The organism is Bacillus cereus group sp. BfR-BA-01383, from assembly GCF_022663495.1.
Taxonomy (GTDB): domain Bacteria; phylum Bacillota; class Bacilli; order Bacillales; family Bacillaceae_G; genus Bacillus_A; species Bacillus_A cereus_AU.
Genome location: NZ_JAKUFP010000025.1, coordinates 1 through 57,671, shown reverse-complemented (window position 1 = coordinate 57,671; position 57,671 = coordinate 1). Strand labels below are relative to the sequence as shown.

The window sequence follows — 57,671 nt, the reverse complement described above, 5'->3', positions numbered from 1 at the left end:
CACATTCATTTTCCTCTAACTGATTACGTATCACTTTTACACGCTGAAAGAAAAAGAATGATAAACTTAAAAATATAACGATGCTGCCCATCATAACGAAAGATTGTATCGTTTCTTTTGCTCCATTCGGAATCAATAAGCCAACCATTAACAATGTACTTACAGCGAGAAGGATTTGTCCGAACCGAGTATAATCTTCTATTTTTCCTTGCAATTCTTTCATTATATTCTCACTCCTCCATTTCACTGTATCATATTCTATTAAACTTAAAGACAAGTAAATACAGCCAGTGAGGGAGATGTTTTCCAAAAGAAAAAGAGTCGCAATGAAGCGACTCTTTCATATCCATTACACACCTTTATACGCTTCCATATAAATTTCTTTCAGTTCTGAAATGAGCGGTAATTTTGGATTAGCTGTTGTACATTGATCTTCAAAAGCTCTTTCTGCTAATATGCCAACAACCTCTTCAAATTGCTCTTTATCGACTCCTTGCCCTGCAATACTCATATTAATATTCAAGCTTTTTCCAAGTACAATAATTGCTTGGACGAGTGATTCCACACCTTCTGCCGCTGAACTTGCTGGAAGCCCGAGCATTCTCGCAATCTGTGCATAGCGTTCATCTGCTACAAAGTGCTCATATTTTGGGAACAATGCGTGTTTTCTTGGCTTAATAGCGTTATACCGGACTACATGCGGCATAAGAATGGCATTTGCGCGTCCGTGCGGAATATGGAATTCCGGTCCAATTTTATGTGCTAAACTGTGATTAATACCTAGGAAAGCATTTGCAAATGCCATCCCTGCGATTGCAGAAGCGTTATGCATTTTTTCTCGTGCTTCTTCATCATTTCCATCTTTAAATGCTCTCGGTAAATATTTAAATACGAGATCAATGGCTTTTAATGCTAACCCATCTGTATAGTCATTTGCCATAACAGATACATATGCCTCAATTGCATGTGTTAATACGTCCATACCAGTATCTGCTGTTACATGAGGTGGTACTGTCATTACAAATTGTGGATCAACAATTGCTACATCTGGTGTTAATTCATAATCCGCGAGTGGATATTTTATATTATTTTTCTTATCTGTAATAACCGCAAATGGCGTTACTTCTGATCCTGTCCCTGATGTTGTTGGAATGGCAACAAATTGCGCTTTATTTCCTAAGTTCGGATATTTACATGTACGTTTTCTTATATCTAAAAACTTCTGTTTAATGCCATAGAATGTTGTTTCTGGGTGCTCATAGAAAAGCCACATCCCTTTTGCTGCATCCATAGCTGAACCGCCACCAAGCGCGATAATTACATCCGGTTTAAAGCTTTTCATCATTTCCGCACCTTTAAAAACAGTTTCATCTGATGGGTCTGGCTCGACCTCAAAGAACACTTCAACTTTCACATCATTTGTATGTTTACGTAAATAGTGCGTGACTGTATCTACATATCCGTGCTCAACCATTCCTGGATCGGTTACAATAAATGCACGTGAAATGTTAGGCATGTTTGCTAAATACGCTGTAGCATGTTTTTCAAAATAAATTTTTGGTGGCAATTTGAACCACTGCATATTCTTTTTTCTATTTGCCAGCCTTTTTATATTTAATAAATGTGTCGCTGTTACGTTTTGGGAAACTGAGTTTTTTCCGTAGGATCCACAGCCAAGCGTAAGTGATGGAATAAATCCATTATATATCTCTCCTATTCCACCTTGTGATGAAGGTGCATTTACAATGAGACGGCAAGCTTTCATGCGTAATCCAAATTGTTTTTGCACTTCTTTGTTTGCAGAGTGGATGACTGCTGAATGTCCTAAACCACCAAGGTTCAACATTTCTTCGCAATATGTAAATCCTTCTTCTAATGAATTTGCTTTTATACAAGCTAATACTGGGCTCAGTTTCTCACGAGATAGTGGATACGCTGGTCCGATACCTTGTATTTCAGCTACAAGCATTTTTGTATGTTCAGGCACCGTAATCCCAACTAATTCAGCAATATACTGCGCGGATTTCCCTACAATATCACTATTTACTGCACATGTATTTTCATTTATAACTAGCTTTTCTAATTTTCTTCTCTCTTCCTCTGTTACAAAGTAACAATTGTTTGCAATCATTTCTGTTTTCATATCATCATAAATTTCCTTATCGACAATGATTGCTTGTTCCGATGCACAAATCATACCGTTATCAAATGTTTTCGATAAAATTAAATCATTAACAGCTCGTTTTACATGTGCTGATTTCTCTATATAACATGGTACATTACCAGGGCCGACGCCTAGCGCTGGTTTTCCAGTAGAATAAGCTGATTTCACCATACCAGCTCCTCCAGTTGCTAAAACAAGTGCAACACCTTCATGGTTCATTAATTGTTTTGTCGCTTCAACAGACGGTCTTTCAATCCATTGAATACAATGCTTTGGTGCACCAGCTTTCACCGCTGCATCATATACTGTTTTTGCCGCTGCAATGGAACACTTTTGTGCGGAGGGATGAAAGGCGAAAATAATTGGATTTCTCGTTTTTATCGCGATTAACGCTTTAAACATTGTTGTCGACGTTGGATTCGTTACTGGCGTTACCCCAGCTACTACACCGACAGGTTCCGCAATTTCTATTATTTCTTCATGAGGATCTTCGTGAATAATTCCTACCGTTTTATCTTTCTTTATACTATGCCAAATATATTCAGTAGCAAAAATATTTTTAATGCATTTGTCTTCATATACACCACGGCCCGTTTCCTCAACAGCCAATTTTGCCAATGGCATATGTTGATCAACACCTGCTAGTGCCATTTCATGAACAATGTTGTCAATCTGCTCTTGTGTAAAACTTTCTAATGCTTGTAAAGCCTCTTGACTGTTATTTACTAACGTATCAATCATCTCTTTTACCTCTTGCATTCCATTTACAACTTTCTCTTTGACTACCATGTAAATTTCCTCCTATTCTGTTATCACGGTCTTTATAAGTCCCTATAGGTCATAATAAGTCCCGATTAGCGTAAAAAAATAGAGTTACCTTCCTACATGAATCCCATTGTTTGTGAAATATTTCACAAATTTATTCGTGAATAATATTTCATGAATTCAATATACATGAAATCATTTCGTTTGTGTATGTCTAATTTGTGAAATGTTTCACAAATTAATGTAATAAAAATGCACCGCTAATATAGGCAGTGCATTTTTTACTATGCTAGCGCTTGTGCTAAATCTTCCATTAAATCTTCACCATCTTCAATACCGACAGAGATACGAATTAATGTATCTGTAATTCCTAATTCTTTACGGCGATCTGCTGGGATTGATGCATGTGTCATTTGAGATGGGATAGAAATTAAACTTTCTACTGCTCCTAAGCTTTCAGCAAGTGTGAAGTATTGCAGTTTCTCAAGTACGTTATTTAACGTTTCTTCACTATCTACATCAAATGAGATAATGGCACCAAATCCATTTGCTTGTTCTGTTGCTAATGCATGGTTTTGATGTGATTCAAGACCTGGATAATATACTTTATTTACTTTTGGATGGTTATTTAAAAACTCAGCAATTGCACGTGAATTCGTTTCATGTTCTTCCATACGAATTCCTAATGTTTTTAAACCGCGAAGTAATAAGAAGCTATCTTGCGGCCCTAGAATACCTCCTGTCGAGTTTTGTACAAAGTGAAGGTCTTCTGCTAGTTGCGGGCTATTTACAACTACTAAACCTGCAACTACGTCACTATGACCTCCTAAATATTTCGTTGCACTATGAAGTACAATATCTGCTCCTAAAGAAATCGGCGACTGCCAATATGGCGTCATGAATGTGTTATCAATAATTGTTAATAAATCTTTCTCTTTAGCAAGAGTAGATATTTTCTTAATATCAGTAATTTTCAGTAATGGGTTCGTTGGTGTTTCCACATAAATCGCTTTCGTATTTGGACGAATCGCTTCTACAACTTCCTCTAGGTTTGTTGTATCTACAAATGTATGCTCAATGCCGAAACGGTTTAATACTTTCGTAATAACGCGATACGTTCCGCCATAAACATCATCTGTTAAAATGACGTGGTCACCTTTTGAGAACAACATAATTGTCGCTGTAATAGCAGCCATTCCTGAACCAAATGCAAATCCAGCATGACCGTTTTCTAATACAGCAATCATTTCTTCTAAAGCTGCACGTGTAGGGTTACCTGTACGTGAATATTCATATCCTTGATGCTTACCAACTGCTTCTTGTTTATACGTACTTGTTTGATAGATTGGCACGTTTACAGATCCAGTTGATGGTTCTCCTATGCGAATACCATGAATTAACTTTGTCTTTGCTCTCATTTTTTATTCCCATCCTTTGTATATGTCTTTACTTAAATAACGCTCACTACTATCAGGAAAAATCGTTACAATATTTGTACCTGGTGCCGCTTTCTCCGCCTCAAGTAAGCTTGCATGAAATGCTGCTCCTGAAGAACTCCCAACGAGAAGACCTTCTTTTTGCGCTAATTCTTTCACGCGTAAAAATGCATTTCGATCAGAAATTGTATGAATTTCATCAAAATAAGATGTTTTTAAAAATGGCGGGATGAATTCAAGACCAATTCCTTCTGTTTCATGTGACCCAGCTTTACCACCATTTAAAATAGATCCTTCTGGTTCTACAATAACCGTTTTAATATCAATATTTTGCTCTTTTAAATAAGACGCAGTTCCCATAAACGTACCGCCAGTTCCTGCCCCTGCAACAAATATGTTAATCTTCCCATTTAGTGCCGACCAAAGTTCAGGTCCTAGTGTTTTGAAATAAGCACGAGGATTTGCTTCATTCGCAAATTGGCTTGGAGAGTATGAATTCGGTATTTCCTTTACTAATTCTTTTGCCTTTGCGATCGCGCCGGTCATTCCTTGTTCAGTCGGCGTATGCACAACTGTTGCACCTAACGCTTTCATTAACTCTTGTTTTTCAATACTAAATTTCTCTGGTACACATACAATGACGCGTAAATCATGTTCTAACGCTGCAAGTGCCAGTCCAATGCCAGTATTTCCAGCAGTCGGTTCAATAATTGTTCCGCCCTCTGCAACAAGCCCTTTTTCTAGCGCATCTTCGATTAATTCTCTTCCTAAACGATCCTTAACGCTTCCACCTGGGTTATAAAATTCAAGCTTTGCAAATAAACGGACCTCTTTTGGAAGTGAAAAACGAGTAATTTCTACAATTGGTGTATGACCAATTAACTCATGAACTCCACGATATACATTCATCGTGTTCTCCCCCTTATTTGCCAATAAAGAAAAGGCAACTGTATGTATTTTCTTTATATGAGACAGTTGCCTTTTTGTTACATTACTTTAACTCTTCTAGTACTTTTACGATAAAGTTTGTAGAATGAAGAGCTGCTTGATCTAAAAATTGATCAAATGAAACATTTGATTCTTTACCAGCAATATCAGAAAGTGCACGAATGATTACAAACGGAACTTCATATTGATGGCATACTTGCGCAACAGCTGCTGCTTCCATTTCTACTGCATAAAGATCTTCAAATTTATCACGGATTGCTGCAACGCGGTTCGGATCACTCATAAATGAATCTCCTGTTGCAATCATACCTTTTACAACTTGAATGTTTTCTTCAGTTTGCATACATTTTTCAGCTAATGCAACTAGCGCCTCATCAGCTTTAAATCCAGGCGGCATTCCTGGTACTTGACCATACTCATAGTTAAATGCTGTTACATCTACGTCATGGTGACGAACTTCTGTTGAAATAACTACATCACCAACGTTTAGAGAATGGTGGAAGCCACCAGCTGAACCAGTATTAATTACTTTTTCAGGCTTATATTTTTCTAATAAAATTGTCGTTGACATCGCTGCATTTACTTTACCAATACCAGACTTTAACAAGATTACTTCATGTCCTGCTAATAGCCCTTTCGTAAATTCACAACCTGCAACCGTTTCTGTTTCTGCTTGTTCTAATTTGTCACGTAAAATACGTACTTCTTCTTCCATTGCTCCAATTACAGCAATTCTCAATCTAATCCCTCTTTCTATTGCTTAGTTGCCTCCATTACCCAAACGAAATGATTTAATCTCGTAAACGTTACATGGAAGCCATTGTTTTCAAAAATAGATTGCATGATAGGAATACGTGTATAGTATTCTGTTTGCAAATCGTTTGCTAACTGATGAAACCCTCTTTGTTTTGCTACTTCGACAGTTTTATCATATGCATCTTGATCTGTAAATATCGTATCAGCAAACACTATTTTACCACCTTTGTTTAGCAATTGACTATACTTCGCAATCGCTACGTCTTTTTCTTCATCTGTTAAATGATGAAATGCATAGGTGCTTACAATGGTATCAATTGAATTTGGAACTTCAAAAGAAAGAAAATCACCTTCTGTAATGGAAAACTCTTTTGGCAATTTCTCTTTAGCAATAATGCGCATTTCACGTGACGGTTCTATACCGTAAACTGTGTGGCCAGCAAGTAATAATTTATTTGTTAAATTACCAGTACCAACACCAAATTCTAATATATTACCAAATGACTTGTTAACTACATCCTCTAAAATGTCCTCATAACGAGCGAAAACCTCTTTATATTGTATATCTTCGCCTTGTACGAATGAGTCGTACGTATGAGCCCACTCATCAAATAAACCATTAAATTCTGTACCCATAAAAATTCCCCTTTTTCTTATCGGTTTTATCAGTATAATATGCCCTCTTTCTAAAAATGTCAATTGAAATGCACATGGAATTTCCTTCTTTTCTTTGTTACACTATAGGTGATTACATAGGAGAGGGGTCGTCTTCATGTCATTTACCTTTGAAATGTTAGAAGATAAAGTAGAATTTTTTGAAGCGGGGGACTTAGCTTCTTTAGAACGAAAAATTAGTGAACAAATCGATAATAATAAAGCACTTATGCTTGAAGTTCATCATATCTCGCATCAAATGGTTATGGATTCTGAAAGCAAAAGACCGTACTATAGTGCGGTTGTTCATTTTAAATTAAAGAAATTACGCTAACTAAAAAAGAGAAGCTCATAAGAGCCTCTCTTTTTTAGTTTAGAGTTTGAACAAGTACTGGTTTCCAGCCTTCATTGTCTACCCAATCAATATTTACATAATATTTTTTACCTGATTGCTTATCTTGTACGTTGCCGTAAGCTTTATTCTTACCGTTATTTCCGATTCTATGAATAACTAATTGCTCTACCGGAACGTCAATTGCAGCTGAAATCGCTTGATTCATCTCATTCCAATCTGCTGTGCCTTTTTGGAATGTCATCGCAGGTGTTGCACCTTGCTCTGTACCTACTGGCTTCCAAGAAGATTTCGTATAAGCATCTGTTGCCTTTGGCTGTGTTTTTTCAGCTGGTACTTTCTCGTTAGCTTTCGCTTCTTCTTCAGCTTTTTTCTTTTCTTCTTCAGCCTTTAGTTTCTCTTCTTCTTCCTTCTTAGCCTCTGCCTTCTCTTGCTCGTTCTTCTTCGTCTCTTCTTTACCTTTAGCTTTCTCAGCTTTATTCTCTTTTGTTGTTTGCTGAGCTACTTTTTTATCACTAGAAGACGCTTGTTCTTTCGTATTAGGAACAAACAATTGATATGCTACAATAGCTACCGCTACTAATACAATAGCAATCGCAATATTTAAAACACCGTTTTGACGACGTTTTTGTTGTTTCTGTTGAAATCTAGATCCTCCTGCCATTCTTCAAACCTCCATGCAGTTTTTCATATTTGCTATTGTAACATTAAATCTAGAAAGGTTGAACATTTACAATAATATTTTCACGAAATGAAAACATTTCATAAATAATTGCAAGATTACTGTTCATTTTCTAATCTATGAATTGCTTCTACCAGTTCTGTAAAAACTGGTGTAACTACATTTTTGTTACTATCTGTTTCTATATCAACTACAACTAAAGCGTATCTTGGATTTTCATATGGAAAATAACCTGCAAACCAGCGATTCACTTTCGTTCCTTTTCCTGTTTGCGCTGTCCCAGATTTTCCTGCGACACTTAGTGGCAAGGACCTGAATGCTGCTCCTGTTCCTTTCTCCGCTAGTACAACACCTCTTAATAACTCTTGTAATGTTTTCACTGTTTTATACGAAAGCCGTTTTCCATTTAATGTATGGTTTTCAAATGTAAAATAATCCGTTCCATTTTTATATACTATTTTTTCAACAGCTTTCACTTCCATCTTTTCTCCATTTCTAGCAATCGTCGCCATCATATTTGCAATCGCTAGAGGTGATATCCGTACATCTTTCTGTCCAATTGCTGTTTGCGCTATCGCTTTTTTACTATTCTTATTTACTTCATTCTCCCAAATAATAGCACTCTTCTCTTCTGGTATTTGCTCAAAACGAGCTGTATGAAATACCGAACCTTTCCAACCAACCTTTCCAGCGGCCCCTAAAGCTTCTACGTACGTTTCTAGCACCGTCTTATCCTTTTGTATTAGCTCGTTACCTAACTCTGAAAATGTCCTGTTACAGCTTCTAGCAAAGCTCTCTTTAAAACTAAGTGTACCCATCATAACTTGCGGGCGGTTTTCACCATATAAATCTTTATTACAATTAAATGTACGATTAAACACATTTATATTTTGATCAATTGCTGCCGCTGCAACTACTGTTTTAAAAACAGAGCCCGGGAAATGTGGTGTTAACATTTGATTTTCAAGTGTAGTCTTATATATACTCTCATCTTTCACCTGTACAGATGGTTTGCTGATCATCGCTAAAATTTCATTTTTCTTCACATCAAGTAATACTAATCCTCCCTTCTTTATTTCACTTGCTTCAATCACCTCTTCTGCTTTTTGCTGCAACTCTTTATGTAAAGTAGTTTGAATCGTAACCGGATAAAATGGATTTCCGGGTGAAGTATATTTTGCTTGTTTTCCAAAAATCGGTTCTCCTTGTCGATCCACTTGATACAATACTTTTGCCTCTCCATCGGTCAATAGAAATTCATCAAATGATTGCTGTAATCCAGAAATACCAATTGGCGTTTGCTTCGAAATTTTTTTCACTTCTCCATATCGCTTTTGAAATTCTTGCTCATTCTCCCCCACATCTCCAATTAAATGATTCATCGCTCCAGTTTGCTTTAATCGAACGTCAGTTGCTACAATCCCTAATACATTTAATTGGTTCACCTTCTCCATCTGCTCTCGTTCCAATCGAAATGGACCGTTTCCTCTTTGCAGTATAAATGCATTTTTCTTATCTTTCATTTGGTTTTCAATCTCTTCTCTTGACACACCAATGATATGCGCAATTTTCTCTAACATGCCATTTTTTATTTGTAAAAATGGAAAAACAATCAAAACTGAATATTTCTCTTCACCAACTTCCTTACCATTTCGATCTGTAAAATGCCCTCTTCCATTATCTACTGTAAGTGATTGTGTTCGTTGCGTAACACTTTTCTCAATTAAATTAATCTTACGATCAGTAAATGATTCTGTATCTATAATTTGTATTTGAATTAAACGACAAAGTAATAAAAACATGACACATATAAAAACAATTAAAACAATTGTAATTCTCCGTTTTATTCTCATAAAAAACACCTCGTCTATTGTAGTTTAGACGAGGTACTATTTTATTTATACAAGCTACAAAACAAAAAAAGATATTATATAAGCTGTTATTGATTCTTTGGCTTCTCTAGAAAGTTCATAAGAAGCGATCTAAATTCTGTTTCATTCACTCCAGTGCTTTTGGCAACTTCAATTACAGTAGTTGTTACGTTAGCCGCTACTTTTAAATATTCCTTACTTAAATTATTCATTTCATTTCTTTTTTCTTTAGCATTCTCGACTGTTACAGAATCAATACAAGCAATCATCTTATCTACAATTTGTAAGTAATTATTTTCTGCATCTATTATTTTTTGAATATCATCTTTATTACTTACTTTCGATTGTTTTAAATATGTATAGGCTTGATTCACTTCATCCTTTAAAATTTTATCATTATTCTTCGCCTGTTCTTGCAACATATTCTTCATGTCATCTATTGTTTTTTGATCCATTGAATCTCGCAATAAATAATCTGGATTCCCAATCGCATAATCATACTTAATTGTTACATTTTGAAATAATTTCATCACAATAGCTAATTGATACGCTACATCAAAATCATCAAATTCCTTTTTATCTTGTGGATTTTCTACGCTTTTTGAACTCTCAGTTGCTCTAGTATCCTTTTTTTCTTCTTGCTTTATTTTTTCGCCCTTTGATGATGTAGCTTCCTCATTCGTTCCACATGCAACGAGCCCTAATATGGATATACTACAAACCAGTCCTGTAAAAATTTTATGTTTCATAATTAGCCCCTTTTCCCCATTGAAACCTATAGTTCCTAATTATGATATCAAAGCTTAAAGAAATTTTTTGACATTTCTTGTCGAAGCGTTCGAATGTTCATACAAGTTTTTCATTCTACAGATAAAATAAAAAAAGATTCTCCCATCGGGAGAATCTTTTTTTATTTTACAGAGATAATCTCTACTTGCATTTCTCCGCCTGGTGTTTGGATTGCTACCTTCTCACCAATTTGCTTACCTAATAAGCTTTTTGCGATTGGAGAGTCGTTAGAAATTCTTCCTTCAAATGGATCTGCTTCTGCACTACCTACAATTGTGTAAGCTTCTTCGTCTCCACCTGGTAATTCTTTAAATGTTACTGTTTTACCTAATGTTACAACTGTAGACTCTTCACCATTGTCTTCAATGATAACCGCATTACGGATCATGTTTTCTAGTTGTGTAATACGTCCTTCTACGAATGCTTGCTCATCTTTCGCTGCATCGTACTCAGAGTTCTCTGAAAGATCCCCGAAGCTACGTGCAATCTTAATGCGCTCTACAACCTCTTTACGTTTTACTGTTTTTAAATCCTCAAGTTCGTTCTCTAATTTTTGCTTACCCTCTTGCGTCATAGGGTATGTTTTTTCTATTGCCATATTTTCCACTCCTTTTATATACCAATCCCCTGAAAAAAGAGGAGTTCCATATGAAAACTCCCCCGCTTATATGTGTAGCGGAGGTTTCTAGCACGCCTGTACTAGCGGAGTTGTCACATACAACCCCGGATTCCCAATTCTTCTTTATATAAAGAAGATATGTATGGAGAGTTGATATAAATATGCCCTCACCTATATATAGATGAGGTTGCATGTTTCATTGTATTCGATAGGAAGGGAAAAAATCCCTTCCTATCGTATATCTTTTACTATGCTATTACAAATTTACTTTTTGTTCAAGAATTGTTGCAATTTTTGTCACCATAATATCAATTGCAACGTGGTTTTGTCCACCTTCAGGGATAATAATATCCGCAAATTTCTTAGAAGGCTCAATAAATTGATTGTGCATTGGACGTACAACGTTTACGTATTGATCAATAACTGAATCCATCGTACGACCACGCTCTTTAATATCACGCTGCATACGGCGCAGGATACGAAGATCCGCATCTGTATCAACGAATAGCTTAATGTCCATTAACTCACAAAGACGTGGGTCTTCTAAAATAAGAATTCCTTCTAAAATGATTACATCTTTCGGCTCAACTGGAATAATGTCTTCCGAACGCGTATGCAATGTATAGTCATATACAGGCTTATCAATTTGCTCATATGCAAGCAACTGCTGCAAATGTTCAATTAACAGATCATTATCAAACGCAAGCGGATGATCATAATTTGTTTTTAAACGCTCTTCCATTGGTAAATGGCTTTGATCTTTGTAATAATAATCTTGCTCTAAGATTAAAATAGAATGACCTTTAAAATGGTCAAAAATCGCTTTCGTTACACTCGTTTTACCTGATCCCGAACCACCAGCAATTCCAATTACAACAGGCTTATTCGTCCCCATTCGACTATCACTCTTTCTTATTGAAGTATGCTTTTGCGCATCATATTATTCACATACACTGGTTGATCCACTTTGAATTTCACGATTTGCAACGGATGTCTCGCTGCATCTAATTCGTTTCCATCCTCATCCCAAATTTTCTCCACCGTCTGCGTAAAGTTTTCTATTTCCGGTCCAAAGAACTCCACTTCATGTCCTGGTTTGAAATGATTACGTTGCTCAATCGTTACGATGCCCTTTTCTTCATTATAATCTAACACTAAACCAGCAAAATCATACGTTGTTTTCTTACTATGATTTCCAAACATTTGCTCTTGATGTCCTGGAACCCCTTCAAAGAATGCCGGAGCTGTATCACGATTTGCACATTTATCAAGCTCATCTAACCATTCTTGTTTAAACTCAAAGTTATCTGGATCCGCACAATACGCATCAATTACTTTACGATATACAGTTGCTACAGTCGCTACGTAATGGATAGATTTCATACGTCCTTCAACTTTTAAGCTGTCAATTCCAATTTCAATCATTTTCGGAATTGATAAAATTAAATTTAAATCTTTTGGACTCATCGCAAAGTGAGCATCTTCTTCTTGGAATAGAGGAAGCTCTTTTGCATCTTTATGTTGTGATACTGTTTGAACTAAATCATAGTCCCAGCGGCAAGATTGACAACAACCACCACGGTTAGAGTCACGCGCTGTCATATGGTTACTTAATGTACATCTTCCTGAATAGGCAATGCACATTGCACCATGGACGAATGCTTCAATTTCAATATCCACTTTTTCTTTAATTTCTTTCATTTCTTCATAGCTTGCTTCACGAGCTAATACAAGACGATGTAAACCTTCTTCTTTCCAATACTGTGCTGCTTTCCAGTTGGATAGTGATTGTTGTGTACTTAAATGCACCTCAACAGAAGGTGCTACACGTTTACATGTCTCAATAATAAGCGGATCAGCAACGATAATTCCCGTTACGCCAGCTTTTTCAATCCCTTTTAAATATTCCTCTAGCCCGTCCATATTTTCATTATGTGCAAAGATATTTGTTGTTACGTATATTTTTGCTCCATATTTCTTTGCAAATTCAACACCTTCTGCCATTTCTTCCAGCGTAAAGTTACCTGCATTCGAACGAAGACCAAATTCTTGTCCACCTAAATATACAGCATCTGCCCCATAATGGATAGCTACTTTTAATTTTTCTAAGTTACCCGCAGGGATTAACAGTTCAGGTTTCTTCACAATAACGCGTTTGCCATCGATCACTCGTGAAATTTCTTGTACAGTCATTTCCTACACCCTCCTCGTTTAGTAAACCGTTTCTTTAAAGAAGAATCCTGTATCTAACGGACGATTTACCGGTTGCATTTCTTCTATCTCTTTATATAAATCCTCTTTCACGTCATAATACGTATCACGATCTTCTACACATAAATCAATTGCTTTACGATATTTCTTCGTAACTTCAATAATGTATTCAGAGCTTTTTAATACCCCATCAACTTTTAAGCTATCGACTTCAGCATCGATTAGTTCTTCTAACTCATCAATGAAACAAATATCGTTCGGACTCATAATGTGAGTACCATTTTCATCTTCATAAATTGGGTATTTATTATTACGCTCTGGATCATGTAAGAACATATTCTCTTCATACTTTTTCTTTTCGATGTCGAGATTACGCCCTTGATACTCAAAATAGTTTCCTACTAATGAACGCTTCGATTGGAACATACAAGTCATACCGTGAATTTGTACTTCAAGTTCTACTTCAGCATTTTCTTTTAATTCAACAATTTCATCTAAGCTAAGCTCGCGAGCTAATACAGCGCGTTTTGCACCTCTTTGCCCCCAATAGTTACAAGTAAACCAGTTTGTTGCTGTCGTTTCTGTATTCCAGTGCAATTGCATGTTTGGTGCAACTTCACGAACAGCCATTAATACCGCTGGATCTCCGAAGACAATTGCATCTACATTTACTTCGTTTAAAAATGCAACGTAGTCTGTCAATTCTTCCACCTTATCATTGTGGAACATCGCATTCATAGCTACGTATACCTTCATACCATTTTCATGTGCAATATTCACAGCTTGTTTCACATCTTCACGTGAAAATTCCCCTGCTAAGCGTAAACCAAACTTTTGCTCACCAACCATTACCGCATCTGCTCCTGCTTTTGCAAGAGATTCGATATCCGCCACTGCTTTTGGCGTTACTAACAATTCAGGTTTCTTCATACCTTTGTCACCCTCTCTTTTTACTAACAGCTACTCCATCACCAATTGGGAAAATCGTTGTATCGTATCCTTCATGGTTCATAAGCCATTCATTGTACGTCTTAATACGGCGGATTAAACCACGTGTACGTCTGTTTTCAATCTTTTCTTTTGTCGTTACAAGACCATGGTACATAACATTATCTGAAATAATAACGCCACCAGGATTTAATAACGGTTCGTATAAGTCAAAAAAGCGACGGTATTGCCCTTTCGCTGCATCAATAAAAATAACATCAAATGTTCCATGTTCTTTCACTTGTTCGCCCGTTTCTAAAGCATCACCATAAATAACAGAAATGCGATCTGTTACTGGGGAACGTTCTATATATTCAAGTGCCTTTTCATATCGTTCACGATTGCGCTCTACTGTCACAATACGCGAATTCGGAATAGCTTCCATCATACGAATACTAGAATAACCGATTGCTGTTCCAAGTTCTAAAATGCTTTTCGGTCCAATTAAACGTAAAAATTGCAGCATAAATTCCATTCCAAGTCGATCCATAATCGGCACATGATTTTCTGTTGCATATTCTTCCATTTCAAGAATTAATTTATCTTTTGGATCAATAAATGATAATAGGTACTCGTTAACTGCATCCTCCATAAATGGTCCTCCTTATTTACATGGAGAAGTGCCTCTATGACGTCTTTTCGCACATAGAATGCAATAAAAATACAAGCCAGCTTTACCCTTAGCTTGTACGTCCCGTTTTGATATTAAAAACGATTCTTCTGCCAGTTTTTAACCCGATATATTTTACCACAAAAAAGAGGGATGTGCGACACTTTTCGCTATCCCTCCCCATTTCACTGTTTTTTCGTAATATATTTTTGCTTTAATGCATTATGCTCTTCTAACGTTTTCGCATAATACACTTCACCACTTGGTGCTGCTAAGAAATAATAATAATCTGTTTGTGCAGGTCCTAACGCTGCTTCTATTGATTGTTTACCAGAGTTTGCAATCGGTCCAACCGGCAACCCTTTCACAACGTACGTATTGTACGGAGAGTTTACTTTTAAATCCTCGTATAATACACGTTGTTTATGCTTTCCAAGTGCGTATAATACCGTTGGATCGGTTTGCAGTGGCATACCTTTCGCTAAACGATTATAAAAGACACTTGAGATCTTTTGACGATCTGTAAAGCCCGTTGCCTCTTCTTCAATAAGTGAAGACAATGTTAAAAGCTGGTGAACATCCCAGTTCTTCGCTTTCATTTTCGCCTCGTTTTGAACAATGATTGCATTCGTTTTCTCAAGCATTGGAATTACGATTTCTTCTAACGTCGTATCCTTCTTATAGAACGAATATGTTGCAGGGTATAAATAACCTTCTAACGGGTATTTAATATTGCTATCAAAGATTTTATCCGTTAATAACTTCGGATACTTTTGCTGCATTTTTTGAACGAATGCTTTATCGTTTAATTGACGTACAACATCATCTTTATTCCACTTTAATTCCGCCGCAATCACTTCTGCTATTTCAGTTACTTGCGCTCCTTCTTTAATCGTCAGTTTATAAAGTGCTGGACGATGGACATTACCCGATGACATTTGTTCAATGACGTCAGCTGCACTCATTGAAGGAGTTAATAAATATGTACCAGCTTGTAAATTTTTCGATTTAGCCTTTGTATAAAAACTAAAAACTGTACCGTTTTTCACAGCACCTTTTTCTTCTAAAATCTCACCTATTTTACTAGTAGATGATCCTTTTGGAATCTCTACTTCAATCTCTTTTTTATTCCCGCTATCAACTGGTCCTAATGCCGATGAAATATACGCATAGACTGAACCACAAACTAAAAGCAGTGCAATAATCGAAAATAAAAAAATACGTCTACGCTTCTTTTTCACTTGATTCTCTATCAAAATTCTTCCTCCTTATTCAATTGTAGGCCATATGTACATATTTCTATACAACACGATGAAAAACCACAACAAACTTACCTATCTTTTTTTGATAGGCATTTTTATTTTTCTACAATCCGTCTCATTATACTACAAAGGATTACGCAGTTTCGACAAAAAACCTTTCATTTTACATATGAAAACAAAAAAGATGGACTATATGTCGTCCATCTTTTCAGTACTTACTATTCTGCGTCTTGTTCTGCCTCATCAGCTAGAGTGTTGAACATTTCTTGTACCATTTCCCACTCTTCTTCAGATTCGATTGGAAGTAAAGTTCCGCCCTCTTCTTCATTTTGCTCATAAGCCATTGCATCATAAATTTGGTCTCCATCTTCGTCTACTTCACCGATTGGAGAGAAGACTACGTATGATTTTTTGCCAAATTTTTCAGCATCAAAAGTGAAAATAATTTCACATAAATGTTCGTTACCTTTTTCGTCTACAATTGTAATTTGATTTTCTTCCATTTTGGTCACCTCTTATTTACTATCTAAAAATCCTTGTAAGATTACGACTGCAGCCATCTTATCGATGACTTGCTTTCTCTTCTTACGACTTACATCAGCTGATATGAGCAGACGTTCCGCTGCCATCGTCGACAAACGCTCGTCCCACATTACAACTTCTAATTGTAACAGCTCTCGTAGGTTTTCTGCAAATTGCTGGCACGCTTCACCACGTGGGCCAATTGTACCATTCATATTTTTAGGTAAACCTACTACTATTTTGTCCACATCATACTGTTTTACTAACTCAGAAATACGGTCAAAACCAAAATGACCTCTTTCTTCGTTAATCTTAATTGTTTCCAGTCCTTGTGCTGTCCAGCCCATTTCATCGCTCATTGCAACTCCGACTGTTTTTGTACCTACATCTAAACCTAATGTCCGCATAAACTACTCCTCACGATGATGTTTCAAGTAAGACTTCACAAGCTCTTCAATTAACTCATCACGTTCAAGCTTGCGAATGATGCTTCGTGCATCTTTATGGCGAGGTATGTATGCTGGGTCTCCACTTAATAAATAACCGACGATTTGGTTAATCGGATTATAGCCTTTTTCTTGAAGTGCATCATACACAGTTAAAAGTACATCGTTTACATGGACACTCTGTTTTTCATCTTGAATGCTAAACTTCATTGTTTTATCAAAACCGTCCATTTCAAGCACCTCACTTATATAGTAAGTATAGGGAGAAGAACTTCTCCTCTCCCTACCATTGTACACTACTATCTCTTTATTTTGAAACAGATTTAACGTACTCTTGTACAAATGCTAAAGCTTCTTCAACTTGAGCTGGGGTTTTACCGCCTGCTTGCGCCATATCAGGACGGCCGCCACCGCCACCGCCGCAACGAGAAGCTACTTCTTTCACAAGCTTACCAGCATGGTAACCTTGACTAATTAAGTCTTTCGTTACGCCAGCTAAAATGTTTACTTTATCATCATTTACAGACGCTAAAACAACAACTGCAGACTCTAATTTATTTTTCAGGTCATCCATCATCGTACGTAAGTTGTTCATATCTGCAACATTTACTTTCGCAGCTAATACGTTCACACCATCAACAGTCATTACTGAATCAGTTAAGTTTCCAGCTTCGATATTGCTTAATTTCGCAGCAAGAGATTCGTTTTCTTTTTGCAGTTGTTTCACTTCAACAAATAAACCATCAACTCTTGTTAAAATATCTTTCGGATTTGTTTTCATTTTTCCAGCTGCTTCTTTTAATAAACCTACTTGATCGTTCATTAATTCGTATGCAGATTTACCAGTTACCGCCTCAATACGACGAGTTCCTGCACCGATACCAGACTCAGCAACAATTTTGAAAATACCGATAGAAGCTGTGTTATCAACGTGACAACCACCGCAAAGCTCTAAGCTGTAATCGCCAACTTGTACAACGCGTACAACATCACCGTATTTTTCACCGAATAATGCCATTGCACCCATTTCTTTCGCTTCTTCAATTGCTTTTTGAGAAATCTCAACATCAATACTTTCCCAAATTTTCTCGTTTACGATACGCTCAATTTTTTCTAATTCGTCAGCTTGTACTTGACCGAAGTGAGAGAAGTCAAAGCGTAGACGTTCAGAAGTTACAAGAGAACCAGCTTGGTTAACATGCATTCCTAGTACATCTTTTAATGCTTGGTGTAGTAAGTGAGTTGCTGTATGGTTTTTCACAACGCTACTACGATTCTTTGTATCAATAATAGCTTTCACAGCCGCGTCTTTCGTTAATGTACCTTCTTCAATAACAACTTTGTGTAAGTTTTGGCCGTTTGGTGCTTTTTGTACGTCTTTTACAAGCACTTTCACACCGTCAGCAAGAAGATAACCACGGTCTGCAATTTGTCCACCGCTCTCAGCGTAGAATGGCGTTACATCAAGCATTAATTGCCCTTCTTCACCAGCTTGTAAGCTATCTGTGTACTCACCATTTTTCACAAGTGCAACAACGTTACTTTCTGTTGCAACTGTACCGTAACCAACAAACTCGCTCGCTACTTTAACTTCACCAAGTACACCGCCTTGAACTTGCATAGAATCAACGTCTTGACGAGCAGCACGTGCACGCTCACGTTGTTTTTCCATTTCAGCTTCAAAACCTTTATGGTCAACTGTCATACTAGCTTCTTCTGCATATTCTTCTGTTAATTCAATTGGGAAACCGTATGTGTCATATAGACGGAACGCATCTACTCCAGAAATAACAGTTGTTTTTTCTTCTTTTGCTTTCGCAATAACTTCAGCTAAAATTGCTTCTCCGTCATGAAGTGTTTCATGGAAACGCTCTTCTTCGTTTTTCACAACTTTTGCGATGAAATCTTTCTTCTCCAGTACTTCTGGATAGAAATCTTTCATTACTTCTCCAACAACCGGCACTAATTCAAACATGAATGGACGGTTGATGTTTAATTTCTTCGAGTAACGAACAGCGCGGCGTAATAAACGACGTAATACATAACCACGGCCCTCATTAGATGGAAGAGCACCATCACCAACAGCGAATGTTACAGTACGGATATGGTCAGCAATTACTTTAAATGCCATATCTTTTTCTAAATCACCATTACGATACTTCTCACCAGAAATTGACTCTGTTGCGCCAATCATCGGCATGAATAGATCTGTATCAAAGTTCGTAGGCACATCTTGAACGATAGATGTCATACGCTCTAGACCCATCCCTGTATCGATGTTTTTCTTAGGAAGTGGTGTATATGAACCGTCTGGATTATGGTTAAATTGAGAGAATACAAGGTTCCATACTTCTAAGTAACGCTCGTTTTCTCCGCCCGGATATAATTCTGGGTCACTAAAGTCATTACCGTAAGCTTCCCCGCGGTCATAGAAAATCTCTGTATTCGGTCCACTTGGTCCTTCACCGATATCCCAGAAGTTTTCTTCTAAGCGGATGATGCGCTCTTTTGGAACACCCATTTTCTCATTCCAAATTGTGAATGCTTCTTCATCTTCTGGATGAATTGTAACTGATAGTAATTCTTTATCGAATCCGATCCATTTGTCGCTCGTTAAGAATTCCCAAGCCCAAGTAATTGCTTCTTCTTTGAAGTAATCACCGATTGAGAAGTTTCCTAACATTTCAAAGAATGTATGGTGACGAGCTGTTTTCCCTACGTTTTCAATATCGTTTGTACGAATTGATTTTTGAGCATTTGTAATACGTGGGTTTTGCGGGATTACACGGCCATCAAAATATTTTTTTAATGTTGCTACACCACTGTTAATCCATAGAAGAGATGGATCTTCATGTGGAACTAGTGATGCACTAGGTTCTACTGCATGTCCTTTTTCTTGGAAAAAGTCTAAAAACATTTGACGAATTTGTGCGCCTGTTAGTTGTTTCATTGTATTTTCCTCCTTAAATATAAAAAACTCCCGTCCCTATAAAAGGGACGAGAGTTAACTCGCGATACCACCCTAATTATGAATTGATTATTATAACAATCAATTCATCACCTCATGGTGCCGTAACGTGGCAAGACGGCAGTGATTAGCTGCTCTCAGGATTAGCTTTCTGTTACCCTTCATTTAAAGCTTCTTTCAGCCATTGGAAGCTTCTCTCTATAAATGGACTGTAACGTACTTGTTCCGTCATTGATTTAATGTATTATATGACTAAATATAATAGAATTCTCTTAAGTTTGTCAATGTAGATAATCATTTATATTGTATCAATTTCTCATTAACCATAGTTATTCTACTATTCATTCTTAACAGCCTTTTCATATATTATGCAATTCATTAATAAATCGTACTATCTTCATGAAAATATCTACGCAAACTTTTCTGAATATTGCATTTTTGTTACAATTAATTATTAATAACAAAGGAGCGATTACTATGACAACCGTATTGAACAAAGCTAAAAATATATTAACGACTGACGAAACAATTTTGTTTTACGCAGCATGTTCATTAGATATATTTATATATCGTTCCGTCGCAAGGCCCGGGCTGTTAATTTTAACGAACAAAAGACTCTTCTTTTATGGACCAGATATAAGCAAGAATCCAATATTTGAAGAGTACTCTTTCGCAAAAATTTCTAATCTAAAAGAACAAAAGCGTCTTTTCAGCAATCAAATTGTATTTATGTATGATAATGAGTGGAAAAAAATAAAACATATTCAAACAAATGATGTGAGCTCACTTGTTCAAAAAATACAAGAACAACTCCCTAAATAAGCATATGATTAGCCCTCTATTTTTATAAATAGAGGGCTAATCATTACATATCTTCTCTCTTCCAAAGAGGCCTCACATGAACAATCACTGTACGAATCACAGCTAAAATTGGAACCGATATTAGTAACCCTACAATCCCAGCTACCTCTCCTCCAACTAGTAAGGCAAGCATAATAATAACTGGATGCATACGAAGGGACTTACCAACGATGTAAGGCGATAAAATGTTACTTTCCAAAAATTGCAAAATAGCAATCGTAATCCCCGCCTTAATGAGTAAACTCGTTGATACCGTTGCCGCAATCATCAACGTCGGAATCGCCCCTAAAATAGGACCAAAGTACGGGATTATATCCGTTACCCCAATAATAATGCCGAGCAGCAATGGATATTTCATACCGATAAACCAAAAAGAAAGAACAGATACCCCTCCTAATACTAAGCAAACGAATAACTGTCCTCGAATATAACTTCCAAGTGACTTGTCAATTTCTTTCGCAAGCATCTGCCCCGTACTTCGCCATTTACTCGGGACCAGTTTCCAAAAGATATGATAAAACTCACCATAGTCTTTTAATATGTAAAATACAATGAACGGTATTAAGAAAATAATGAGCAACGAATCAAGTACAACACGAGCTGTACTCATCACTTTATTTAAAAGCGCTTGAATCTTCGTTTCTACACCACCAAAAATTTGTTTCACCTTTTCATGAATAAATGACGGGAAATTCGCCGTTTGTTCTGTAACGCCATCCATCCAGGAATCGTACATTTTAGTAAACTCCGGAAACTGTTCATTAATCTCTTGCAACTGCTTAATAACAACTGGCGTTCCTTTATAAATCCCATAACCAATCCCGCCAAAAAAAAGAATGTAAATGAGTAAAATCGCAAGCGTGCGAGGCATTCCCTCTTTATGAATTTTTTCAATTAAAGGATGCAATAAATAAGCAATAAAACACGCAATAAGAAAAGGCGTAATTGCCACTTTAAATACAAAAATAATCGGCGCCCATAGCGGCTTAATTTTTAAAAAGACGAGCAAGCAAAGAAAAACGAGTAACAATAATCCTAAACGATATATCCAAATGATTTTAAGATTCTTCACACGAAAAACCTCCTCCACCTTTATTTTGAAAATAAATAGGGTAGGTTATGTGCAAAACTTTTAAAATCTTTTCATACGGACAATACTGTTTTGTAAAGACGTACATATATTTAACATAACAAGGACAACCACCCCTGAGAATGCAACCTGGAACAATATAATCAGGAGGGCTAATTATGGTTTTGTTTATGCTCGTATTATCAGCACTTTTTATGATTCTGGAATGGATTTGTATCGGGTTTGGTATTTGGAAAGGTTTCTTTATACGTTCCTCTCGAAAAGAAAGAGCGAAGCAATTATGGCATTACGGAATACTTGGCGTTGGATGCTACGGTCTATCTTATCTTTTCTCAGAAATCGGACTTTTATATTTGCATATGGGCACGTAAAAAAACTCCCTCATCAATAAGGGAGTTTTTTACTTTATCGAAATGATTATAAATAAGACTTAATCATCTTACGCGCCTTTTTTATGTTGCGTTTTGAAAACACATCTTGCTTACGAGCATATTGATATGCTGCAGCCCCAACACCTAATGCGATTAATGAATTGCGTAGATTCAAAGTAAATCCCCCTTTTCGTTATCCGATTGTTCTTTCATTCTCATCAAATAAATCATCAAGAGAGCTTAATGAACCATCTTCCTCTACTTGATGCGTATGGATTTTCCCCTTTGAAACCGATAATTCGATATAACAATTCCAGCAATAAAATTGGTTGACACCTATTTTTCCAATGTCTTTCCCTTTGCAATTTGGACAACTGAGCATATGGCTTTCATCTCCTTACAGTCTCCCAGATTCTATTCGCCATTATGTCCAAACTGCATTCATTTATACATTGCTGAAGCCTTTCAACGTTATACGTTTGAAAGTTTCACTATATAATTTCACCTTGTTACATGAAATCATACGGTGAAATGTTTTCCACGTCCATTTCTTCGCCATTAACTGTTACTAGTTGTACTTCCCCTTGTGATTCTTGCAAGCGACTAGCTAAAGTCGTTTGACGCATTGCATCATCAAGGCGATTTACGCCAGATTTAAAAGCTGTTTCCTCCCCGCAAATAATAAGGAATTTTTTACTTCTTGTAATACCTGTATAAATTAAATTACGGCGTAACATACGGTAGTAACTCTTTACAATCGGCATAATAACTATTGGGAATTCACTACCTTGTGATTTATGAATCGAGCAACAATATGCATGCGTAATTTGATTTAAATCCGGCTTTGTATATGTTACTTCAATTCCGTCAAATGAAACGATAATCATATCTTGTTGCTCGACATTTTCTTTCGCATAAAACACCGAAACAATTTCTCCAATATCACCATTAAACACTTGGCTTTCCGGCTGATTGACTAATTGAAGTACTTTATCACCTCGCCGGTATACAACGTCACCGTAGGCAATTTCTTTACTCTTTTCTTTTTTCGGATTAAACACTTCTTGAAGAGCTTCATTTAACACATTAATACCCGCTGGTCCGCGGTACATAGGTGCCAATACTTGTACATCTCTTGCACTAAAGCCTTTAGTCTTAGCATTTTCACAAACCTTTTTAACAACCTCAACAATTTGAGCCCCTGCACAGCTGATAAATGAACGATCTTTTTTATTTTGTGCTAAATCTGGCGGGAGCGTCCCGTCTTTTATCGCATGGGCAAGCTGAATAACAGACGAACCTTCTGCCTGACGATAAATTTCTGTGAGTTTTACCGTTGGGATGGCACCTGCATTTAATAAATCTTTCAACACTTGTCCAGGTCCTACCGATGGTAATTGGTCTTCATCACCTACAACGATTACTTGGATGTTCGTCGGCAAGGACTTAAACAATTGATTTGCCAGCCAAATATCTACCATCGAAAACTCATCAATAATAAGGAGCTTCCCTTGGACAGGGTCTGTTTCATTTCGCTGGAAAGACCCTTCTGGCGTCCATCCAAGCAGACGATGAATTGTGCAAGCTGGAAGTCCTGTGGATTCACTCATTCGCTTCGCTGCTCTTCCTGTTGGAGCCGTTAATAGTATTGGAAATGGATTGTCATCACTATATTCATTTAGATTTAGTGATAATCCGTGCAACGACGCATACATTTCAACAATTCCTTTAATAACTGTTGTTTTCCCCGTTCCTGGTCCACCTGTTAATAACATCATCGGCTTATGAAGTGCAGTTTGAACTGCTTCTTGCTGAAGCGGTGCATACTGTACCTTTAGCTGTTCTTCAATTTCCCCTAATGTTTTTAACACTTCTGCTTCAGGGAATGCAGGGGTTTCTTCTTGATTCATAAGACGACGAATGGACTTTACAACGCCTTTTTCAGAGTAAAATAACGAAGCTAAATACACTCGCTCTTCTTCTATGATGACTTTCCCTTCACCTTGCATCATTTCAATGCAACCTATAATATCTTCCTCAGTCACTCTTCCTTCTTGATTGTTTAAAAGTGACATCGTTTCCCTTACAAGTTGATCTTTCCCCATGTAAACATGACCGAGTTGCAATGAAACATTCTCTAGCGTATAAAAACATCCCGCACGTACACGATCATCATGATTACCTGATATACCTAATGCACGTCCTATATCATCCGCTCTTCCAAAACCAATCCCATCGACTTCTTCAATAAGCTGATATGGATTATTACGGATCACTTCTAATGTCATTTCTTTATATTGCTGATAAATTTTAATAGAAAGCTTCGTCCCAAAGCCGTAACCATTTAAAAAGCTCATCACTTTCTCTAGCCCTTGATGCTCAATAATCGTCTCATATATTTCCTGCGCCTTTTGCTTGTTTACAACGCCATTTAACGCATCGGGATCATCCATAATTTTAGAAATAGCATGCTCACCAAGATGATCCACGATTTTTTCAGCTGTACGCTTTCCTATCCCTTTAAATAAATCGCTCGCTAAATATTGCACCATGCCTGCTTTCGTTTGCGGCAATTCTTTCTTAAACGTTTCAACTAAATATTGTTTCCCATACTTTGGGTGGTCTTTAAAGTGACCTGTTAATGTAAACACTTCATCTTCGTGCATACGGGGAAAGTGACCGTTTATCATCACTTTTTTTTCGTCATATGTTTCATTCGTTTCAATGATTTTCATACTGACAACGGAATAGAGGTTTTCTTCGTTGTGGAAAATGGTATGAAGAACTTGCGCTTTTATAAATTTTTTCTCTTCTTCAAACAAATCCATTGCATGTTGATTTCCCATCTTTCCTTTCCTCTCCTTTCCGATTTTTTCACTTTAATGAGCAGTACATCCCCCACCTCTTTAGATGAGGGATAACTACCCATTAAACTATATGTTCATCTTATTCAGCTTCTTGCTCTAATAAACGAATACCATTACCAGCTAAAAAGTGATCTGGCTGAATGTCAGTTGCTTTCTTAAATAAAGCGAGAGCCTTCTCGTTATTTTCTTCAAATACGTACGCAACACCTAAATTATAATACGCATCTGCATGCTCTTCATCCATTTCTAATACCTTTTCAAAATAAGGTTTCGCCTCTTGAATATGTTCTAGTCGTGCGAAGCAAAGTCCGCACTGGAATACAGCTTCTACATCGTTTTCATCTAATTCTGTTGCCCTTTGTAAAAACGGCAATGCAAGACGATCATTTCCAAGTTGTACATGTGTGATCCCTAGCATAAATGTTACATCAGCTGATTGTAATCCCGCTTGCATTGCTTGTTCAAATACAGCCTTTGCTTCTGTAAATTGCTCTTGACCGTAATATACATTTCCTAAGCCATAATAGGCAGCCGCAGATTTATCATCTAATTCTAATGCACGTTTATAAAATAAAATTGCTCGCTCACTATCACCTAATACATCTAATAAATTCGCAAAGTTAATGTATCCAAGTGCATCTTTCGGATCTTCCTCGATTGCTTCTGTGAAATTTTTAGCTGCTTCTTCCCAGTTTCCTTCTTGCATATATTGAATACCTGTTTCAAGTTTGTTTGACATGTCCTTCACCTCTACAACAAATTATAACAAAGAATGTATTTTCCAAGCGAACGAAAATTCGCTTTATGTAAAAGAAACCTCTAACCGCTAATCGGCAGAGGCTTCTCTTGTTATCCTAAATAATCTAATTTCTTACCACTACGGTATACTTCATCGATTGTAGCGCCGCCTAAACACTCATCTCCATCATAGAAAACAACTGCTTGTCCTGGTGTAATCGCACGAATTGGCTCATCACAAAGAATACGAACTGTATTTTCATCAACGATTTGAACCGTTACTTTATTGTCTGCTTGACGATAACGGAATTTCGCTGTACACGTAAATTCTTTTTCCTTCGCTTTATTACTTACCCAGCCTACATTCGTAGCAATAACTTCATCACCATATAGGAGTTCGTTATGGAATCCTTGGTCAACATATAAAATGTTTTCTTTCAAGTTTTTCCCAACAGCAAACCATGGATCACCATTACCACCAATACCAAGACCATGACGTTGTCCAATTGTATAGTACATTAAACCATCATGTTTCCCTTTCACTTCACCAGATAATGTTTGCATCACACCTGGCTGAGCTGGTAAATAGTTACTTAAGAAATCTTTAAAGTTACGCTCACCGATAAAGCAAATACCAGTACTATCTTTTTTCGCCGCTGTCGCTAAACCAGCTTCTGTCGCCATTTCGCGAATTTGCGGTTTCTTTAATTCACCTAATGGGAACATTGTTTTTGATAATTGCTCTTGGCTTAATTGATTCAAGAAATATGTTTGATCTTTATTGTCATCAACGCCGCGAAGCATTTTATATTCGCCGTCCATATATGCAACGCGTGCATAATGACCTGTCGCTACATAATCAGCACCAAGTGCAATTGCATGCTCTAAAAATGCTTTAAATTTAATTTCTTTATTACACATTACATCTGGGTTTGGTGTACGACCAGCTCGGTACTCATCTAAGAAGTACGTAAATACTTTATCCCAGTATTGTTTTTCAAAGTTTACTGCATAATACGGAATACCAATTTGGTTACACACTTCAATTACATCATTGTAATCTTCTGTCGCTGTGCAGACACCATTCTCATCTGTATCATCCCAGTTTTTCATAAAAATTCCGATTACATCATAACCTTGCTCTTTTAATAAAAGAGCTGCTACAGATGAATCGACGCCACCGGACATCCCAATGACAACGCGTGTTTCGTGAGGTAGTTTGTTCATCATGTCACCTCCCATGCTAATTTTGTGTTAATCGCTTCACGATTTTCACTGTTTCGTACGCCGCTTTTTCAATTTGCTCTTTCGTATTTCCAAGTCCGAAACTAAAGCGTACGGATGAACGTATTTGATCGGAGTCTTTTCCGAACATCGCAACTAATACATGTGATGGATCAATCGAACCAGCTGTACAAGCAGAACCACTTGATACTGCAATGCCAGCTAAGTCTAAGTTTACAAGAAACGGTTCAATGTTCATTCCTGTAAAACTTATATTCAACACATGTGGTAAGCGATATTCTAAGTTTCCGTTTACCTCGAAAGTAATGCCTTCATTTTTGAAGACAGATACCATTATATCTTTAAACTCTTCATATTGGGCATTTTTTTGCTCACGAGTTTTTTCAGCTAGTAAAATTGCATGTTGAAGTCCTACGATACTAGGTACGTTTTCCGTACCAGCGCGGCGTTTTCTTTCTTGCTCTCCGCCTGTTAATAACGGTTCAAATTTTACATTTGTGCCTGCATATAGGAAGCCTACACCTTTTGGTCCGTTAATTTTATGAGCTGAAATTGATAATAAATCAATCCCAAACTCTTTTACATCAATCCCCACTAGCCCGTAAGCTTGTACCGCATCTGTATGAAAATAAGCTTGATGCTCTTTTAGCAGCTTTCCTATTTCCGCAATTGATTGCATTGTCCCTACTTCATTGTTCCCAAACATAATGGATACAAGAATCGTTTCTTCTGTTAATGCCTTTTGTATGTCAGAAACTTGAACGCGCCCTGTTTCATCTACAGGTAAATATGTCACTTCAAATCCTTCACGTTCTAGCACTTCACATGTATGCAAAATCGCATGATGTTCAATTTGCGTTGTAATAATGTGGTTACCTTTATGACGATTCGCACGCGCTACACCTATAAGCGCTAAATTATCAGCTTCTGTACCACCGCTCGTAAATATAATTTCATTTGGACTCGCGTGAATGCTACGTGCACAAACACGTCTCGCCTCATCTACTGCATGGCGCGATTGACGTCCATAAAAATGAATACTAGACGGATTTCCAAATGTTTCTGTCATATATGGAATCATCTTTTCGACCACTTCTGGGTGAGTCGGAGATGTCGCAGCATGATCTAAGTAAATGCGTTCCATTAAATCTCCTTCTTTCCAAATCGTTTCACAAGGAATTAAATGTAAAACATATAGCCCCCATGATTTTCTTCCTCATAACGTACTAAATCTTCTAAAGTTGTACTATCTAATACTTCTTGCACCGCATCACGAACACGCATCCATAATTGGCGTTGTGCTGGTTCTTCTTCCTCTATCATTTCTACCACACTAATTGGACCCTCTAGTACACGAATTACATCCCCAGCTGTAATGTTAGCCGGCTGATCAGATAATACATATCCGCCATATGCCCCGCGCGTACTCTTTACAAGACGAGCGTTACGAAGTGGTGAAATTAATTGCTCTAAGTAATGTTCTGATAAGTCATGTGCCTGTGCGATTGATTTTAACGAAATCGGTCCTTCACCAAACTTTTTTGCAAGATCGATCATAATTGTTAAGCCGTAGCGGCCTTTTGTTGAAATCTTCATCTATTTTGCACCTCTTTTCAAATTTTCACTTCTATTGGTTATATCTTATTTATCCCGCTATTTGCGGGCAGTAAAACTCCCACCTCAAAATTTGGCTGGTGCAAAGAAGTTAGGTGGGAGATAAACTGCCCGTAAACGCCCGATTGGTTCAACTAATAATCAGTGGGGGATGAACAAAATCCCCACTGATTAAAGTTTCACTTTATAAAAGAACACAATTTAAAATTCTATGAAATTATAGCATAATATAGTATTATAAGAAATTTCAACTTGTGTATCAAAATGATAACATAAAATCACATTGAAAAACTCGGGAATTATTACAATTGATAGAAAAATGAAAATATTAATATTCATTTTTCCCACAAAACAACATCTTATTTCAAATTCCATTAAAAAAAATGATACGATAGAGTGAGATTATACATTAAGGGAGAAGGTCAAAATGAAACAACCACTCGCACATCGAATGCGCCCTACGAATATTCAAGAAATTATCGGACAACAGCATTTAGTTGGTGAAGGAAAGATTTTATGGCGAATGGTCCAAGCAAATCACTTTCAATCGATGATTTTATACGGTCCTCCAGGCACAGGAAAAACATCGATTGCTAGCGCAATTGCAGGAAGTACTGGAACCCCGTTTCGCCTTTTAAACGCTGTTACTCATAATAAAAAAGATATGGAAGTTGTCGTACAAGAAGCAAAAATGCATCGACACCTCGTTTTAATTTTAGATGAAGTGCACAGGCTAGATAAGGCGAAACAAGACTTTCTATTACCTCATTTAGAAAGCGGACTGCTTACTTTAATTGGTGCAACGACAAGTAATCCATTCCATGCGATAAACTCTGCTATTCGAAGTCGTTGTCAAATCTTCGAATTACATGCCTTAACAGAAGATGATATTTTAATTGGTTTAAAACGAGCTCTTGAAGATAAAGAAAAAGGGCTTGGGGAATATAATGTAACTGTTACGGATGAAGCATTACATCACTTTGCAAATGCGTCAGGCGGAGATATGCGTTCCGCTTATAACGCGCTTGAATTAGCTGTTTTGTCTAGCTTTACAACTGACGACAAAGCCGCGGAAATCACGCTAGAAATCGCTGAAGAGTGCTTACAAAAAAAGAGCTTCGTTCACGACAAAGGCGGGGATGCACATTATGACGTATTATCAGCATTTCAAAAATCAGTGCGCGGAAGTGATGTAAATGCAGCGCTTCATTATTTAGCACGCCTTATTGAAGCTGGTGATTTACAAAGCATCGGTAGACGCCTTCTTATTATGGCATATGAAGATATCGGACTTGCTAGCCCGCAGGCTGGACCACGTACACTAGCCGCAATTGAATCTGCTGAACGAGTTGGTTTTCCAGAAGCACGCATACCACTTGCAAATGCCGTTATCGAGCTTTGCTTATCACCAAAATCAAATTCAGCTTATAAAGCGCTTGATGCTGCATTACACGATTTGCGTAACGGTCAAACAGGTGACATTCCAAGTCATTTAAAAGATAGTCATTATAAAGGCGCAGAATCATTAGGTAGAGGTATCGGATACTTGTATCCACACGATCAACCAAACGGCTGGGTACAACAACAGTACTTACCTGATAAAATAAAAAACAAGCAATATTATAAACCGAAAACGACAGGAAAATTTGAACAAGCGCTTTCTACCGTGTATGAAAGATTACAAAGTTCGAATAAAACGAAAAATAAAGGGTAACCTAAGCGAAAACGTCACCATTATGGAGGCTTCGCTTATGAAAACACGTCAAGATGCATGGACAAAAGAAGACGATCTCCTTTTAGCAGAAACTGTTTTACGACATATCCGCAGCGGAAGTACACAAATAAAAGCATTCGATGAAGTTGGCGATACATTGAACCGAACTTCCGCAGCTTGCGGCTTTAGATGGAATGCTGAAGTACGAGCGAATTACGAAGATGCGGTGCAGATTGCAAAAAAACAACGTAAAGAATTAAAACGTTCTGAAGCTAAAATAGAAAAAGAGCAATTTACACAAACTCGGCAGCTCGTAATCGATGCTGAGTTTTCAGAAGATATTACGCCAAGTAAACAGGAACTTACAATGCAAAACGTCATCTCGTTTTTGCAAAACTTGGAGCACAATAACCCTTCGCTCGCAAGGTTACAAACTGAAAATGACGTATTACAAACTCAGCTTACTTCCCTACAAAAAACGAATAATGAACTTGAAGCAAAATTAGCGGTGCTCACAAAAAAACAACAAGCAATCGAAGAAGATTATGCAATGCTTGTTAGAATTATGGATCGCGCTCGAAAACTTGTTTCGGTCGAAGAACAAGACGAACAGATTGCCCCCATTTTCAAAACAGATCAAAACGGGAATTTAGATATTATATATTCAGCAGAAAGCTAAAAACAGGGATGTCACTTTTTCGCCTAAGTGACATCCCTGTTTTTTAATTCTGCGAATAATGCATAGGTAAATGAAATTATATTAACGATTTTTCAAATATATCTATCACAACTCAAAATATATCAACGATTTTCCGAATATATCTATCACAACTCGAAATATATCAACGATTTTCCGAATATATCTATCACAACTCGAAATATATCAACGATTCGACAAGGAATATCGATTTACCAATAAAAATTGCCATTAACAATATTTCTTTAAAACATACAAAAAGCATATACCCCAGGCGGATATATGCTTTCTTTTTTATTCTTGCCCTACACGCTTCACTTCTACGTTTTTAATACGTTCACGTACAACGTGACTCGCCATAATTAAACCAGCCACAGATGGTACGAATGCATTTGATGAAGGTGGTAATTTCGCTTTACGAATTTTTGCATTTTCGTCTGGTACGATTTCTTTACGTACTTCCTCACGAATTACGATTGGGTTTTCGTCAGAGAAGACAACTTTTACACCTTTTTTAATACCCTCTTTACGAAGCTTCGTACGAATTACTTTCGCAATTGGATCTGTATGTGTTTTAGAGATGTCCGCAATACGGAAACGAGTTGGGTCCATTTTATTTGCTGCACCCATACATGAGATAATTTTAATTTTACGACGTAAACATTGTTTAATTAAATGAATTTTGAACGTAATCGTATCAGATGCATCCACTACGAAATCCAAGCCGTGTTTAAAGAACTCTTCATATGTTTCATCTGTATAAAACATCTCTAATCCAATTACTTCACACTCTGGATTAATGTCTGCAATACGCTCTTTCATTAATTCTACTTTTGAACGTCCTACAGTAGATACTAACGCGTGAATTTGACGGTTTACGTTTGTAATATCTACAACGTCTTTATCAACTAATACAAGACGCCCCACACCAGAACGCGCTAACGCTTCTGCCGAAAACGACCCTACGCCGCCAATACCTAAAATACCGACTGTACTATTTTTTAATATTTCAAGGCCTTCTTTTCCAAAGGCTAATTCATTACGTGAAAATTGATGTAACATTCAGCTCTACACTCCTATTACAAAAATGGTCTACCATGTATTCTAGCGTTTTTCCGACTATTTGTATAGAAAAAGTTATAGAATTCCTAAAAATACATATTTCAAAATAAAAACATAGTGTACACCGGACTTTTTTAACTTCCTCTCAAAAAAAGTCTAGACGGCTATAGTATAACCATCTAGACTTTATTCTTACTTCTCTTCTTTTACGTTCAACTTCAACTTCAAGTTCAGTTCTTCAAGCTGTGCTTCTGCAACTGGGCTTGGAGCTTCTGTTAATAAGCAGCTTGCGCTTGCTGTTTTCGGGAATGCAATTGTATCACGAAGGTTCGTACGACCTGCAAGTAACATAACAAGACGGTCTAAACCTAATGCGATACCGCCGTGTGGTGGTGTTCCGTATTCGAATGCTTCTAATAAGAATCCGAATTGCTCTTGTGCTTCTTCTTGTGAGAATCCAAGTGCTTCGAACATTTTTTCTTGTACGTCACGCTCGTAAATACGAAGTGATCCACCACCAAGCTCATAACCGTTTAATACAAGGTCATATGCTTGCGCACGTGCTTTTTCTGGTGCTGTTTCTAATAGTTCAACATCTTCACGGAATGGCATTGTGAATGGATGGTGAGCTGCGAAGTAACGATCTGCATCTTCATCGTACTCAAGAAGTGGCCAATCAGTTACCCATAGGAAGTTAAATTTACTTTCGTCAATTAACTCAAGTTCTTTACCTAGACGTAAACGAAGTGCACCTAAGCTGTCTGCAACAACGCTCTTCTTATCTGCTACGAATAGTAATAAGTCGCCAGCAGTAGCTTCTAATGTAGTCATTAACACGTTTGCATCTTCTTCACCGAAGAATTTCGCAATCGGTCCTTTTAGGCCGTCTTCTTCAACTTTAAGCCAAGCTAGACCTTTTGCACCGTATACTTTTACGAATTCAGTTAATGCATCGATGTCTTTACGAGAGTATTTGCTCGCAGCACCTTTTGCATTAATTGCTTTTACTTGTCCGCCGCTTTCTACAGCACTTGTAAATACTTTAAAACCACAACCTACTGCAAATTCAGATAGGTCTGTTAGTTCCATTTCAAAGCGTGTATCTGGCTTATCAGAACCGTAGCGAGCCATCGCATCAGCATATTTCATACGAGGGAATGGTGCACTAACTTCTACACCTTTCGCATCCTTCATAACTTTCGTCATCATGCGCTCCATCATTTCTAAAATTTCATCTTGCGTTAAGAATGATGCCTCAATATCGATTTGCGTGAATTCTGGTTGACGATCCGCGCGTAAATCTTCGTCACGGAAACAACGTGCTACTTGATAGTAACGCTCAAATCCGCCGACCATAAGAAGCTGTTTAAATAGCTGCGGAGACTGTGGTAATGCATAGAATTCACCATCATGCACACGACTTGGTACTAAATAGTCACGAGCTCCTTCTGGCGTGCTCTTCGTTAAAATTGGTGTTTCAACTTCTAAGAAATCTTCTGTATCTAAGAAGTTACGAATTGTTTTTGTTACGTCGTGACGCATTTTGAATGTGTTGAACATTACAGGACGACGTAAGTCTAAGTAACGATATTTTAAACGTACATCTTCTGATGCATCTGTATCATCAGCAATAATGATTGGTGTTGTTTTCGCTGCGTTTAATACGTTTACTTTCGTTGCTTGTACTTCAATACGGCCAGTTGCCATATTGTCATTAATTGCACCTTCCCCACGCTCAACAACTGTACCTTCTATGTGTAATACGTATTCGCTACGAATTGTCTCTGCTACTTCTAGTGCTTCTTTTGATGTTTCTGGGTTAAATACAACTTGTACGATACCTGTACGGTCACGTAAATCAATAAAGATTAATCCACCTAAGTCACGGCGTTTTTGTACCCAACCTTTTAATTGAACTGTTTGTCCAACTGCTTCTACTGTTACTTTTCCACATGCATGTGTTCTTTCAGCCACTGTAAGTTCCCCCTATATTAATTTCTCTGCTACGTATGAAGCAAATACATCTAATGCTACTTCTTCTTGTCCACCTGTTGCCATATCTTTTAAGTTAATGACACCTTTGTCTAGCTCATCTTCCCCTAATACAGCTACAAATTTCGCATTTAAACGATCTGCTGATTTAAATTGTGCTTTCATTTTGCGATCTAAATAATCTTTTTCAACTGATAAGCCAGCTTTACGAAGATCGAACGCAACTTTCGCAGCATGGTCTTTCGCTTTTTCACCAAGAGCTACAACGTAACAATCAATACTATGTTCAATTGGTAACTCAATGTTTTCAGCTTTTAGCGCCATAATTAGACGTTCAATACTCATCGCAAAACCGATACCTGGCATTTCCGGTCCACCGATTTCTTGTACAAGTCCGTTATAACGGCCACCACCACTTAATGTAGTGATAGCACCGAAACCTTCTGCCTCACTCATAATTTCAAATACAGTGTGTTGATAGTAGTCTAAACCACGTACTAAGTTCGGATCTTTTTCAAATGGAACATCCATCATCGTTAATAGTTCTTGTACTTTGTCGTAGTATACTGCTGAATCTTCATTTAAGTATTCTGTAATAGATGGTGCTGTTCCCATTAATTCATGGTTACGGTCCTTCTTACAGTCTAAAATACGAAGAGGATTCTTTTCTAAGCGAGATTGACAGTCAGAACAGAACTCGCCGATGCGTGGCTCGAAATGAGCGATTAATGCATCGCGGTGCGCTTGACGGCTCGCTGCATCACCTAAGCTGTTTAATACAACTTTAATATTTTTTAAGCCCATGCCGCGGTAAAACTCTACAGCAAGTGCAATTACTTCTGCATCAATTGCAGGGTCGTTACTTCCGATTGCTTCAATACCGAATTGTACGAATTGACGATAGCGACCTGCTTGTGGTCTTTCATAACGGAACATTTGACCGATATAGTATAATTTTGTCGGCTGTGTTGCGTCACCGAACATTTTGTTTTCAACGTAAGAACGTACAACAGGTGCAGTACCTTCTGGACGTAGTGTTAAACTACGCTCTCCACGGTCTTGGAATGAGTACATTTCTTTTTGTACGATATCTGTCGTATCACCAACACCGCGTAAAAATAGCTCAGTGTGTTCAAAAATTGGTGTGCGAATTTCTTTATAATTGTAACGACGGCAAATTTCGCGCGCTTGCCCTTCGATATACTGCCATAACTCAACGCTACCTGGAAGAATATCTTGCGTTCCGCGTGGGATTTGAATAGACATATTCAGTTCCTCCTCAAATTGTTTTAATCTTAATAAAAATAAAAAAACTCCCGCCTCTACTGTTTGAACAGTAGGGACGAGAGTATTATACCCGTGGTGCCACCCTAATTGAAGCACGTATGCTTCCACTTTTTTAATAACGCTTAAATGTGCGTTCATCTCTACTAAGCGTACAAGCCTTTCAAGTTGAAACCTACAGAGTGTCATTCAATCAGCCATCATGTAGAAATGTTTTCAGCCTAGGACATTTCTTCTCTTTCCATGTGTATCTCATTTACTCTTCTCTATCAACGGTTATATTCATATGTAAATATAAAATTACTATACGTTTGTTAAGTAGGATTGTCAAGTACTCTAAGAGCGCTCAATTTGCTTCTTTAGACGCTTTACATCTTGAAGAGAAATGCCAAACTCAGAAGCAAGCTCCATTGAAGTATTGTTTTGTTCTTTTGAAATAAAATCATGTAAATTTACGTTAAACAGTTGATTTGCACCATTTGTAACAGAGTGCCCTTTTTCATTCATACGCATACGTATATCCCTCACATTCAATATGGATGTTTTACTTTTTATTGTTCCATATTGATGAGATAGTTATACGTATAAACACATAACGTTATTCCATACCGCTCTTATATAAGTAATTAGCCCTTTGAATCATAAAGAATGCTACAACCATGTACGTCCCATTCTGTATGTGGCGCTCCAAGTAGCGCTCATATCACAGCAACAATAATCGGAAGTGTAATAGTGTTTCTCCTATTCGAAACCCCCAGTATCCAACAATTCCAAGAACACATAACTCTAGCATGAAACGTAAAGCTATATTGAATTCTTGAAGCATGCTACACCTTATTTTCCTTTTATCCCCTTCATAATCATCCTATGTTAAATGAACAAAACATACAATAATGTATAAAAAAGAGAGGGTCATATAACCCTCTCTTCTTTAACAACACTATTTACTTTCCACAATTAAGGTCACCGGACCATCATTGATTAAAGAAACGTTCATCATCGCTCCGAACTGTCCTGTTTCGACACGCAATCCTTGTTTACGAACTTCCTCGTTAAAGAAATCATATAAACGCTCTGCATAGTCAGGTTTCGCAGCATCCATAAAGTTTGGACGTCTTCCCTTGCGGCAATCTCCGTATAATGTAAATTGCGAAATAGATAGAACTTGTCCTTCTACATCAAGTACAGAATGGTTCATCTTTCCGCTCTCATCTTCAAAAATACGTAAGTTTGCAATTTTTTCTGCAATATAAGTTGCATCTTTTTCTGTATCTTCATGCGTAATGCCAACTAGTAATGTTAAACCGAATGGAATTTGTCCTACAATCTCACCATCTACTGTGACAGACGCTTCCTTTGATCGTTGTAAAACAACTCTCATCTTTCTACACTCCCTATTAATGCATCATGCGTCGTACTGCATAAATTTCTGGAACACGTTTAATGCGCTCTACTACTTTTTTCAAGTGCTGTAAATTTCGAATAGAGATCGACATATTAATTGTCGCCATCTTATTACGGTCACTTCTACCAGAAACAGCTGAAATGTACGTTTTCGTCTCTGTAACAGCTTGCAGTACTTCATTTAATAAACCACGGCGATCGTAACCTGAAATTTCAATATCAACGTTATATTCAATTTCTTTTTCAGGACTACCTTCCCACTCTACTTCTAATAAACGCTCTACAGCTTCTTCTGTATGAACATTAACGCAATCACGACGGTGAATCGATACGCCTCGGCCTTTCGTAATATACCCAACGATATCATCACCTGGAACTGGGTTACAGCATTTTGATAAACGAATTAATAAATTATCCGCACCACTTACTTTAACGCCAGAATCCCATTTTCGAATTTTCATCGGTTTACGAACTTCTTTAACTTCGACGATTTCTTCTTCTTCACGTTGCTTACGGAACTTGTCCGTTAATCTCGTAACAATTTGCGAAGCTGTAATTCCACTATATCCAACTGCTGCAAACATATCTTCTTCATTTGCAAAGTTAAATTTCTCAGCGACACGTTTTAAATTATCCGGCGCTAATACTTCTTTCATCTCATACTCTAAGCCACGCACTTCTTTTTCAACAAGCTCACGGCCTTTTTCAATATTTTCATCTCTACGTTGCTTCTTAAAGAATTGGCGTATTTTATTTTTTGCATGAGATGTTTGAGCAAGCTTTACCCAATCTTGACTTGGGCCATACGAATGTTTCGATGTTAAAATTTCAATGATGTCACCAGTTTTTAATTTATAATCAAGTGTCACCATTTTCCCATTTACTTTTGCACCAATTGTTTTGTTTCCAATTTCCGAATGGACACGATACGCAAAATCAATTGGGACAGAGCCAAGAGGTAATTCCATTACATCGCCTTTCGGTGTAAAGACAAATACCATATCAGAGAATAAATCAATTTTTAATGACTCCATAAACTCTTCTGCATTAGAAGCTTCATTTTGCCATTCTAATATTTGACGGAACCATGTTAGTTTCTTCTCTAATGTACCCGTTGTTTCTGCTGTTTTTCCTTCTTTGTACGCCCAGTGTGCCGCGATCCCGAATTCTGCAATTTCGTGCATTTCTTTCGTACGAATTTGCACTTCTAGCGGGTCACCTTTCGGCCCAATTACAGTCGTATGAAGAGATTGATATAGATTTGCTTTTGGCATTGCAATATAATCTTTAAAACGACCTGGCATTGGCTTCCAGCACGTATGGATAATCCCAAGTACTGCATAACAATCTTTAATGCTATTTACAACGACACGTACAGCTAATAAATCGTAAATTTCATTAAACTGTTTGTTTTGCAGTGCCATCTTACGATAAATACTGTAAATATGCTTTGGTCTTCCAGAAATCTCAGGTTGAATTGCAACTTCTTTTAATTTCTCACGAATGCCAGTCATTACTTCATCTAAATATTCTTCACGCTCTGCACGCTTACGCTTCATTAAATTCACAATACGATAATATTGCTGTGGGTTTAAATAGCGAAGTGACGTATCCTCTAGCTCCCATTTAATAGTACTAATTCCGAGTCTATGTGCTAAAGGTGCAAAGATTTCTAACGTTTCATTTGCAATGCGTCGCTGCTTCTCTTGAGGTAAATGTTTCAATGTACGCATGTTATGAAGACGATCAGCTAGTTTAATTAAAATAACTCGAATATCTTGAGCCATTGCGATAAACATTTTGCGATGGTTTTCTGCTTGTTGTTGCTCATGAGATTTATATTTAATCTTTCCAAGCTTTGTAACACCATCGACAAGCATAGCAATTTCTTTGTTAAATTCCCGTTCAATATCTTCTAATGTAATTTCCGTATCTTCCACTACATCATGCAAGAAACCTGCCGATACCGTAGCCGGATCCATGTGTAAATCAACTAAAATACCTGCAACTTGAATTGGGTGAATAATATATGGTTCACCCGATTTTCTATATTGTTCGCTATGTGCATCGCGCGCATATTCATAGGCACGTGCCACTAGCTCAATATCTTCATCCGCTAAATATTGACTTGCTTTCTCGAGTACCTGTTCAGCTGTTAGTACTTGCTCATTTGCCATCGAATCACCTTTTATTGAAAATTGACTTTATCTTTATTAAGTAGAATAAATTATATTCTATCATTATAACCCAATGATTGTGAATTGTGAAAAGGAAAAGATTTTACTGACATTTCACCATATTTTTTTGTTCAATTATACAAAAGTACCCGCTCCTCTCCAAGAGATTCACGGGTACTTTTTATCACCGTAGTTTTACCTATATAGTGATTAGTATTTTTCTAATACTAATACATCGTAACCATCTAACATTTTACGACCATCTAAGTAAGTAAGCTCTACTAAGAATGCAATTCCTGCTACAACTCCGCCAAGTTCTTCAACTAGCTTAATTGTCGCTTCAATCGTTCCACCTGTAGCTAATAGATCATCTGTAATTAATACGCGTTGACCTGGCTTAATTGCATCTTTATGGATTGTTAAAACATCTTTACCATATTCTTTACCGTAGTCAACCGTAATTACTTCACGTGGTAATTTTCCTAATTTACGAACTGGTGCAAAACCTACTTCTAATGCATAAGAAACCGGGCAACCGATAATAAAACCACGTGCTTCTGGTCCTACTACAACGTCAATATCTCTCTTTTTTGCATACTCAACGATTGCATCTGTTGCTGCTTTGTATGCTTTACCGTCGTTCATTAAAGGTGTAATGTCTTTAAACACGATACCTTCTTTTGGATAATCCGGTACAATTGCGATATGTTGCTTGAAATCCATATTTCTGAATCCTCCTCAGATATAAAAGGTTTGTAAATACAAATCCTTTACCCTAACTGTTCTACTTATTTATGATTACGAATCGTTTCAAACCATGTATATAGTTGCTGATATGTGCTATAAACCAATTCTTTTTCTAATTGTAAGTGGTTCATTTTCTCACGATATGTGTTCGATTCAATTAAATCACGCTTTTGTTTTTGTTCGGCCATAAAAATGACACCGTCTTTTATTGTAACAAATTCTAACTCAAAAAACACCTGTGTCATGAAATTTACTGTATCTTTCGACCAACCTTTATGACGACATAGTTGTTCCCCATATTGCCTTAAAGAAAATGGTGCTTTTTGGTTCAAGAAAGAATAGTACCATTTAAAGTGTTCTCTCGTTGGGACTGTACTAAATAAATGATTATTCTCTTGATAAAAGAGCGTGTACATTCGAGATGGGAATCCTACTTTAAATACATCACGTAACTCATCTGTTCCTTTCGGCAAATCGAGTAACACAATGTATTGATTATCTAAATGCGTTACATCTGATGCATGCATGATATGCTCTTTATATTCTTCTAAAGAAAATTTATTCAATACCTCTTCAGAAAAATACACCATCGTTATTTTATCTTTCGGAAGTTCTGCTAAATTCGCTTCTACATTGCGCATACTACGCCAATCAAATAATTGCCATGCCTCTACAGCAATATCTTGTACCATTAATTGTGGCTTTTTAAAATTATTCCATTCATTAATGGAGGCTTCTCCTATTACAGATACCTTTGCAACTGGAGAAATCTCTTTTGCATACGCACCAAATCCGAATCCAATTGTGTCTAACGTTGCTTGTCCATCACGAAGAGCCATTTTCAAATGAGAACCGTCTGATCCGATTGCACGAATACTTTCTAACTCAGCATCTTTCACTGCAATACGCGGTTTCGGGTTTCCAACACCAAATGGCGCTAACTTTTGCATATCTTCAATTGCTGCAAGTGTTACATCTTCCACTTTACAAAATACATCCACCGCTGTAATTGGAATAAAATCTTCTTCTGTTAAAATTGCATCCGCTTGCTCATTTAAGCGGCGGCGTAATTCATCTACATCATTCATATGTAGCGTCATCCCTGCTGCCATTGGGTGTCCCCCGAAGTGTGGTAATAACTCTCTACAATCGGACAAATTCGCAAATAAATCAAATCCTGCAATACTACGTGCTGAACCCTTTGCTGTTTCTTTTACAGGATCAATACTTAATACAATTGTCGGTCGATAAAAACGTTCAACTAATTTAGAAGCGACAATTCCAATTACACCTGGATTCCAACCTTCTTTTGCAAGCACTAACACTTTGTTTTCTTCTGGTGGGAATTTATTTTCAACTTCAGCAATAGCTTCTTCTGTAATTTGTTTTACAATATCTTTTCGTAGTTTGTTCAGCTCATCAATTTCTTCAGCCAGCTCTTTCGCTTCCTCTGGGTCATCTGATAATAAAAGGTGTACAGCAGGTGTTGCATCTTCCAAACGCCCAACTGCATTAATACGAGGTGCAAGCGAGAAGCCAATGCTCTCTTCAGTAATTTCACTTTGCGAAACGTTAGCAACTTTAAACAATGCCTTTAAACCAATACTTCTCGTCATGCGCATATGCTTTAAACCAAGCTTCACAAGTAATCTATTTTCACCATGAAGTGATACTAAATCAGCTACTGTACCGATTACTGCTATTTCTAATAAATGCTCTGGCACGCGGCCCAGTAGTGCATGCGCAACTTTAAAAGCAACACCTACACCAGCTAAATAGTGAAATGGATACACACCGCCATCTAGTTTCGGATGAATAATCGCAAGTGCTTCTGGTAATTCTGGCGGCGGCTCGTGGTGATCTGTAATTATAAGATCTATGCCAAGTTCCTTCGCTACCTTCGCTTCATGTACCGCTGCGATACCAGTATCGACAGTAATAATTAATGAGAACCCCGCACTGTGCGCCCAGCGAAACGCTTCTTCGTTTGGTCCATAGCCTTCTGTAAAACGGTTTGGAATATAAAATTCTACATCTGCACCTAACTCTTGCAGAGCAAGATATAAAACCGTCGTACTACTTACTCCATCCGCATCATAGTCACCAAATATTAATATTTGCTCTCCATTTTGAATCGCCTTATTCACACGTTCTACTATTCTGTCCATTCCTTCTAATAAAAATGGATCGTGAAATTCTTGATTTTCTGTATTTAAAAAATCTAAAATCTTATCTTCTGTATCTAGTCCTCTACCGAGGAATAACGAAACGACAAGTGGCGATAATTGCAATTTGCTTGCTAATTCACTTACTCGCTCTTCATTATATTCTTTTTCTTTCCAACGCGTCTTCGGTTGTAACACGAAATCACCCCTTAACCTGTTTATTATACAAGACAGATTAAGGGGTGACAATATAATGCAAACTACGATGCAATATCTGTATACTAAAATGTTAACAATGTTCAATTTAGAGAATACGGATTTATATGTACAAAAACATTTTGTACGTTATCTTGTTTCATAAGCGTTTCTTTCACGCGCTTTCCAATGCTATGTCCTTCTTCTACAGTGATATATGGATCTACAGAAACCTTAATATCAACAATTACATAGTGACCATGTTCTCTTGCATATAAAGAACCTATTTTTTTCACACCATTTACTTGAAGGACTGCTTCTCTAAGTGGAATAACATCTTCCTCATGAAGAACGTGATCAAGCGTTGCATGAATTGCTTCCGCTCCAATGCTCCACGCCATCTTTGCAACAAGAATCGAAACAAATAACCCTGCAATTGGATCAGCATATACAAGCCAATCTATCCCTAGCTTACCACCAATAATAGCGGCACAAATACCGATTAAAGCTGCAATTGAAGAAAATACATCTGAACGGTGCTCATATGCATTTGCAATAATTGCATCACTATTTACCCTCTTCCCTAATCGAAATTTATATTGAAACATCCCTTCTTTTACTACAATCGAAAGAATAACCGCAAAAATTGTAATTCCTTTCGGCGGTTCTAGTTCTTGCGAAAAAGCTTTTATAGACGAAATCGCTATCTCAATTCCCACAATAAATAACAATACCGCAACAATAATTGCTGAAATCGATTCCGCTTTACCATGACCATACGGATGATCTTCATCAGGCGGCTGCTTTGCTGCTCGCAATCCAAAAAGTACAGCTAGCGAACCAATTACATCTGATGCAGAATGCACGGCATCCGCTAACAGTGCTTTACTATTCCCAATATAACCAATTACCGCCTTTACAATCGCTAATATAATATTACCAACGATCCCGACGATAGCACCAAACTCGGCCTGTTTAAAACGTTCATCTTTTTCCATAATTAAAATCCCTTCTTTTCTTAACCTCTCTTTTTTATTGTAACAAAAATGACGATAACACCACCACTTTCTTCTATTTTGTTCTTTCAAAAGTCGCTATCTTATTGTATCCACAAACGAAAAAAGAGATGCCTCATAATGAGGCATCACCTTTTTTATACTTGCGGTTCAGATACTTCTTTCTCAACCTTCTTCTTGTTTTTACCCTTTTTCAAACGACGGTTTTCAAGTAGTAACCAAATTTGAGAGGCAACGAAAACAGAAGAGTACGTACCTACAATTAATCCAACAAGTAATGCGAACGAGAAGTTACGTAGTGACTCACTACCGAAGATAAGCAGCGCAATTACTGGGAGCAACACTGTTAATACGGTGTTAATCGAACGACCAAGCGTTTGGCGAATACTCATATTTACGATTTCTTCTAGGTCTTTTATGTCGCGAACTCGTTTTTTCTGTTTGTATAGCTCACGGTTTCTATCAAACGTAACAATCGAGTCATTAATAGAATAACCGATGATCGTTAATACCGCAGCGATAAACGTTAAGTCTACCTCTAGCCCCAAAATACTAAACATAACAATCATAACGAATGCATCATGTAGTAATGCAAGTACTGCAGATAATGCATACGTAAAGCGGAATCGAATACTTACGTATAAAATGATAACTGCAGAAGCAATTAATACTGCGATAAATGCATTTCGTGCAATCTCTTTACCGATTGTCGGTGAAACTGTACTTACGTTTGGCTCTGTACCATATTTATCACTGAAGAATGTTTTTGCTTTCGCGATTTCATCTTTTGATAAAACTCCTACAGTACGAACAGCGAATCCTTTATTGTCATCCCCAGTCGGTACAATATCTTCTTCTTTCACATCAATTTTCAATTCGTTCAAATCTTTATGAACATCAGACACAGTAAGTGCTTGTTTTGATTGCAAGTCCATACGTGTACCACTCGCAAAGTCAATTCCAAGATTCAGTTTGAAAATTGGTAGTATGATTGCACCTGCAATTACAACTACAATCGAGAAGATAAGGAATTTATGACCGATATTTACGAAGTTAATACGATCAAATTTCGTTGGTGGATGTACTACACCTTTCGTTAACGGAATAATATCCTTTTGTTTCACACCAAAATATGCTGGTTTTTTATCAAAATAACGGCTCTTTACAAGTAATCCTAATAAGAAACGAGTACCGAATACATTTGTAATAAAACCAACTAAAATACTTACAATTAAACTTGTTGCAAAGCCTTGCACTGAGCTTGTACCATATACGAATAATACACCTGCAGCTGCAAGAGTCGTAACGTTTGCATCTAAAATTGTCGCTAATGAACGATGGTTACCAGCACGAAATGCTGACATCATCGACTTACCAATTTTAAGTTCTTCCTTCAATCTCTCGTACGTAATGATATTCGCATCAACTGCGATACCTACCCCGAGCACTAACGCCGCAATACCTGGTAATGTAAGAACCGCGTGCATCCAGTTAAATACGAGTAGCGTAACAAAAATGTATAGCCCTAACATAATCACAGCTACAAGTCCTGGTAAACGGTAGTATACAAGCATAAATAAGAAAATAAGAGCGATACCAATCGCACTAGCGAAAATCGTTTGGTCTAATGCTTGTTGACCAAATTTCGCTCCAACAGATGTTGAATACATTTCTTTTAAATCAACAGGAAGTGCACCTGCATTTAATAAAGATGAAAGTTCTTTCGCACTTTCCACTGTAAAGTTTCCACCTACGATAGATACTTCAGCTTGGTTAAATACTTGGTTTACTGTTGCTGCTGATAAAAACTTCGGATTCGGTTTTGCAGATTCTGCTTTATATGAATCTTTTCCTTCTTCAAAATCAAGCCAAATTACCATTAAATTCGTTGGTGGTGGCATTTTTGAAATTTTTTCAGTTACTTCACGGAATTTGTCAGCGCTTTTTAGTGTAAGACCTACGCTCGCACGGCCTTGCTCATCAAATGTTTGCTTCGCTCCGCCGCCTTTTAAATCCGTTCCATCCATAAGAAGATTGTCATTCACATCACGGAATGTTAATTTCGCTTGTGTTGATAACATTTCACGTGCTTTTTGCTGATCTTGTACACCAGCAAGCTGTACACGAATTCGATTTTCTCCTTCAATTTGGATGTTCGGCTCACTTACACCGAGAACATTGACACGATTTTCAAGAGCACCTACTGTACTTACAAGTGCCTCTCGGTCAATTTTATCGCCTTCTTTGGCTGGTTTTACTTCATACAGAATTTCAAAACCACCGCGAAGGTCTAGTCCTAGACTAATTCCTTTTGCTATGTCTTTTCCTGCCGCACCAATTACTCCACCAATTAATAAAACGATGAGGAAAAAGGCGGCGATTCTTGTACCACGCTTTGCCATATGTACCCTCTTTCTGCTACTAACACTTTCAATAAATCTCTTACGATTCACTTTTCACGTGTGCATACGCCTAGTTAGTAGACTTCCTTTCTGTAAAATACATGTATTTTGCTAGTTCCCACTAGCTGTATAGGTATGCGCTTCACAATACCTATACTTTTATTATTTATTTTTCTTTTCGCTACCTCCTTTACATAGAATCTCTGACATAATTATTTCCTCTTTATCAATACCTATCATTATACTGCAAAAGGAAGAACAAACCAATTGCAGTCGGTTATTTATTTTCATATTCATCAAACGACCAAAGTGGTGCTTGATATGCTTCAACAGTTAAATAATTCATATATTCATTAGTACTTACTCTTAATACATCATTTACTAATTCATATAACCTAACATCACTGTCGATCTTTTTCCACTTTTTCACCTTGAGAAATTTCCAAATATCATTATCTGTCACTCGGTCGTAACCAAACATTTGAAACTCTTCTACTTTACTTTCTAAAACGACTTGTAACTGTCCGCGGTATGATTCTACCAAAGCCTCTTTATCCAACATATATAACATCTCCTTCTGATTTCAGCACGAAAAGTCGCTTTTATTCCCGCTCTAATGGACAGCAATAACCACTTTCAAGAGTACCCTCAATACTGCACTCTCTTAAATGCTTGTCATTCTTGTCTCATACGTGCATATAAATTATTGTAAATCATTCCACTGATTTTGAGAAGGTAGGAGAAGACCATGACGAGACAAAGCTTTTTAAAAGGTGCATTTATTTTAATGATAGCTGGCTTTATTACAAAAATCCTTGGATTTATTAACCGCATTGTAATGGCACGTATTTTAGGAGAAGAAGGCGTTGGCCTTTATATGATGGCTGTTCCCACTTTCATTTTAGCGATTACATTAACACAAATTGGCCTTCCTGTTGCAATCGCAAAATTTGTAGCAGAAGCGGAAGCGGTGAACGATAAACAAAGAGTCAAAAAAATATTAACTGTCTCCCTAGCTGTTACATCCTTTATTAGTATCATTTTAACAATTGGAATCATGCTCCTCACACCTATTTTAGCAAAAACATTATTAACCGATGAAAGAACGTACTACCCATTAATGGCCATTTTACCTGTCGTTCCTGTTATTGCTGTTTCTTCTGTTTTACGCGGTTATTTCCAAGGGAAACAAAATATGAAGCCTAGCGCTTATGCTCAAGTTATAGAACAAGTTGTCCGCATTACAATTATCGCTGTATGCATTCGGTTATTTTTACCTTACGGCGTAGAATACGCTGCAGCTGGTGCCATGCTATCAGCCGTTCTTGGCGAAGTTGCATCTTTATTATTTTTACTTACTTTATTCCAGCGCGAAAAACATTTATCTATACGCTCTGGTTTTTTCACTACGGTAAAGGAGAGCAAAAATACATTTTATTCTCTTATGGATATCGCACTTCCAACTACAGGAAGCCGTTTAATCGGTTCCATTTCCTATTTCTTTGAACCTATCGTCGTTATGCAAAGCTTAGCAATTGCCGGGGTTGCCGCTTCTGTCGCAACACAGCAATACGGTATATTGAACGGTTATGCCTTCCCGCTTCTATCACTACCTGCCTTTATTACATACGCTCTTTCTACAGCACTCGTCCCTTCAATTAGTGAAGCGATGGCAAAAAGGCAACACAAATTAGTGGAACATCGTTTACAACAAGCACTTCGAATTTCATTAATCACTGGTGGATGGTCAGTCGTTATTTTATACGTATTTGCTTCACCCGTCTTAACGCTTATGTACGGATCCGACAGTGCAACAGCATTCATCCAGCTTCTTGCCCCTTGCTTTCTATTTCATTATTTCCAAAGTCCCCTTACATCTGTTTTGCAAGCTTTAAACTTGGCACGAGCTGCAATGATGAATACTTTTATTGGCGCCATCGTGAAATTAATCGTCATTTTTGTACTAGCTTCAAGGCCAGATTTTCAAATGATGGGGGTTGCCCTCGCAATCGCAGCAAATATAGTGACGGTAACATTCCTTCACTACGCTACTGTTTTGAAGAAAATTAAATTTACTATTTATGCAAAAGACTATATTTTTGGCGGACTTGCTATCGGTATTGCAGGCGCCTTCGGTTTTTACCTTCATAAGTATATTATTTTCTCCCATTCACTTGGCGTACAAACATTATGGGAAATCACTTTAACAACAATCGTTTATATTTTTCTCCTCTTTGTTTTCAAACTCATTCGAAAAGAAGAGTTGAGTCGCCTCCCTATCATTCGGAAACTTTCATTTTTGAAGTAAATAGGCTTACTATTTAATACAGTAAGCCTCTAGTTTTCTTTCGAATCAACAAAAAATTGGCCGTTTTGAAAGCTGCAGTATAAAATTTGTGTTATATCGTTATAACCTAAGTTTTTTAATTTTCCAATGAGCCATTCATCTGTATGTTCAATCATTTGTAAATGATTATATTGAATTTCTCCATCAATAATTAATGGGAGTGTAAAAATTGGCGTATCATTTTTACTCTTTTTACTTTTTTGTTTTTGAAAAATAGATAACTTCCCTGAAGGTTCTAAAATAGCATATTCCACATCCCGCACATCTCCGACCCCTTGCTCCCTTAGTTGCATCATTAAATCATCTATATTATAGCGCTGCTTCCTCATCTTTTTTTCATCAATTTTTCCCGCATTTATAAGAATAGCAGGCTCCCCTTCTATTAAATGCCGAAATCGTTGAAACTTTAAAGAAATAACTGACAAAACAATTTGTATGCACATAAGGAAAGTCATCGGAACTAATTGATGCCAAAGTGATTTGTCGGTATTTTCAATTGCCACTACAGCCATTTCACCAAGCATAATAAATACGACTAAATCTAATACACTTAATTCTCCTATTTCACGTTTTCCCATCAAGCGAAAAATAATTAATATGATGACATACAAAAGCATCGTCCGACCAATTATGGATACCCATTCCATTTCAACATCTCCTTTTTTTACTTATAGGTTCTCCGACTAAAAAGAAACTAGTCTAACTTGGGCAAAAAGAAAATATGCTTGTATTAAAAAGGGGGAATGTATAATGGATGGAACGAAAAAATTATCAACTGCAATTGGATTCGGTATAATTACCTTATTAATCCTCGCATCTATTATAAGTATGATCATGGCTCTTTTATTAAAATTTACAAATATCAATGAAGGTTCATTGACAGTTACTATTTTTATACTCGCACTTCTGTCTACGCTTATGTCCGGATTTATTGCCGGTAAAAAGGCGCAAGGAAAAGGTTGGCTTGTAGGCTTCACAACAGGCCTCACATTTGCTATTCTTATTTTCCTCGTTAACTATTTAGGCTTCTCTCAAACTTTATCGGACTCACAGTTACTTTACCAATTAGCATTAATGGGCGCGAGTACACTTGGAGGTATTTTTGGTGTAAATATGTCAAAGCAAAATAACTAAAAAAGGCCCTGCATATTTCATGCAGGGCCTTCATCATTAGTTTTTCACAACTTCACGAATCGCATTGCGATCGAAAGTTAAGTGTGAACCACCAGATTTAACAACAATTTTAGTTTCGTCTACTGATTCAATTGTACCGTGTAAACCACCGATTGTTACGATAGCATCACCTTTTTTTAACTCGTTTTGCATTTGAGCTACTGCTTTTTGACGCTTTTGTTGCGGGCGAATTAATAAGAAATAGAAAATCGCAAACATCGCAACAATCATAATGATATTCATCATACCTGCATTCATTTTTTGTTCCTCCTTTTAAATTATGTATTAAAAGTTTTTAGCATTCGGTTTATTAAAGCCATACTGTTCAAAGAATTCTTCACGGAAATCGCCAAGACGGTCTTCACGAATAGCTTGTCTCACCTGCTCCATTAAGTTTAACAGAAAATGAAGGTTGTGATAAGATGTTAAACGAATTCCGAATGTTTCATCACATTTCATTAAGTGACGAATGTACGCACGAGAGTAATTTTTGCATGTGTAGCAATCACAGTTTGGATCAAGCGGACCGAAGTCTCTAGCGAATTTTGCATTTTTCACAACTAAACGACCTTCACTTGTCATACATGTACCATTTCGAGCGATACGAGTTGGAAGTACGCAGTCAAACATATCAATACCACGAATTGCACCATCAATTAACGAGTCAGGAGAACCTACCCCCATTAAGTAACGTGGTTTATTATCTGGAAGAAGTGGTGTTGTAAACTCAAGTACACGGTTCATAATATCTTTTGGCTCTCCAACAGATAAACCACCTACAGCGTAACCAGGGAAGTCCATTGAAACAAGATCTTTCGCACTTTGACGACGAAGCTCTTCAAACTCTCCGCCCTGTACAATACCGAATAAACCTTGATCTTGCGGACGTTCATGCGCCTTTAGACAACGCTCTGCCCAGCGGCTCGTACGCTCTACAGACTTTTTCATGTATTCAAAAGTAGCAGGGAACGGTGGACACTCGTCAAATGCCATCATAATATCTGAACCTAATGCATTTTGGATTTCCATCGCTTTTTCTGGTGATAAGAATAATTTATCTCCATTTAAGTGGTTACGGAAGTGAACGCCTTCCTCTTCAATACGGCGGAAGTCACTTAAACTGAATACTTGGAAACCACCAGAGTCCGTTAAGATTGCACGATCCCAGTTCATAAATTTATGCAAACCGCCTGCTTCACGAATAATTTCGTGACCAGGACGCAGCCATAAATGATACGTATTACTTAAAATAATGCCAGAATCCATTGCTTTTAATTCTTCTGGTGACATCGTTTTAACTGTTGCAAGTGTACCAACTGGCATAAATGTTGGTGTATCAAATGAACCGTGCGGCGTATGTACTCGGCCTAAACGCGCGCCCGTTTGTTTACAAGTTTTAATAAATTCATAACGAATTGCTGTCATAATGTACTCCTTTTATTTGTTTCTAGCGTGAGATGCAACGAACATCGCATCACCAAAGCTAAAGAAACGATATTTTTCTTTTACTGCTTCATTATAAGCATCAAGTACATTATCTCTATTTGCAAATGCACTTACAAGCATAATTAATGTTGATTTCGGCAAATGGAAGTTTGTAATTAAACCATCAATTGCTTTAAATTCATAACCTGGGTACATAAAAATATCTGTCCATCCAGAAGCAGCGCAAAGCTTACCGTCATGATCTGTCGCAATTGTTTCTAACGTACGAGTTGATGTCGTACCTACTGTAATAATACGTCCACCACTCTCTTTCACACGATTTAATAATGCCGCTGTCTCTTCAGACATATGGTAATATTCTGCGTGCATATGGTGTTCCTCAATCGTATCTGCAGAAACTGGTCTAAATGTTCCAAGCCCTACATGGAGTGTAATGAATGCTAATTGAATGCCTTTTTGCTTCAATTTCTCAAGTAACTCTTCTGTAAAGTGAAGTCCAGCTGTCGGTGCTGCTGCTGAACCGATTTCCTTCGCATATACCGTTTGATAACGATCGCGATCTTCCAACGTCTCTTTAATATACGGCGGAAGTGGCATTTCTCCAAGCTCGTCTAAAATTTCATAAAAGATGCCGTCATACGAAAATTCAAGTTGACGTCCACCTTGGTCTGCTGTTCCAATGCAAGTTGCTTTTAGCTTTCCTTCACCAAAAGAGATGACAGTTCCTTCTTTTACACGTTTCGCTGGCTTTACAAGCGTTTCCCACTTATCTCCATCCTCTTGTTTTAAAAGAAGCACTTCGATATGTGCGCCTGTATCCTCTTTCACACCGTGTAAGCGAGCAGGCATAACTTTCGTTTCGTTTAAAACTAAGCAATCCCCCTCATGTAAGTAAGAAAGAATGTCCGTAAAATGTTTATGCTCAATATCACCGGTTTCACGGTCTAACACCATTAATCTTGATGTTTCACGATCTTCAAGCGGGACTTGTGCGATAAGTTCTTCTGGTAAATGAAAATCAAACAGATTTATATCCATAACTATATCCACCTATTTCTTATTTGAATCGATTTATTATATACATAATAAAAGATAATGCAATACTTAACACAATACATGTAATGATAGGAAAATAAAAGGTAACGTTTCCTTTTTCCACAAAAATATCACCTGGAAGTCTTCCAATGAACTTCCAAGCTAATCCAACAACGATAAGTAAGATACCTGCTGTAATAAGCAATTTTGGCATCTCCGTCATATTTTTGGCATCTCCATTCCGAAATGCTCATATGCAAGTGGCGTTACAATTCGGCCCCTTGGCGTTCGTTGTAAAAAGCCAATTTGTAATAAATATGGCTCATACACATCTTCAATCGTATGAGATTCTTCTCCAATCGTTGCCGAAACGGTCTCTAATCCAACTGGGCCACCACGGAATTTTTCAATAATACCAAGCAATAATTTATGATCGATATGATCGAGTCCTAATTTATCTACTTGCAATAGTTCTAACGCCATTTGCGTAATTTCCATTGTAATCGTTCCGTTACCACGAACTTGCGCAAAATCACGCACACGTCGTAATAGACGATTTGCAATACGAGGTGTACCACGAGCACGTCTTGCAATTTCTAGTGCAGCTAACGAGTCAATTTCAACTTCAAATACTTCTGCTGTACGTTCAACAATCGCAGAGAGCTGATCTACTGTGTAATACTCTAATCGTGAAAGTACACCGAAACGGTCACGAAGCGGCGCTGACAATGCCCCCGCACGCGTCGTTGCTCCAACTAATGTAAATGGAGGTAAGTCTAATCGTACAGAACGTGCTGACGGTCCTTTTCCAATTACAATATCAAGGCAAAAGTCTTCCATCGCAGGATATAGTACTTCTTCAATTGATCTATGCAAACGATGAATTTCATCAATAAATAATACATCCCCTGGCTGAAGTGCTGTTAATACCGCTGCTAAATCTCCTGGTCTTTCAATTGCGGGACCTGACGTCGTTCGAATGTTAACGCCCATTTCATTGGCAATGATATTCGCGAGCGTCGTTTTACCAAGTCCAGGTGGCCCATATAAAAGTACGTGATCTAACGTTTCTTCACGCATTTTCGCCGCTTCAATAAACACTTCTAAATTATGTTTCGCTTTATCTTGGCCAATATACTGACGGAGCGTCTGTGGCCGTAGTGAATACTCTAAATCCGCATCTTCGTATCCAGATTCCCCTGAGAGGAGACGTTCGTCCATTATACTCACCTCTTACCATTTAGTAAAAGACTAAGTGCCTTTTTAATATACTGATCCGTCGTTAATGATTCTTTTAATAACTCTGGTACAACGCGAGAAACTTCTCGTTCTGCATATCCAAGTGCGCGCAGAGCTTCCAGCGCCTCATCAAGCTCAGCTGATGAACCTTTCTTCTCATCAAAACGTTCTGTATCTGAGAATAAATCAACAAATGCATCTGGTACGACATCTGCTAGTTTTCCTTTTAAATCTAAAATCATTTGGCGCGCTGTTTTCTTTCCGACGCCCGGGAATTTCACTAAAAACTTCTCATCTTCATGTTCAATCGCTTGAACGACCTGTCCTGTTTGACCAGAAGCTAAAATTGCAAGAGCGCCTTTTGGCCCAATGCCAGACACACCTAACAACTTTGTAAATAATAAACGCTCTTCACGTGTTTTAAACCCGTAAAGTGCCATAATATCTTCTCTCACATAATGATATGTATAGACACGGATTTCTTGCTTACTTTTTTGAAATACATACGGATTCGGTGTGAAAATTTGATAACCAATTCCATTATGGTCAATTACGACATATTCCGGTCCTACATACTCCACGTAACCTGTAACATATTCAAACAAAATACGATCTCTCCCTCTTAAATCATGTATTCCATTTTAACATATTTAATGATAGAAAAGCGAGACTGCCCCAACAAATGTTCTCCATATAAAACTTCTGTTATTTTCCATTGACAGAAAGTATAAAGCCCCTTAATATACAGAAGTCGATAATGATTATCAATATTAATTAAAGGGGTTACATAGGGATGAAACGCAAATTATTTATTTTATTTACTATCATGCTAGTCGTTCTTTCTATCGTTGGCTGTTCTTCCAAAAAAGAAGAGTCAAAAACAAAAGAACAACCAAAAACAAAAGTTGTCAAACATGCTAAAGGAGAAACTACAATTCCAGTAAATCCAAAGAGAATTGTAGATTTATCTGGATCAACAGAAGAATTATTACTTCTTGGACATAAACCTGTTGGTACGGCAAATACGTATAAAGATAAAATTCAAAATCACTTAACAGAAAAGCTAGACGGAGTAAAAGCAGTTGGCTGGTACTGGGCACCTAAAGTTGACCTAGAAGCTGTCACAGCTTTAAAACCAGACTTAATTATTTTAAATAACCGTCAATTAAAAATTTATGATCAATTAGAAAAGGTTGCACCGACAGTTGTTCTAGAAACAAACTTAGAAGACTGGCGCGGTAAGTTTAAAGAAGTAGGTAAGTTATTTGACGAAGAGAAGAAAGCTGACAAATGGATTGCAGACTACGATAAAAAGGCTGACTCTTTATCTAAGGAAATTAAAGAAAAAACAAAAGATGAGAACTTTATGTTCGTTGCAGTAACACCACAAAACTTCCGTGTATACGGTAGCTTCGGATATGGTGACATACTCTTTAACGATTTAAAACTTCCAGCAACAAAAGGTACAGATTTAAAACAAACGATGGCACAAGTATCACTAGAAGGCCTTGTTGCATTCCAGCCTGACCAAATGTTCGTTGTAAACTTCGGTGGAGAAGCTGATAAAGTATACGAAGACTATAAAAACAGCGCCGTTTGGAAAGATAATAAAGCAGTAAAAAACAATCACGTATATGAAGTATCGAACGAAGTCTTCAATACGAAAGCATTCAATCCAATCGGAAAAGATATGCTAATTGATGAAATTGCAAAAGAAATTTTAGCTAAGAATAAATAAGAAAAAGCAGCTCACCATGAGCTGCTTTTTTTCTTATTTTGCACTGCGTATTGCTTCATTTTTTCAATCGTCTTCACAAAACCTTCTTTTGATTTAATACGAATACCACGCTTTAGTTTCGCACGATCATAACTCTCAAGCTTTTTCATATCAATTTGAAAGAAGGAATGAATTGCGTTATCACTTTTCGGCACTCCTTTGAAAATTTGTAATATCCCTTCCTCTGAAACACCGAAGTAACCGCTCGTTTTTAATAAAGGAGAAATATCATCAACTTTCTTCTGTAATACAATTTGCACATCATCACGATCAACGAGTTGCCATTCTTTATATTGCTGTAAAAACTTTTCTAAATCCGCTACTTTTTCTGTAAATATTTCTTCACTTACTTCTCCATCAACATACATACGCTCTAATAAAATTGTAACTTGAGGTTCTTTCTCTGTTACTTCTGGTACTGGCCCTTCTGCCCTCACATTCGTTTCATAAACTAAACAAAACATCATCACGAAAGCTTGTACTGCAATCAGTATCCACTTCATTTCCGTTCACCTCTTTTAGGCAAGATCAAACTTTCATTAGTAGTTTTTCCGGAAATGGGGGTTTTATCCCTAATTCATAGATTGCTCCCATTAAGACTTATAGAGTTCAATATTTTCTGACTTTAAAACAAACAAAAAAGAGAAGCTTGGATTACTCCAGTCTTCTCTTTACATTCATATAAAATGAAAGACGCCTGCAAAGCAGGCGTCTTGATGCGTTTACGGCGAGAGACCAGGCGACCACATTCGCGTGTTTAGCACTTAAGCATATCTCTCGTCTTACGTAAATTAGCTCATCGCTTTGCTAATATAACATTAATAGAGTATAAACGCAACATTTTTATAAAAATATTTTATTTCCACTTTCATCTACATGAATTATATGTAAATTATAAATCGACAAATGCAATATATATATTACAATTGATATAACAGCGAAATCATAATAAACAGGAGATGGGTATTGTGAAAAAAATAAAGGATGAACGTCTCATTCTTCAAACATTAAAAAACATACGTATTGCTTTTCTTTTTCAATCCATTGGTATAATCGGTATTTTGGGTTATATCGGATTCACGGAAGGAATGGATCAAATTACGAAATCTCCATTATGGTTATTATTTATTCTTACAAGTATTGTACTTAGTTATTTACAGTTAAGCATTTCTATCGATGTTGAAGAAGGCGAAAAGGAAATACAGTTAACTCCTTATTACAAACTTGTTTTACGCTCTTTTATTGTGGGAATGATTATGGCTATTATTTATATTATTTTCAGTCCAGAAAGACCTCTGTTTGAAGCTATTCTAACAGGTAGTATTCTCTTCATATGCTTTTTAGTTTCTTATTCCATTAGTTATTTTATTAAAAAGCGTCGTTTACAAGACCACGATGAGTAAAGAGGAAGGGCTATCCCTTCCTCTTTTGTTTTGCTATCGTACTGTACCAGTTAAACCGTAACGAATGTCTTTGAACATATTCGCTATGTCACGATTAAAGTCGTTTGTAACTGTACCGTTACGTAGACGCATACTCATTGCATCAACACGAGTAAACATATCATTTCTTACAGAAACATATACGTTTCTGTTTCCAACTTCATTTGCAACAGCTTGACGAATTTCGTTCGCCATCGCTGTTTCATTTGTCACTGGATTACGTGGCTTTACCGCAATTGCTACATCGTTTCCATATACAACTGTAGACACGCGGTCTACGTTATTCATACCCTTCACACGATTCGTAATTTTTTCTGCAGTTTTACCATCATTGTTAGTGTATGAATTATTCGTCGTAATATTACGAGTTGGATACGGATTCGCAATTTGCCCGTTATAGTTTACATCACGATAATAATTATATCCTGTATCGTTACGACCATTTTTATATGTTACATAATTTGTATTATAACGGTCGTTACGCGTTACATTATCGCGATCATTATAAGATGTATGTTCGTAATTGTAGTTGCGTCCATCCATTGCATTGTTATCTTTTGGTGTACCACATGCAGCTAACGCACTGGTAACTAACAAAGAAGCAGCAATCACTTTTACTTTCGTATTCAATACAAAAACCCCCTCTGTTAGGATGAACTTCTCTTCTGAAAAGCTCCCTCTTATGATGAGTAACAGAGGGGTTTTTTACACTGTTAATATTTCACTAGGAATTTTCTAACACTTAATACAAACCTTTATTGTCTTAGTTAACATGAATACAAAAAAGGCGGGAATAATCCCACCTTTTTTAAACTTCTTCTTCGTCCTCTTCTTCTGAAGCTGGCTCGCCAAATACATTTGGTGGATCTGGTTGGTAATACATCGTTCCTGGCTGCGGCGCATATGCTGACTGAGTTGGTTGATAATATAAAGGATTAGCGTATTGTGGCCCTCCAGGTTGTGGACTATATAACCTACTCTCTCCTCCGCATCCACAGTCTTCTTCACCTTGCACGAGCGGTGGCATATTATTATCCATTGGCATCATATTTGGATTTGGCATAGACGTATATTGCGGCCCAAATGGTGCTCCTTGCTGATATGGCATATTATAGTACGGGTTTTGTTGTTGATAATACGGATTCGGCGGCATCATAGGCTGTTGATACGGCATTTGATATGGCATCATATTTGGCGGTTGATTATTATCCATGATCGGCATCATGTTTGGCATTTGATTATTATCCATGATTGGCATCATGTTTGGTGGTTGATTGTTATCCATGATCGGCATCATATTTGGCATTTGATTATTATCCATTATCGGTATCATGTTTGGCATTTGATTATTATCCATTATCGGCATCATGTTTGGCATTTGATTATTATCCATTATCGGCATGATGTTTGGAAGTTGATTTTTATCCATGATTGGCATGATGTTTGGTGTTTGATTGTTATCCATGATTGGCATGATGTTTGGTGGTTGATTGTTATCCATGATTGGCATGATGTTTGGTGGTTGATTG

The 57,671-nt window shown here is 37.2% G+C and carries 56 protein-coding genes, 2 pseudogenes and 2 other annotated features (1 of these 60 running past the window's edge); of the genes and pseudogenes, 9 read left to right on the top strand and 49 right to left on the bottom strand.

The window, feature by feature from the left end; all coding sequences use genetic code 11:
• From MR065_RS19780 to MR065_RS19755, 6 genes are all read right to left on the bottom strand, one after another.
• Window positions 1-223 carry the 5' portion of a YrhC family protein gene (locus MR065_RS19780; RefSeq protein ID WP_088230642.1) on the bottom strand. 5 nt of this gene lie to the left of the window's left edge, so 223 of the gene's 228 nt are visible here — the first part of the coding sequence; its start codon is at window positions 221-223; its stop codon lies beyond the left edge, outside the window.
• 126 nt (window positions 224-349) lie between these two features.
• Window positions 350-2,953, bottom strand: coding sequence for a bifunctional acetaldehyde-CoA/alcohol dehydrogenase (gene adhE / locus MR065_RS19775; RefSeq protein ID WP_242214828.1), 2,604 nt, complete (start codon window positions 2,951-2,953; stop codon window positions 350-352).
• A 260-nt stretch (window positions 2,954-3,213) separates the two neighbouring features.
• Window positions 3,214-4,347 carry a bifunctional cystathionine gamma-lyase/homocysteine desulfhydrase gene (locus tag MR065_RS19770; protein ID WP_097905220.1) on the bottom strand — a complete coding sequence of 378 codons (1,134 nt, stop codon included), beginning with the start codon at window positions 4,345-4,347 and terminating at the stop codon, window positions 3,214-3,216.
• Between the two features lie 3 nt (window positions 4,348-4,350).
• Entirely contained in the window at window positions 4,351-5,274 is a 924-nt protein-coding gene (locus MR065_RS19765) for an O-acetylserine dependent cystathionine beta-synthase (RefSeq protein ID WP_242214827.1), read from the bottom strand.
• Window positions 5,275-5,356: 82 nt separating this feature from the next.
• Entirely contained in the window at window positions 5,357-6,052 is a 696-nt protein-coding gene (gene mtnN, locus MR065_RS19760) for a 5'-methylthioadenosine/S-adenosylhomocysteine nucleosidase (RefSeq protein ID WP_071712933.1), read from the bottom strand.
• Window positions 6,053-6,066: 14 nt separating this feature from the next.
• On the bottom strand, window positions 6,067-6,705 hold the full coding sequence (locus MR065_RS19755; protein ID WP_242214826.1) for a class I SAM-dependent methyltransferase: 639 nt from the start codon (window positions 6,703-6,705) through the stop codon (window positions 6,067-6,069).
• A 136-nt stretch (window positions 6,706-6,841) separates the two neighbouring features.
• Between MR065_RS19755 and MR065_RS19750 the strand changes: the two genes are divergently transcribed.
• Entirely contained in the window at window positions 6,842-7,057 is a 216-nt protein-coding gene (locus MR065_RS19750) for a YrzA family protein (protein WP_000010986.1), read from the top strand.
• A 34-nt stretch (window positions 7,058-7,091) separates the two neighbouring features.
• Here the strand turns inward: MR065_RS19750 and MR065_RS19745 are convergent, their stop codons facing one another.
• From MR065_RS19745 to alaS, 13 genes are all read right to left on the bottom strand, one after another.
• Window positions 7,092-7,739, bottom strand: a complete 648-nt coding sequence (locus MR065_RS19745) for a YrrS family protein (RefSeq protein WP_098989948.1) — start codon at window positions 7,737-7,739, stop codon at window positions 7,092-7,094.
• Between the two features lie 116 nt (window positions 7,740-7,855).
• Window positions 7,856-9,610, bottom strand: a complete 1,755-nt coding sequence (locus MR065_RS19740) for a peptidoglycan D,D-transpeptidase FtsI family protein (protein WP_242214825.1) — start codon at window positions 9,608-9,610, stop codon at window positions 7,856-7,858.
• 86 nt (window positions 9,611-9,696) lie between these two features.
• Entirely contained in the window at window positions 9,697-10,377 is a 681-nt protein-coding gene (locus tag MR065_RS19735) for a hypothetical protein (protein ID WP_242214824.1), read from the bottom strand.
• 161 nt (window positions 10,378-10,538) lie between these two features.
• On the bottom strand, window positions 10,539-11,015 hold the full coding sequence (gene greA / locus MR065_RS19730; protein WP_097905214.1) for a transcription elongation factor GreA: 477 nt from the start codon (window positions 11,013-11,015) through the stop codon (window positions 10,539-10,541).
• A gap of 277 nt (window positions 11,016-11,292) precedes the next feature.
• Window positions 11,293-11,931: a uridine kinase gene (udk, locus tag MR065_RS19725; RefSeq protein ID WP_097905213.1), complete on the bottom strand. Its 639-nt coding sequence runs from the start codon at window positions 11,929-11,931 to the stop codon at window positions 11,293-11,295.
• 17 nt (window positions 11,932-11,948) lie between these two features.
• A complete protein-coding gene (locus tag MR065_RS19720; RefSeq protein WP_242214823.1) occupies window positions 11,949-13,229 on the bottom strand; it encodes a peptidase U32 family protein in 1,281 nt (426 codons plus the stop codon).
• Between the two features lie 18 nt (window positions 13,230-13,247).
• A complete protein-coding gene (locus MR065_RS19715; RefSeq protein ID WP_242214822.1) occupies window positions 13,248-14,177 on the bottom strand; it encodes a peptidase U32 family protein in 930 nt (309 codons plus the stop codon).
• A gap of 7 nt (window positions 14,178-14,184) precedes the next feature.
• Complete coding sequence (locus MR065_RS19710; protein ID WP_097905211.1) at window positions 14,185-14,826, bottom strand: O-methyltransferase; 642 nt, start codon at window positions 14,824-14,826, stop codon at window positions 14,185-14,187.
• Window positions 14,827-15,029: 203 nt separating this feature from the next.
• Entirely contained in the window at window positions 15,030-16,100 is a 1,071-nt protein-coding gene (mltG, locus tag MR065_RS19705) for an endolytic transglycosylase MltG (RefSeq protein ID WP_242214821.1), read from the bottom strand.
• 224 nt (window positions 16,101-16,324) lie between these two features.
• Complete coding sequence (locus MR065_RS19700) at window positions 16,325-16,609, bottom strand: DUF1292 domain-containing protein (RefSeq protein ID WP_097905209.1); 285 nt, start codon at window positions 16,607-16,609, stop codon at window positions 16,325-16,327.
• Window positions 16,610-16,621: 12 nt separating this feature from the next.
• Window positions 16,622-17,035 carry a Holliday junction resolvase RuvX gene (ruvX, locus tag MR065_RS19695; protein ID WP_242214820.1) on the bottom strand — a complete coding sequence of 138 codons (414 nt, stop codon included), beginning with the start codon at window positions 17,033-17,035 and terminating at the stop codon, window positions 16,622-16,624.
• Window positions 17,036-17,038: 3 nt separating this feature from the next.
• The gene (locus tag MR065_RS19690) at window positions 17,039-17,305 is read right to left on the bottom strand and encodes an IreB family regulatory phosphoprotein (protein ID WP_000348590.1); all 267 of its coding nucleotides are present in this window, start codon (window positions 17,303-17,305) and stop codon (window positions 17,039-17,041) included.
• A 76-nt stretch (window positions 17,306-17,381) separates the two neighbouring features.
• A complete protein-coding gene (gene alaS, locus MR065_RS19685; protein ID WP_242214819.1) occupies window positions 17,382-20,024 on the bottom strand; it encodes an alanine--tRNA ligase in 2,643 nt (880 codons plus the stop codon).
• Window positions 20,025-20,064: 40 nt separating this feature from the next.
• Window positions 20,065-20,283: a binding site (T-box leader), on the bottom strand.
• A 236-nt stretch (window positions 20,284-20,519) separates the two neighbouring features.
• Between alaS and MR065_RS19680 the strand changes: the two genes are divergently transcribed.
• Window positions 20,520-20,864 carry a PH domain-containing protein gene (locus tag MR065_RS19680; RefSeq protein WP_242214818.1) on the top strand — a complete coding sequence of 115 codons (345 nt, stop codon included), beginning with the start codon at window positions 20,520-20,522 and terminating at the stop codon, window positions 20,862-20,864.
• Window positions 20,865-20,907: 43 nt separating this feature from the next.
• Here MR065_RS19680 and MR065_RS19675 read toward each other — a convergent pair whose 3' ends face one another.
• Window positions 20,908-21,975 carry an AI-2E family transporter gene (locus MR065_RS19675; RefSeq protein WP_242214817.1) on the bottom strand — a complete coding sequence of 356 codons (1,068 nt, stop codon included), beginning with the start codon at window positions 21,973-21,975 and terminating at the stop codon, window positions 20,908-20,910.
• Between the two features lie 176 nt (window positions 21,976-22,151).
• Between MR065_RS19675 and MR065_RS19670 the strand changes: the two genes are divergently transcribed.
• On the top strand, window positions 22,152-22,364 hold the full coding sequence (locus MR065_RS19670; protein WP_097905206.1) for a hypothetical protein: 213 nt from the start codon (window positions 22,152-22,154) through the stop codon (window positions 22,362-22,364).
• Window positions 22,365-22,410: 46 nt separating this feature from the next.
• Here the strand turns inward: MR065_RS19670 and MR065_RS19665 are convergent, their stop codons facing one another.
• From MR065_RS19665 to cymR, 7 genes are all read right to left on the bottom strand, one after another.
• The gene (locus MR065_RS19665) at window positions 22,411-22,539 is read right to left on the bottom strand and encodes a YrzQ family protein (protein ID WP_001053552.1); all 129 of its coding nucleotides are present in this window, start codon (window positions 22,537-22,539) and stop codon (window positions 22,411-22,413) included.
• 18 nt (window positions 22,540-22,557) lie between these two features.
• The gene (locus MR065_RS19660; RefSeq protein ID WP_000947445.1) at window positions 22,558-22,746 is read right to left on the bottom strand and encodes a hypothetical protein; all 189 of its coding nucleotides are present in this window, start codon (window positions 22,744-22,746) and stop codon (window positions 22,558-22,560) included.
• Between the two features lie 127 nt (window positions 22,747-22,873).
• Window positions 22,874-25,210: an SF1B family DNA helicase RecD2 gene (recD2, locus tag MR065_RS19655; RefSeq protein ID WP_097905205.1), complete on the bottom strand. Its 2,337-nt coding sequence runs from the start codon at window positions 25,208-25,210 to the stop codon at window positions 22,874-22,876.
• Window positions 25,211-25,310: 100 nt separating this feature from the next.
• Window positions 25,311-25,970, bottom strand: coding sequence for a tetratricopeptide repeat protein (locus tag MR065_RS19650; RefSeq protein ID WP_097905204.1), 660 nt, complete (start codon window positions 25,968-25,970; stop codon window positions 25,311-25,313).
• Window positions 25,971-26,080: 110 nt separating this feature from the next.
• Complete coding sequence (gene mnmA / locus MR065_RS19645; protein WP_098989944.1) at window positions 26,081-27,196, bottom strand: tRNA 2-thiouridine(34) synthase MnmA; 1,116 nt, start codon at window positions 27,194-27,196, stop codon at window positions 26,081-26,083.
• Between the two features lie 16 nt (window positions 27,197-27,212).
• Window positions 27,213-28,358: a cysteine desulfurase family protein gene (locus MR065_RS19640; RefSeq protein WP_242214816.1), complete on the bottom strand. Its 1,146-nt coding sequence runs from the start codon at window positions 28,356-28,358 to the stop codon at window positions 27,213-27,215.
• A gap of 35 nt (window positions 28,359-28,393) precedes the next feature.
• A complete protein-coding gene (gene cymR, locus MR065_RS19635; protein ID WP_000704116.1) occupies window positions 28,394-28,810 on the bottom strand; it encodes a cysteine metabolism transcriptional regulator CymR in 417 nt (138 codons plus the stop codon).
• Between the two features lie 445 nt (window positions 28,811-29,255).
• On the opposite strand from cymR, the gene MR065_RS19630 reads away from it, so the two are divergent.
• Both MR065_RS19630 and MR065_RS19625 read left to right on the top strand, forming a co-directional pair.
• A complete protein-coding gene (locus MR065_RS19630) occupies window positions 29,256-30,542 on the top strand; it encodes a replication-associated recombination protein A (protein WP_098268193.1) in 1,287 nt (428 codons plus the stop codon).
• A 37-nt stretch (window positions 30,543-30,579) separates the two neighbouring features.
• Window positions 30,580-31,221: an RsfA family transcriptional regulator gene (locus MR065_RS19625; protein ID WP_242214815.1), complete on the top strand. Its 642-nt coding sequence runs from the start codon at window positions 30,580-30,582 to the stop codon at window positions 31,219-31,221.
• 312 nt (window positions 31,222-31,533) lie between these two features.
• On the opposite strand, the gene MR065_RS19620 is transcribed toward MR065_RS19625, so the two are convergent.
• From MR065_RS19620 to MR065_RS19565, 12 genes and pseudogenes are all read right to left on the bottom strand, one after another.
• Window positions 31,534-32,301 (bottom strand): tRNA threonylcarbamoyladenosine dehydratase, encoded by a 768-nt coding sequence (locus tag MR065_RS19620; protein WP_000903182.1) that lies wholly within the window; start codon window positions 32,299-32,301, stop codon window positions 31,534-31,536.
• A gap of 192 nt (window positions 32,302-32,493) precedes the next feature.
• Window positions 32,494-34,275 carry an aspartate--tRNA ligase gene (gene aspS / locus MR065_RS19615; protein ID WP_242214814.1) on the bottom strand — a complete coding sequence of 594 codons (1,782 nt, stop codon included), beginning with the start codon at window positions 34,273-34,275 and terminating at the stop codon, window positions 32,494-32,496.
• 12 nt (window positions 34,276-34,287) lie between these two features.
• Complete coding sequence (gene hisS / locus MR065_RS19610) at window positions 34,288-35,559, bottom strand: histidine--tRNA ligase (protein WP_098268216.1); 1,272 nt, start codon at window positions 35,557-35,559, stop codon at window positions 34,288-34,290.
• A 69-nt stretch (window positions 35,560-35,628) separates the two neighbouring features.
• Window positions 35,629-35,859 (bottom strand) — a binding site (T-box leader).
• Window positions 35,860-35,913: 54 nt separating this feature from the next.
• Window positions 35,914-36,090: a hypothetical protein gene (locus MR065_RS19605; protein WP_002015300.1), complete on the bottom strand. Its 177-nt coding sequence runs from the start codon at window positions 36,088-36,090 to the stop codon at window positions 35,914-35,916.
• A 188-nt stretch (window positions 36,091-36,278) separates the two neighbouring features.
• Window positions 36,279-36,403, bottom strand: a pseudogene (locus MR065_RS19600) (DUF2568 domain-containing protein); the annotation flags it as partial.
• Between the two features lie 114 nt (window positions 36,404-36,517).
• Window positions 36,518-36,958 carry a D-tyrosyl-tRNA(Tyr) deacylase gene (locus tag MR065_RS19595; RefSeq protein WP_242214813.1) on the bottom strand — a complete coding sequence of 147 codons (441 nt, stop codon included), beginning with the start codon at window positions 36,956-36,958 and terminating at the stop codon, window positions 36,518-36,520.
• Between the two features lie 16 nt (window positions 36,959-36,974).
• Window positions 36,975-39,158, bottom strand: a complete 2,184-nt coding sequence (relA, locus tag MR065_RS19590) for a GTP diphosphokinase (RefSeq protein ID WP_001262795.1) — start codon at window positions 39,156-39,158, stop codon at window positions 36,975-36,977.
• 210 nt (window positions 39,159-39,368) lie between these two features.
• Window positions 39,369-39,881, bottom strand: coding sequence for an adenine phosphoribosyltransferase (locus MR065_RS19585; protein ID WP_000346221.1), 513 nt, complete (start codon window positions 39,879-39,881; stop codon window positions 39,369-39,371).
• A gap of 65 nt (window positions 39,882-39,946) precedes the next feature.
• The gene (gene recJ / locus MR065_RS19580; protein WP_242214812.1) at window positions 39,947-42,268 is read right to left on the bottom strand and encodes a single-stranded-DNA-specific exonuclease RecJ; all 2,322 of its coding nucleotides are present in this window, start codon (window positions 42,266-42,268) and stop codon (window positions 39,947-39,949) included.
• A gap of 101 nt (window positions 42,269-42,369) precedes the next feature.
• Window positions 42,370-43,263, bottom strand: a complete 894-nt coding sequence (locus tag MR065_RS19575; RefSeq protein WP_242214811.1) for a cation diffusion facilitator family transporter — start codon at window positions 43,261-43,263, stop codon at window positions 42,370-42,372.
• A 155-nt stretch (window positions 43,264-43,418) separates the two neighbouring features.
• On the bottom strand, window positions 43,419-45,683 hold the full coding sequence (secDF, locus tag MR065_RS19570) for a protein translocase subunit SecDF (RefSeq protein WP_242214810.1): 2,265 nt from the start codon (window positions 45,681-45,683) through the stop codon (window positions 43,419-43,421).
• A gap of 277 nt (window positions 45,684-45,960) precedes the next feature.
• A complete protein-coding gene (locus MR065_RS19565) occupies window positions 45,961-46,245 on the bottom strand; it encodes a post-transcriptional regulator (protein WP_002173586.1) in 285 nt (94 codons plus the stop codon).
• A gap of 186 nt (window positions 46,246-46,431) precedes the next feature.
• On the opposite strand from MR065_RS19565, the gene spoVB reads away from it, so the two are divergent.
• Entirely contained in the window at window positions 46,432-47,991 is a 1,560-nt protein-coding gene (spoVB, locus tag MR065_RS19560; protein WP_242214809.1) for a stage V sporulation protein B, read from the top strand.
• Between the two features lie 29 nt (window positions 47,992-48,020).
• Here spoVB and MR065_RS19555 read toward each other — a convergent pair whose 3' ends face one another.
• The gene (locus tag MR065_RS19555) at window positions 48,021-48,677 is read right to left on the bottom strand and encodes a DUF421 domain-containing protein (protein WP_242214808.1); all 657 of its coding nucleotides are present in this window, start codon (window positions 48,675-48,677) and stop codon (window positions 48,021-48,023) included.
• A gap of 103 nt (window positions 48,678-48,780) precedes the next feature.
• On the opposite strand from MR065_RS19555, the gene MR065_RS19550 reads away from it, so the two are divergent.
• On the top strand, window positions 48,781-49,164 hold the full coding sequence (locus MR065_RS19550) for a TIGR04086 family membrane protein (protein ID WP_242214807.1): 384 nt from the start codon (window positions 48,781-48,783) through the stop codon (window positions 49,162-49,164).
• 36 nt (window positions 49,165-49,200) lie between these two features.
• On the opposite strand, the gene yajC is transcribed toward MR065_RS19550, so the two are convergent.
• Genes yajC through ruvA form a run of 6 tightly spaced genes read right to left on the bottom strand, consistent with a single transcriptional unit; the run spans window position 49,201 to window position 53,528 of the window.
• Window positions 49,201-49,461, bottom strand: a complete 261-nt coding sequence (gene yajC / locus MR065_RS19545; RefSeq protein ID WP_242214806.1) for a preprotein translocase subunit YajC — start codon at window positions 49,459-49,461, stop codon at window positions 49,201-49,203.
• 27 nt (window positions 49,462-49,488) lie between these two features.
• The gene (gene tgt / locus MR065_RS19540) at window positions 49,489-50,628 is read right to left on the bottom strand and encodes a tRNA guanosine(34) transglycosylase Tgt (RefSeq protein WP_000125362.1); all 1,140 of its coding nucleotides are present in this window, start codon (window positions 50,626-50,628) and stop codon (window positions 49,489-49,491) included.
• A gap of 12 nt (window positions 50,629-50,640) precedes the next feature.
• Window positions 50,641-51,687: a tRNA preQ1(34) S-adenosylmethionine ribosyltransferase-isomerase QueA gene (queA, locus tag MR065_RS19535; RefSeq protein ID WP_242214805.1), complete on the bottom strand. Its 1,047-nt coding sequence runs from the start codon at window positions 51,685-51,687 to the stop codon at window positions 50,641-50,643.
• Between the two features lie 19 nt (window positions 51,688-51,706).
• A complete protein-coding gene (locus tag MR065_RS19530) occupies window positions 51,707-51,907 on the bottom strand; it encodes a DUF2905 domain-containing protein (RefSeq protein WP_059037793.1) in 201 nt (66 codons plus the stop codon).
• Window positions 51,904-52,905, bottom strand: a complete 1,002-nt coding sequence (gene ruvB, locus MR065_RS19525; protein ID WP_242214804.1) for a Holliday junction branch migration DNA helicase RuvB — start codon at window positions 52,903-52,905, stop codon at window positions 51,904-51,906. The genes MR065_RS19530 and ruvB overlap by 4 nt, the downstream gene beginning before the upstream one ends.
• A gap of 5 nt (window positions 52,906-52,910) precedes the next feature.
• Window positions 52,911-53,528, bottom strand: coding sequence for a Holliday junction DNA helicase RuvA (ruvA, locus tag MR065_RS19520; protein WP_076540413.1), 618 nt, complete (start codon window positions 53,526-53,528; stop codon window positions 52,911-52,913).
• Between the two features lie 188 nt (window positions 53,529-53,716).
• Between ruvA and MR065_RS19515 the strand changes: the two genes are divergently transcribed.
• On the top strand, window positions 53,717-54,661 hold the full coding sequence (locus tag MR065_RS19515; protein WP_242214803.1) for an iron-hydroxamate ABC transporter substrate-binding protein: 945 nt from the start codon (window positions 53,717-53,719) through the stop codon (window positions 54,659-54,661).
• Window positions 54,662-54,672: 11 nt separating this feature from the next.
• Here MR065_RS19515 and MR065_RS19510 read toward each other — a convergent pair whose 3' ends face one another.
• Window positions 54,673-55,203, bottom strand: coding sequence for a BofC C-terminal domain-containing protein (locus tag MR065_RS19510; RefSeq protein WP_097905808.1), 531 nt, complete (start codon window positions 55,201-55,203; stop codon window positions 54,673-54,675).
• Between the two features lie 465 nt (window positions 55,204-55,668).
• Here MR065_RS19510 and MR065_RS19505 point away from each other — a divergent pair, with 465 nt between their 5' ends.
• Window positions 55,669-56,103: a branched-chain amino acid ABC transporter substrate-binding protein gene (locus tag MR065_RS19505; RefSeq protein ID WP_141557918.1), complete on the top strand. Its 435-nt coding sequence runs from the start codon at window positions 55,669-55,671 to the stop codon at window positions 56,101-56,103.
• Between the two features lie 33 nt (window positions 56,104-56,136).
• On the opposite strand, the gene MR065_RS19500 is transcribed toward MR065_RS19505, so the two are convergent.
• Both MR065_RS19500 and exsA read right to left on the bottom strand, forming a co-directional pair.
• Window positions 56,137-56,772, bottom strand: coding sequence for a YhcN/YlaJ family sporulation lipoprotein (locus MR065_RS19500; RefSeq protein WP_242214802.1), 636 nt, complete (start codon window positions 56,770-56,772; stop codon window positions 56,137-56,139).
• A 178-nt stretch (window positions 56,773-56,950) separates the two neighbouring features.
• A pseudogene (exsA, locus tag MR065_RS19495) lies at window positions 56,951-57,671 on the bottom strand (spore coat assembly protein ExsA); the annotation flags it as partial.

Coding starts and splice junctions, on each gene's coding strand:
- MR065_RS19745 (WP_098989948.1), bottom strand. CDS start 7,739: ATGGCAGGAGGATCTAGATTTCAACAGAAACAACAAAAACGTCGTCAA.
- MR065_RS19700 (WP_097905209.1), bottom strand. CDS start 16,609: ATGGAAGAAAATCAAATTACAATTGTAGACGAAAAAGGTAACGAACAT.
- MR065_RS19605 (WP_002015300.1), bottom strand. CDS start 36,090: ATGCGTATGAATGAAAAAGGGCACTCTGTTACAAATGGTGCAAATCAA.
- MR065_RS19755 (WP_242214826.1), bottom strand. CDS start 6,705: ATGGGTACAGAATTTAATGGTTTATTTGATGAGTGGGCTCATACGTAC.
- MR065_RS19510 (WP_097905808.1), bottom strand. CDS start 55,203: ATGAAGTGGATACTGATTGCAGTACAAGCTTTCGTGATGATGTTTTGT.
- MR065_RS19765 (WP_242214827.1), bottom strand. CDS start 5,274: ATGAATGTATATCGTGGAGTTCATGAGTTAATTGGTCATACACCAATT.
- MR065_RS19650 (WP_097905204.1), bottom strand. CDS start 25,970: ATGTCAAACAAACTTGAAACAGGTATTCAATATATGCAAGAAGGAAAC.
- MR065_RS19660 (WP_000947445.1), bottom strand. CDS start 22,746: ATGCTCAGTTGTCCAAATTGCAAAGGGAAAGACATTGGAAAAATAGGT.
- greA (WP_097905214.1), bottom strand. CDS start 11,015: ATGGCAATAGAAAAAACATACCCTATGACGCAAGAGGGTAAGCAAAAA.
- MR065_RS19630 (WP_098268193.1), top strand. CDS start 29,256: ATGAAACAACCACTCGCACATCGAATGCGCCCTACGAATATTCAAGAA.
- MR065_RS19620 (WP_000903182.1), bottom strand. CDS start 32,301: ATGTTACATCAATTTTCACGTAATGAATTAGCCTTTGGAAAAGAAGGC.
- MR065_RS19735 (WP_242214824.1), bottom strand. CDS start 10,377: ATGAAACATAAAATTTTTACAGGACTGGTTTGTAGTATATCCATATTA.
- MR065_RS19710 (WP_097905211.1), bottom strand. CDS start 14,826: ATGGAGGATGCAGTTAACGAGTACCTATTATCATTTATTGATCCAAAA.
- MR065_RS19770 (WP_097905220.1), bottom strand. CDS start 4,347: ATGAGAGCAAAGACAAAGTTAATTCATGGTATTCGCATAGGAGAACCA.
- MR065_RS19565 (WP_002173586.1), bottom strand. CDS start 46,245: ATGTTGGATAAAGAGGCTTTGGTAGAATCATACCGCGGACAGTTACAA.
- MR065_RS19680 (WP_242214818.1), top strand. CDS start 20,520: ATGACAACCGTATTGAACAAAGCTAAAAATATATTAACGACTGACGAA.
- tgt (WP_000125362.1), bottom strand. CDS start 50,628: ATGACAGCAATTCGTTATGAATTTATTAAAACTTGTAAACAAACGGGC.
- recD2 (WP_097905205.1), bottom strand. CDS start 25,210: ATGGGAAATCAACATGCAATGGATTTGTTTGAAGAAGAGAAAAAATTT.
- MR065_RS19750 (WP_000010986.1), top strand. CDS start 6,842: ATGTCATTTACCTTTGAAATGTTAGAAGATAAAGTAGAATTTTTTGAA.
- spoVB (WP_242214809.1), top strand. CDS start 46,432: ATGACGAGACAAAGCTTTTTAAAAGGTGCATTTATTTTAATGATAGCT.
- secDF (WP_242214810.1), bottom strand. CDS start 45,683: ATGGCAAAGCGTGGTACAAGAATCGCCGCCTTTTTCCTCATCGTTTTA.
- MR065_RS19670 (WP_097905206.1), top strand. CDS start 22,152: ATGGTTTTGTTTATGCTCGTATTATCAGCACTTTTTATGATTCTGGAA.
- queA (WP_242214805.1), bottom strand. CDS start 51,687: ATGGATATAAATCTGTTTGATTTTCATTTACCAGAAGAACTTATCGCA.
- MR065_RS19575 (WP_242214811.1), bottom strand. CDS start 43,263: ATGGAAAAAGATGAACGTTTTAAACAGGCCGAGTTTGGTGCTATCGTC.
- yajC (WP_242214806.1), bottom strand. CDS start 49,461: ATGAATGCAGGTATGATGAATATCATTATGATTGTTGCGATGTTTGCG.
- mnmA (WP_098989944.1), bottom strand. CDS start 27,196: ATGAACAAACTACCTCACGAAACACGCGTTGTCATTGGGATGTCCGGT.
- MR065_RS19585 (WP_000346221.1), bottom strand. CDS start 39,881: ATGGATTTCAAGCAACATATCGCAATTGTACCGGATTATCCAAAAGAA.
- MR065_RS19720 (WP_242214823.1), bottom strand. CDS start 13,229: ATGACTGTACAAGAAATTTCACGAGTGATCGATGGCAAACGCGTTATT.
- hisS (WP_098268216.1), bottom strand. CDS start 35,559: ATGTCTATTCAAATCCCACGCGGAACGCAAGATATTCTTCCAGGTAGC.
- MR065_RS19690 (WP_000348590.1), bottom strand. CDS start 17,305: ATGGACGGTTTTGATAAAACAATGAAGTTTAGCATTCAAGATGAAAAA.
- relA (WP_001262795.1), bottom strand. CDS start 39,158: ATGGCAAATGAGCAAGTACTAACAGCTGAACAGGTACTCGAGAAAGCA.
- MR065_RS19640 (WP_242214816.1), bottom strand. CDS start 28,358: ATGGAACGCATTTACTTAGATCATGCTGCGACATCTCCGACTCACCCA.
- MR065_RS19555 (WP_242214808.1), bottom strand. CDS start 48,677: ATGGAATGGGTATCCATAATTGGTCGGACGATGCTTTTGTATGTCATC.
- MR065_RS19740 (WP_242214825.1), bottom strand. CDS start 9,610: ATGAGAATAAAACGGAGAATTACAATTGTTTTAATTGTTTTTATATGT.
- alaS (WP_242214819.1), bottom strand. CDS start 20,024: ATGAAACAACTAACAGGCGCACAAATTCGTCAAATGTTTTTAGACTTT.
- MR065_RS19595 (WP_242214813.1), bottom strand. CDS start 36,958: ATGAGAGTTGTTTTACAACGATCAAAGGAAGCGTCTGTCACAGTAGAT.
- MR065_RS19550 (WP_242214807.1), top strand. CDS start 48,781: ATGGATGGAACGAAAAAATTATCAACTGCAATTGGATTCGGTATAATT.
- MR065_RS19625 (WP_242214815.1), top strand. CDS start 30,580: ATGAAAACACGTCAAGATGCATGGACAAAAGAAGACGATCTCCTTTTA.
- adhE (WP_242214828.1), bottom strand. CDS start 2,953: ATGGTAGTCAAAGAGAAAGTTGTAAATGGAATGCAAGAGGTAAAAGAG.
- udk (WP_097905213.1), bottom strand. CDS start 11,931: ATGGGGACGAATAAGCCTGTTGTAATTGGAATTGCTGGTGGTTCGGGA.
- MR065_RS19530 (WP_059037793.1), bottom strand. CDS start 51,907: ATGACGGAGATGCCAAAATTGCTTATTACAGCAGGTATCTTACTTATC.
- cymR (WP_000704116.1), bottom strand. CDS start 28,810: ATGAAGATTTCAACAAAAGGCCGCTACGGCTTAACAATTATGATCGAT.
- ruvB (WP_242214804.1), bottom strand. CDS start 52,905: ATGGACGAACGTCTCCTCTCAGGGGAATCTGGATACGAAGATGCGGAT.
- ruvX (WP_242214820.1), bottom strand. CDS start 17,035: ATGCGGACATTAGGTTTAGATGTAGGTACAAAAACAGTCGGAGTTGCA.
- MR065_RS19715 (WP_242214822.1), bottom strand. CDS start 14,177: ATGAAGAAACCTGAATTGTTAGTAACGCCAAAAGCAGTGGCGGATATC.
- MR065_RS19515 (WP_242214803.1), top strand. CDS start 53,717: ATGAAACGCAAATTATTTATTTTATTTACTATCATGCTAGTCGTTCTT.